This is a genomic window from Janthinobacterium sp. SUN026, from assembly GCF_030397625.1.
GTDB lineage: Bacteria > Pseudomonadota > Gammaproteobacteria > Burkholderiales > Burkholderiaceae_D > Janthinobacterium > Janthinobacterium kumbetense.
Genome location: NZ_JAPQNU010000002.1, coordinates 1 through 55,390, shown reverse-complemented (window position 1 = coordinate 55,390; position 55,390 = coordinate 1). Strand labels below are relative to the sequence as shown.

Annotated in this window: 56 protein-coding genes (1 of these 56 cut by a window edge); 28 read left to right on the top strand and 28 right to left on the bottom strand. The window is 63.6% G+C overall.

Annotated features, from left to right (window positions below; all coding sequences use genetic code 11):
- A protein-coding gene (locus OX459_RS09990; RefSeq protein ID WP_289904882.1) for a DNA alkylation repair protein crosses the window boundary here: on the top strand, positions 1 to 318 show its 3' portion. It extends 363 nt beyond the left edge of the window; only the last 318 of its 681 coding nucleotides appear in the window; its start codon lies beyond the left edge, outside the window; its stop codon occupies positions 316 to 318.
- Here OX459_RS09990 and OX459_RS09985 read toward each other — a convergent pair.
- Positions 281 to 955: a TetR/AcrR family transcriptional regulator gene (locus OX459_RS09985; RefSeq protein WP_289904881.1), complete on the bottom strand. Its 675-nt coding sequence runs from the start codon at positions 953 to 955 to the stop codon at positions 281 to 283. The genes OX459_RS09990 and OX459_RS09985 overlap by 38 nt on opposite strands.
- 107 nt (positions 956 to 1,062) lie before the next feature.
- Between OX459_RS09985 and OX459_RS09980 the strand changes: the two genes are divergently transcribed.
- Entirely contained in the window at positions 1,063 to 1,761 is a 699-nt protein-coding gene (locus OX459_RS09980) for a hydrolase (RefSeq protein ID WP_289904880.1), read from the top strand.
- Positions 1,762 to 1,770: 9 nt separating this feature from the next.
- Here OX459_RS09980 and OX459_RS09975 read toward each other — a convergent pair whose 3' ends face one another.
- Positions 1,771 to 2,664 carry a GNAT family N-acetyltransferase gene (locus tag OX459_RS09975; RefSeq protein ID WP_289904879.1) on the bottom strand — a complete coding sequence of 298 codons (894 nt, stop codon included), beginning with the start codon at positions 2,662 to 2,664 and terminating at the stop codon, positions 1,771 to 1,773.
- Positions 2,665 to 2,829: 165 nt separating this feature from the next.
- On the opposite strand from OX459_RS09975, the gene OX459_RS09970 reads away from it, so the two are divergent.
- The gene (locus OX459_RS09970) at positions 2,830 to 3,723 is read left to right on the top strand and encodes a neutral zinc metallopeptidase (protein ID WP_099667876.1); all 894 of its coding nucleotides are present in this window, start codon (positions 2,830 to 2,832) and stop codon (positions 3,721 to 3,723) included.
- A gap of 55 nt (positions 3,724 to 3,778) precedes the next feature.
- On the opposite strand, the gene OX459_RS09965 is transcribed toward OX459_RS09970, so the two are convergent.
- The 5 genes from OX459_RS09965 to OX459_RS09945 form a co-directional block, all read right to left on the bottom strand.
- Positions 3,779 to 4,861 carry a TIGR03118 family protein gene (locus tag OX459_RS09965; RefSeq protein ID WP_289904878.1) on the bottom strand — a complete coding sequence of 361 codons (1,083 nt, stop codon included), beginning with the start codon at positions 4,859 to 4,861 and terminating at the stop codon, positions 3,779 to 3,781.
- 115 nt (positions 4,862 to 4,976) lie between these two features.
- Complete coding sequence (locus OX459_RS09960) at positions 4,977 to 5,735, bottom strand: transporter substrate-binding domain-containing protein (RefSeq protein ID WP_289904876.1); 759 nt, start codon at positions 5,733 to 5,735, stop codon at positions 4,977 to 4,979.
- Positions 5,735 to 6,601: a carboxylating nicotinate-nucleotide diphosphorylase gene (nadC, locus tag OX459_RS09955; protein WP_289904875.1), complete on the bottom strand. Its 867-nt coding sequence runs from the start codon at positions 6,599 to 6,601 to the stop codon at positions 5,735 to 5,737. Before nadC ends, OX459_RS09960 begins: the two co-directional genes overlap by 1 nt.
- The gene (gene nadA, locus OX459_RS09950; RefSeq protein WP_289904874.1) at positions 6,598 to 7,731 is read right to left on the bottom strand and encodes a quinolinate synthase NadA; all 1,134 of its coding nucleotides are present in this window, start codon (positions 7,729 to 7,731) and stop codon (positions 6,598 to 6,600) included. The genes nadC and nadA overlap by 4 nt, the downstream gene beginning before the upstream one ends.
- Positions 7,732 to 7,967: 236 nt before the next feature.
- A complete protein-coding gene (locus OX459_RS09945; protein WP_034756044.1) occupies positions 7,968 to 9,566 on the bottom strand; it encodes an ABC-F family ATPase in 1,599 nt (532 codons plus the stop codon).
- A gap of 283 nt (positions 9,567 to 9,849) precedes the next feature.
- On the opposite strand from OX459_RS09945, the gene OX459_RS09940 reads away from it, so the two are divergent.
- From OX459_RS09940 to OX459_RS09925, 4 genes are all read left to right on the top strand, one after another.
- The gene (locus OX459_RS09940) at positions 9,850 to 10,110 is read left to right on the top strand and encodes a hypothetical protein (RefSeq protein ID WP_289904873.1); all 261 of its coding nucleotides are present in this window, start codon (positions 9,850 to 9,852) and stop codon (positions 10,108 to 10,110) included.
- 198 nt (positions 10,111 to 10,308) lie between these two features.
- A complete protein-coding gene (locus tag OX459_RS09935; protein ID WP_289904872.1) occupies positions 10,309 to 10,851 on the top strand; it encodes a DUF2939 domain-containing protein in 543 nt (180 codons plus the stop codon).
- 69 nt (positions 10,852 to 10,920) lie between these two features.
- A complete protein-coding gene (locus OX459_RS09930) occupies positions 10,921 to 11,583 on the top strand; it encodes a hypothetical protein (RefSeq protein WP_289904871.1) in 663 nt (220 codons plus the stop codon).
- 63 nt (positions 11,584 to 11,646) lie between these two features.
- Positions 11,647 to 12,093: a GNAT family N-acetyltransferase gene (locus OX459_RS09925; protein ID WP_289904870.1), complete on the top strand. Its 447-nt coding sequence runs from the start codon at positions 11,647 to 11,649 to the stop codon at positions 12,091 to 12,093.
- Positions 12,094 to 12,151: 58 nt separating this feature from the next.
- Here OX459_RS09925 and OX459_RS09920 read toward each other — a convergent pair whose 3' ends face one another.
- Positions 12,152 to 12,844, bottom strand: a complete 693-nt coding sequence (locus OX459_RS09920; RefSeq protein ID WP_034784631.1) for a DUF3334 family protein — start codon at positions 12,842 to 12,844, stop codon at positions 12,152 to 12,154.
- A 397-nt stretch (positions 12,845 to 13,241) separates the two neighbouring features.
- On the opposite strand from OX459_RS09920, the gene OX459_RS09915 reads away from it, so the two are divergent.
- The 3 genes from OX459_RS09915 to OX459_RS09905 all read left to right on the top strand — a co-directional run bounded on the left by OX459_RS09915 (position 13,242) and on the right by OX459_RS09905 (position 16,070).
- Positions 13,242 to 14,912, top strand: coding sequence for a DUF6138 family protein (locus OX459_RS09915; protein ID WP_289904869.1), 1,671 nt, complete (start codon positions 13,242 to 13,244; stop codon positions 14,910 to 14,912).
- Between the two features lie 112 nt (positions 14,913 to 15,024).
- Positions 15,025 to 15,711, top strand: a complete 687-nt coding sequence (locus OX459_RS09910) for a hypothetical protein (protein ID WP_289904868.1) — start codon at positions 15,025 to 15,027, stop codon at positions 15,709 to 15,711.
- Between the two features lie 26 nt (positions 15,712 to 15,737).
- On the top strand, positions 15,738 to 16,070 hold the full coding sequence (locus OX459_RS09905) for a hypothetical protein (RefSeq protein WP_099667867.1): 333 nt from the start codon (positions 15,738 to 15,740) through the stop codon (positions 16,068 to 16,070).
- Here the strand turns inward: OX459_RS09905 and OX459_RS09900 are convergent.
- Positions 16,067 to 16,495 (bottom strand): SMI1/KNR4 family protein, encoded by a 429-nt coding sequence (locus tag OX459_RS09900; RefSeq protein WP_289904867.1) that lies wholly within the window; start codon positions 16,493 to 16,495, stop codon positions 16,067 to 16,069. The two genes, OX459_RS09905 and OX459_RS09900, sit on opposite strands and share 4 nt — an antisense overlap.
- A gap of 162 nt (positions 16,496 to 16,657) precedes the next feature.
- Here OX459_RS09900 and OX459_RS09895 point away from each other — a divergent pair, with 162 nt between their 5' ends.
- Both OX459_RS09895 and OX459_RS09890 read left to right on the top strand, forming a co-directional pair.
- The gene (locus tag OX459_RS09895; RefSeq protein WP_289904866.1) at positions 16,658 to 17,299 is read left to right on the top strand and encodes a hypothetical protein; all 642 of its coding nucleotides are present in this window, start codon (positions 16,658 to 16,660) and stop codon (positions 17,297 to 17,299) included.
- 97 nt (positions 17,300 to 17,396) lie between these two features.
- Complete coding sequence (locus OX459_RS09890) at positions 17,397 to 18,260, top strand: alpha/beta hydrolase-fold protein (protein ID WP_289904865.1); 864 nt, start codon at positions 17,397 to 17,399, stop codon at positions 18,258 to 18,260.
- Between the two features lie 9 nt (positions 18,261 to 18,269).
- Here the strand turns inward: OX459_RS09890 and OX459_RS09885 are convergent, their stop codons facing one another.
- Positions 18,270 to 19,157: a LysR substrate-binding domain-containing protein gene (locus tag OX459_RS09885; protein WP_289904864.1), complete on the bottom strand. Its 888-nt coding sequence runs from the start codon at positions 19,155 to 19,157 to the stop codon at positions 18,270 to 18,272.
- Positions 19,158 to 19,329: 172 nt separating this feature from the next.
- Here OX459_RS09885 and OX459_RS09880 point away from each other — a divergent pair, with 172 nt between their 5' ends.
- The 6 genes from OX459_RS09880 (at position 19,330) to OX459_RS09855 (ending at position 22,678) form a co-directional block, all read left to right on the top strand.
- Entirely contained in the window at positions 19,330 to 19,950 is a 621-nt protein-coding gene (locus OX459_RS09880; protein WP_289904863.1) for a LysE family transporter, read from the top strand.
- Between the two features lie 76 nt (positions 19,951 to 20,026).
- Entirely contained in the window at positions 20,027 to 20,881 is an 855-nt protein-coding gene (locus OX459_RS09875) for an undecaprenyl-diphosphate phosphatase (protein WP_289904862.1), read from the top strand.
- 47 nt (positions 20,882 to 20,928) lie between these two features.
- Positions 20,929 to 21,498, top strand: coding sequence for a manganese efflux pump MntP (gene mntP, locus OX459_RS09870; protein WP_070218395.1), 570 nt, complete (start codon positions 20,929 to 20,931; stop codon positions 21,496 to 21,498).
- 101 nt (positions 21,499 to 21,599) lie between these two features.
- A complete protein-coding gene (locus OX459_RS09865) occupies positions 21,600 to 21,806 on the top strand; it encodes a hypothetical protein (RefSeq protein ID WP_289904861.1) in 207 nt (68 codons plus the stop codon).
- A gap of 237 nt (positions 21,807 to 22,043) precedes the next feature.
- Positions 22,044 to 22,361 carry a hypothetical protein gene (locus OX459_RS09860; RefSeq protein ID WP_289904860.1) on the top strand — a complete coding sequence of 106 codons (318 nt, stop codon included), beginning with the start codon at positions 22,044 to 22,046 and terminating at the stop codon, positions 22,359 to 22,361.
- A gap of 71 nt (positions 22,362 to 22,432) precedes the next feature.
- Positions 22,433 to 22,678 carry a hypothetical protein gene (locus OX459_RS09855; RefSeq protein ID WP_289904859.1) on the top strand — a complete coding sequence of 82 codons (246 nt, stop codon included), beginning with the start codon at positions 22,433 to 22,435 and terminating at the stop codon, positions 22,676 to 22,678.
- A gap of 13 nt (positions 22,679 to 22,691) precedes the next feature.
- On the opposite strand, the gene OX459_RS09850 is transcribed toward OX459_RS09855, so the two are convergent.
- Positions 22,692 to 22,913, bottom strand: coding sequence for a hypothetical protein (locus tag OX459_RS09850; RefSeq protein WP_099667857.1), 222 nt, complete (start codon positions 22,911 to 22,913; stop codon positions 22,692 to 22,694).
- Positions 22,914 to 23,057: 144 nt separating this feature from the next.
- Between OX459_RS09850 and OX459_RS09845 the strand changes: the two genes are divergently transcribed.
- Entirely contained in the window at positions 23,058 to 23,771 is a 714-nt protein-coding gene (locus tag OX459_RS09845; protein ID WP_289904858.1) for an SOS response-associated peptidase family protein, read from the top strand.
- Here the strand turns inward: OX459_RS09845 and OX459_RS09840 are convergent.
- The 8 genes from OX459_RS09840 to queE all read right to left on the bottom strand — a co-directional run bounded on the left by OX459_RS09840 (position 23,768) and on the right by queE (position 32,417).
- Positions 23,768 to 24,925 (bottom strand): DUF418 domain-containing protein, encoded by a 1,158-nt coding sequence (locus OX459_RS09840; protein ID WP_289904857.1) that lies wholly within the window; start codon positions 24,923 to 24,925, stop codon positions 23,768 to 23,770. The two genes, OX459_RS09845 and OX459_RS09840, sit on opposite strands and share 4 nt — an antisense overlap.
- A gap of 35 nt (positions 24,926 to 24,960) precedes the next feature.
- Positions 24,961 to 25,878 (bottom strand): muramoyltetrapeptide carboxypeptidase, encoded by a 918-nt coding sequence (gene ldcA / locus OX459_RS09835; protein WP_289904856.1) that lies wholly within the window; start codon positions 25,876 to 25,878, stop codon positions 24,961 to 24,963.
- 37 nt (positions 25,879 to 25,915) lie between these two features.
- Positions 25,916 to 26,833, bottom strand: a complete 918-nt coding sequence (locus tag OX459_RS09830) for an alpha/beta hydrolase (protein ID WP_251348585.1) — start codon at positions 26,831 to 26,833, stop codon at positions 25,916 to 25,918.
- Positions 26,834 to 26,997: 164 nt separating this feature from the next.
- Positions 26,998 to 28,152: a ChuX/HutX family heme-like substrate-binding protein gene (locus tag OX459_RS09825; protein WP_289904855.1), complete on the bottom strand. Its 1,155-nt coding sequence runs from the start codon at positions 28,150 to 28,152 to the stop codon at positions 26,998 to 27,000.
- A 61-nt stretch (positions 28,153 to 28,213) separates the two neighbouring features.
- Positions 28,214 to 30,577, bottom strand: coding sequence for a TonB-dependent hemoglobin/transferrin/lactoferrin family receptor (locus OX459_RS09820; RefSeq protein ID WP_289904854.1), 2,364 nt, complete (start codon positions 30,575 to 30,577; stop codon positions 28,214 to 28,216).
- A 245-nt stretch (positions 30,578 to 30,822) separates the two neighbouring features.
- Positions 30,823 to 31,332: a tRNA adenosine(34) deaminase TadA gene (gene tadA / locus OX459_RS09815; protein ID WP_289904853.1), complete on the bottom strand. Its 510-nt coding sequence runs from the start codon at positions 31,330 to 31,332 to the stop codon at positions 30,823 to 30,825.
- Positions 31,325 to 31,771, bottom strand: a complete 447-nt coding sequence (gene queD, locus OX459_RS09810; RefSeq protein ID WP_035819191.1) for a 6-carboxytetrahydropterin synthase QueD — start codon at positions 31,769 to 31,771, stop codon at positions 31,325 to 31,327. The genes tadA and queD overlap by 8 nt, the downstream gene beginning before the upstream one ends.
- Positions 31,772 to 31,781: 10 nt before the next feature.
- Positions 31,782 to 32,417 carry a 7-carboxy-7-deazaguanine synthase gene (gene queE / locus OX459_RS09805; protein ID WP_099667849.1) on the bottom strand — a complete coding sequence of 212 codons (636 nt, stop codon included), beginning with the start codon at positions 32,415 to 32,417 and terminating at the stop codon, positions 31,782 to 31,784.
- Positions 32,418 to 32,699: 282 nt separating this feature from the next.
- Here queE and OX459_RS09800 point away from each other — a divergent pair, with 282 nt between their 5' ends.
- The 6 genes from OX459_RS09800 (at position 32,700) to OX459_RS09775 (ending at position 40,900) form a co-directional block, all read left to right on the top strand.
- Positions 32,700 to 33,605, top strand: a complete 906-nt coding sequence (locus tag OX459_RS09800) for a sensor histidine kinase (RefSeq protein WP_289904852.1) — start codon at positions 32,700 to 32,702, stop codon at positions 33,603 to 33,605.
- 101 nt (positions 33,606 to 33,706) lie between these two features.
- A complete protein-coding gene (locus OX459_RS09795; RefSeq protein ID WP_099667847.1) occupies positions 33,707 to 34,693 on the top strand; it encodes a diguanylate cyclase in 987 nt (328 codons plus the stop codon).
- A gap of 70 nt (positions 34,694 to 34,763) precedes the next feature.
- Positions 34,764 to 35,051, top strand: coding sequence for a type II toxin-antitoxin system Phd/YefM family antitoxin (locus OX459_RS09790; protein ID WP_289904851.1), 288 nt, complete (start codon positions 34,764 to 34,766; stop codon positions 35,049 to 35,051).
- 1 nt (position 35,052) lies between these two features.
- A complete protein-coding gene (locus tag OX459_RS09785; RefSeq protein WP_289904850.1) occupies positions 35,053 to 35,385 on the top strand; it encodes a type II toxin-antitoxin system RelE/ParE family toxin in 333 nt (110 codons plus the stop codon).
- A 122-nt stretch (positions 35,386 to 35,507) separates the two neighbouring features.
- Complete coding sequence (locus tag OX459_RS09780; RefSeq protein WP_289904849.1) at positions 35,508 to 38,372, top strand: pitrilysin family protein; 2,865 nt, start codon at positions 35,508 to 35,510, stop codon at positions 38,370 to 38,372.
- A 185-nt stretch (positions 38,373 to 38,557) separates the two neighbouring features.
- Positions 38,558 to 40,900 (top strand): M20/M25/M40 family metallo-hydrolase, encoded by a 2,343-nt coding sequence (locus OX459_RS09775; protein ID WP_289904848.1) that lies wholly within the window; start codon positions 38,558 to 38,560, stop codon positions 40,898 to 40,900.
- A gap of 15 nt (positions 40,901 to 40,915) precedes the next feature.
- On the opposite strand, the gene OX459_RS09770 is transcribed toward OX459_RS09775, so the two are convergent.
- A complete protein-coding gene (locus OX459_RS09770; protein ID WP_077404902.1) occupies positions 40,916 to 41,170 on the bottom strand; it encodes a hypothetical protein in 255 nt (84 codons plus the stop codon).
- A gap of 20 nt (positions 41,171 to 41,190) precedes the next feature.
- Complete coding sequence (locus tag OX459_RS09765; protein ID WP_289904847.1) at positions 41,191 to 41,976, bottom strand: DNA/RNA non-specific endonuclease; 786 nt, start codon at positions 41,974 to 41,976, stop codon at positions 41,191 to 41,193.
- A gap of 227 nt (positions 41,977 to 42,203) precedes the next feature.
- On the opposite strand from OX459_RS09765, the gene OX459_RS09760 reads away from it, so the two are divergent.
- Complete coding sequence (locus OX459_RS09760) at positions 42,204 to 42,731, top strand: SRPBCC family protein (RefSeq protein WP_077404908.1); 528 nt, start codon at positions 42,204 to 42,206, stop codon at positions 42,729 to 42,731.
- Between the two features lie 76 nt (positions 42,732 to 42,807).
- Here OX459_RS09760 and OX459_RS09755 read toward each other — a convergent pair whose 3' ends face one another.
- The 6 genes from OX459_RS09755 to OX459_RS09730 all read right to left on the bottom strand — a co-directional run bounded on the left by OX459_RS09755 (position 42,808) and on the right by OX459_RS09730 (position 49,848).
- Positions 42,808 to 43,821: a response regulator gene (locus OX459_RS09755; protein WP_251348576.1), complete on the bottom strand. Its 1,014-nt coding sequence runs from the start codon at positions 43,819 to 43,821 to the stop codon at positions 42,808 to 42,810.
- Positions 43,814 to 44,911, bottom strand: a complete 1,098-nt coding sequence (locus OX459_RS09750) for a hybrid sensor histidine kinase/response regulator (protein WP_289904846.1) — start codon at positions 44,909 to 44,911, stop codon at positions 43,814 to 43,816. The genes OX459_RS09755 and OX459_RS09750 overlap by 8 nt, the downstream gene beginning before the upstream one ends.
- A gap of 1 nt (position 44,912) precedes the next feature.
- The gene (locus tag OX459_RS09745) at positions 44,913 to 46,256 is read right to left on the bottom strand and encodes a HAMP domain-containing sensor histidine kinase (RefSeq protein ID WP_289904845.1); all 1,344 of its coding nucleotides are present in this window, start codon (positions 46,254 to 46,256) and stop codon (positions 44,913 to 44,915) included.
- Complete coding sequence (locus OX459_RS09740) at positions 46,256 to 47,650, bottom strand: class I SAM-dependent methyltransferase (protein WP_099667840.1); 1,395 nt, start codon at positions 47,648 to 47,650, stop codon at positions 46,256 to 46,258. The genes OX459_RS09745 and OX459_RS09740 overlap by 1 nt, the downstream gene beginning before the upstream one ends.
- A gap of 264 nt (positions 47,651 to 47,914) precedes the next feature.
- Complete coding sequence (locus OX459_RS09735; protein WP_289904844.1) at positions 47,915 to 48,940, bottom strand: AraC family transcriptional regulator; 1,026 nt, start codon at positions 48,938 to 48,940, stop codon at positions 47,915 to 47,917.
- A complete protein-coding gene (locus tag OX459_RS09730; protein ID WP_099667838.1) occupies positions 48,940 to 49,848 on the bottom strand; it encodes a GGDEF domain-containing protein in 909 nt (302 codons plus the stop codon). Before OX459_RS09730 ends, OX459_RS09735 begins: the two co-directional genes overlap by 1 nt.
- 305 nt (positions 49,849 to 50,153) lie before the next feature.
- On the opposite strand from OX459_RS09730, the gene OX459_RS09725 reads away from it, so the two are divergent.
- Both OX459_RS09725 and OX459_RS09720 read left to right on the top strand, forming a co-directional pair.
- On the top strand, positions 50,154 to 52,691 hold the full coding sequence (locus OX459_RS09725; protein ID WP_289904843.1) for a TonB-dependent receptor: 2,538 nt from the start codon (positions 50,154 to 50,156) through the stop codon (positions 52,689 to 52,691).
- A 17-nt stretch (positions 52,692 to 52,708) separates the two neighbouring features.
- Positions 52,709 to 54,568 carry a phytase gene (locus tag OX459_RS09720; RefSeq protein WP_289904842.1) on the top strand — a complete coding sequence of 620 codons (1,860 nt, stop codon included), beginning with the start codon at positions 52,709 to 52,711 and terminating at the stop codon, positions 54,566 to 54,568.
- Positions 54,569 to 54,650: 82 nt separating this feature from the next.
- Here the strand turns inward: OX459_RS09720 and OX459_RS09715 are convergent, their stop codons facing one another.
- Positions 54,651 to 55,064 carry a hypothetical protein gene (locus OX459_RS09715; protein WP_289904841.1) on the bottom strand — a complete coding sequence of 138 codons (414 nt, stop codon included), beginning with the start codon at positions 55,062 to 55,064 and terminating at the stop codon, positions 54,651 to 54,653.
- Positions 55,065 to 55,390 lie beyond the last annotated feature (326 nt).

The following is a 55,390-nucleotide window of genomic DNA, read 5'->3' as shown; positions in this document are numbered from 1 at the left end:
CTGCAGGCGGAACAACAGCGCAGCGGCGACGGCCATGCGCACATGGAGGGCGCCTTGCGCCATGAGGACTTCTGGCTGCGCCGCATCGCCATGCTGCACCAGCTGGGCTGGCGGGCCGAGACGGATGCGGCCTGGCTGTTCGGCGCGGCGCTGGCGCTGGCCCACGAAGACGAGTTTTTCATCCGCAAGGCCATCGGCTGGGCCTTGCGCGACTACGCGCGCCACGCGCCCGAGGCCGTGTCGACATTTGCCGACGCGCACCGCCAGCAACTGTCGGCGCTCAGCTACCGCGAAGCGTTGAAACACCAGCCACGCTGAAGGCCGAGCCGCCCAGCAGGCGCAGCGCCGCATCGATGCGCGGCGCGGCATCCCAGGCCGGCGCGGGCGCCAGCAAGCCCAGGGCCATCTGCCGCAGGGGCTCGGCAATCACCATGGCCAGCAGCAAGCCGGCCAGCTCCCGCCCATCCTGCAGCGCCAGATGGCCGCGCGCGGCCTGGCGCTGCAGCCAGTCGGCCAGCAGGGCCGTGCCCCGCTCGATGCCGTTGCGCTGATACACGGCAAGTAAATCCGCGCGGGCGGGAAACTCCGTGCACAGCAGGCGGAACAGTCCCACGGCGTCCGCCGTCAGCACGCGCGCCGCCATCGCCTGCAAGATCTCTTTTAACAGCGGCAACACCTCGCCAGGCCCGGCCGCATCGTGCGCCATGGCCGGCAGGAAAGCGTCCGTCCAGCCGCGCACCACCAGGGCGACCAGTTCCTCGCGGTTGGCCGCGTATTGATACAGCGATTTCTTTGCCATGCCCGCGTGGCGCGCCACCGCTTCCATGGTCGTGGCCGCATAGCCTTCGTTCAGCAGCAGCCAGGTAGCCGCCTGCACGGCCGCCTCGCGTGCCTCCTCGGGAGGCCGCGCCGGACGGCCCCGTCCGCGCAAGGCCTTGCTCTCTTCTTCCTGCATGCCAGCTCCAAGCTTGATCGATGAGCAATTTTACACTGAAACATATTTAGGAAACGCTAAACGTTTCTTTAATATATAATTGGCTCACCTCAACAAAGGAGAACGACATGACGCAGCATATTGAATTCCCATGGAGCATTACCAGCACGGGCGACTTGCTCGACCCATTCCCCCTGCACCTGGAAACGGGCGTCACGCGCCTGGAAAACGGTTGCCTGCTGGTGGCAGCGCGCACGGAACTGCACGGCTGCAGCGGGCGCATGCTGGACTGGTGGTTTACGTTTTTCGAGACGACGCAGCACATCAAATGGTGGCACCCGCACGATCACGTGGCCCATCATGGCTGGAACAGCGCGTGGAAAAAGGGAGAAAGTTACTATGGCGCCTCGATCGAGGCAGTGGAATCGCTGGGCGACATTCCGCCCGTGAAAGCCAAGCTGAAGTTCCATGATCCGAAGGATGTATTTGATACGGCGCAACTGCAACAGGCCAGGGACAGCGGCGCCCTGTCGGCCGCCATCTGCGCGCGCATCGGCTTCGGCGACCATGTGGTGCTCGATCCCCAGGGCGACCCGCTCGATGGCGAAATGCTGCACCTGACGCGCGACACCCCCACGGGCTGCGTGCTGCGCAGCCGCTTCTTGCTAGGCCGCAATAGCCTGAACCCCATGCGCGACGTGCCCGACGTGCTGGGCCTGAACTTGCTGCGCCATTGCTACAGCGAATTTACCTACCTGTCGCGCTTCTTGCCGTCGCTGTACTACGGCGAACATGGCAACGGCGAAAAGGCCCCGCTGCCCTGGTAAGGCAGGTCCTTACAGCCGCTTGTGCATGCGCGCCAGCGGCAGTTTGAGGCCATCGGGCAAGTCCAGATAAAACTCTTCCGTCACGGCAAAGCCGCTGGCCAGGTACAGTGGCACGCCGGGCAAGGTGGCGGCCAGTTCCAGAGAGGTAAAACCGGCGGCCAGCGCCTGGCGTTCGCAATGGCGCATCAGCATGCTGCCCAGGCCCTGACGCGCGGCGCCTGGCTCCACAAAGAAGGCGCGGATGCGGCCCGGCTGGCTGGCCGGATCGAGCAGCGGGTCCGGGCCGCTCTTGGCGCGGTCGGCGCCATACAGGGTGGCGCGCCGGCTCCAGCCGCCGCAGGCCAGCATGGCGCCCTCCCGTTCGATGACGAAATACGTCTGGTCGGCAACGAGCTGCGTATCGACGCCGAACACGTGGCGCGTCACGGACTCGGCCTGTTCCGGCGTATAAAACCCCGCGCTCAGCGCCACGCCGGAACGGGCAATCAGCGCGTTCATGGCAGGCACATCGGCCGGCAGCGCCACGCGCAAGCTGCTCAAAGCGCCAAAGCTGAACCAGGCGCGGCTGATGCGTCCCTGCTCCACTTCATACGTCGCCACCAGTTCCTGCGCCGACACGCCATCGTCCGTGTCGCCATGGACGATTTCATGGTCGATCACCAGCTTGCCGCAGGCGATGCGGTTGAGTAACTGCGCGTGCGGTTTGCTGGCGGCGAAGCGGGCCGTGAAACGGGGGCCGATTTGCCCGCTGCCTGTGGCCAGCAAGGCATCGGGATGCTGGAATTGCTGTGCGTCATCGGCATAGATGGCCAGCAAGGCCGGCACGTCGTGCGCGTTGTAGGCGTCCAGTTGGGCCTGGACCACCGCGACGGGAGAAATGCGTGTATCGTTGGCAAGCGCCATGCGTGTACCTGTTGTGATGTGGGTGGAAAGTTGCAAAGCGTAACACTGTCGCTCCTGTCGCGGCGCGGTTTGCTGCGATAATTATAAGACTCGTCATAAGATTCGTCGCCAGACGCATCTTGCGACGTCACCAATCAATCGCAAATCGCAGCAGGAGTAGATATCATGAAATGGGAAGGCAATCGCGAAAGCGACAATGTGGAAGATCGCCGTGGCGAAGACGGCGGTGGGGGCGGCGGCGGTGGCGGCTTCGGTTTTGGCGGGCGCTCGATCGGCATCGGCACCATCGTCATCGCCCTCGTCGGCTCGTATGTGCTGGGCGTCAATCCCTTGACCTTGCTCAACCTGCTCAGCGGCGGTGGCGGCCAGATCAGCACCCAGCAAAGCCAGTCGCCCGCGCGCCAGCCGCCCGAATCGGACGAGATGGCCCGCTTCGTGAAAACCGTGCTGGCCGATACGGAAGACACCTGGGGCGCCCTGTTCAAGGCCGAAGGCGGCAGCTATGTGAAACCCAAGCTGGTGCTGTTTTCCGGCAGCACGCCGACGGCTTGCGGCACGGGCCAGAGCGCCAGCGGGCCTTTCTATTGCCCTGGCGACCAGAAAGTCTACCTGGACCTCGATTTCTTCAACCTGATGCAGCAGCGCTTCAAGGTCTCGGGCGAATTTGCCGAAGCCTACGTGATCGCGCATGAAGTGGGCCACCACGTGCAAAACCTGATGGGCTTGTCCGAGAAGGTCGACAATGCCCGCCGCACGCAATCGGAGCGCCAGGCCAACGCCATGTCCGTGCGCCTGGAATTGCAGGCCGACTGCTTTGCCGGCGTGTGGGCGTATCACGCGAACGCCGACCGCAAGATCCTGGAACAGGGCGACGTGGAAGCGGCCCTGAAAGCGGCCACGGCCATCGGCGACGATGCGCTGCAGCGCCAGTCGCAAGGCCATGTCGTGCCGGACTCGTTTACGCACGGCACCTCGGAGCAGCGCGTGCGCTGGTTCAGCAAGGGCATCGAGAGCGGCCAGATTTCCCAGTGCAACACCTTCGAGGCACGCCAACTGTAGGCCCTTGCCGGCCGGTTGCAGGCGCACTGGGCACGGCGCGCCTGCCCGTGCCACGCTACCTCACGTCGATGCGCCCATATTGTCCGTGCGCCTCGTCAGCCGGCCCGGCCGCATAGAACAGGGTATTGACGGGCTGGCTGTTGAGGCCATTGCCGAAGGCGATGCCCCACAAGCCATCGATCACCAGCGGCGTGCCGTCGGGCTTGAGCAGCGGCCCGCCAGCCTTGCCCGTGACGGTGTCATAGGCGTTGATCTTGCCATCGCCAAAATTCCCGATCAACAGCATATTGCTGGCAGAGCCGAAGTCGGCCGGCGCCAGCGCCATGCCCCATGGCGCATTCAAGGCCCCACCGCTCACCAGCCGCTTGATCAGCGTGCCGCCGGTGTCGTACACATTGACGATGCCCAGGCCCGCGCCCGCCTCCTCGTCGTCGCCGCTGGCTTCGCGCTTGGCATAGGCGACATAGATGCGCTCGCCGATGGCCTGGATGCCGAACGGTGCATAGCCGGCCGGCAAGCCGGGATCGCTGAACGCGCCAGGCCAGCTGGCCCTGGCAAAATTGGCATCGAAGACGTCGACGCGCCCGTTATGGAAATCGGCCGCGTACAGGTAGTTGGCGCCCGCATAGGCGGCAATCGCCAGGCCCTTGTAGACGCTGCCGCCGGCGCTGCCGTCATACACGACCAGGGCCGTGACGGGACTGACCGTGGGCGACCAGGCCGAGATGCTCCCGCTTTCGCTGGCGAAGATGAAGGGGCTGGGCGCCGTCACGCCATTCTGGCTCAGCTTGAAATCCTGCGTGCCGTTGAAGACGATGCCCGTCGGCCCTGCCGGCGTGCTGACCACCAGCGATTGCGGCACGCCGTTGCCGTCGTATAAGGTCGACTTCGCCGTGCCATTCGCCGCCACCCAGACGAAGCCGCGCGGATTGAACGCCACGCCCCAGGCATTGACGAGGTTAGGGTCCGTGTGCGCGGCCGGCAGCGCGGCCGTATCGGACACGAGGCTGGTCGCCGCATATGCGTTCAGGGCTGGCGGCTTGTGATGGTGATGGCCGCCGCCGCAGGCAAACAGCACGGTGGCCAGCGCGGCGGCGAGACAGGCGCAAACAATCTGCCTGGTGGTATGCGTTTTCATGGCGTTCCCCTTCTGCGTGATCGGCAGAGTTGCGCTGCCTGCCATCAGGGTATAAGCGGACCGTGCCGGGCGCTTGAGCCGCGTCAAGCGCAGCGCAGATAGGGCTTGCGCCCCGTCAGGGTATGCCGACGTCGTAGCGCTTGCCCAGCTTTTTCAGTTCGCCTGTCTCGATCAGGCTATTCAATTCCTGGTCGAACTGCAGGCGCAGCTTGTCGAAGGCGGGCGAGCGGGGAAAGGCAAAATAGCCATTCTGCACTTCTATGACTTTGGGCAAGGGTTTCACTTGGCGCCCATAGCCGAGGCGGGCGATCACGGGGTCGGTATTGCGGCGGTTGCTGACGAACACGTCGACGTGGTTATGCACCAGCATCTTCAAGCCGTTTTCCACGTTATTCGCCACGCTGACCTGCAAGCCGGGGCGCACGCGCTCCCAGTCCGCGCCATAGGCCCAGCCATTGAGCAGCACCACCCGGCGGCTCTTCAGCACCGCGTAATCGCCATCCCAGCCGAAGCTGGCATCCTGGCGCGTATAGAAGACCATCTGGTCCTGGTAAAACGGCTTGTCGGCAAACGCCATGCCGGCGATACGCTCGGGCGTCTTGTAGGGCCCGATCAAGATATCGGCCTGGCCCTGCACCAGCATGGCTTGCGCGCGCGCCCACGGCACCATGCGGAAACGCACGGTATTGCCCGTCCGGGCCGCCATCAGGCGCAGCAGTTCCGCGCCCAGGCCGCCATACTCGCCGCTATCCTGGTACTCGAAGACGCGCTCGAACTGCGCGCCCACGGCCAGCAGCTCGCGCGCCTGCAGCGGCGCGGCAAATGCCGGCCACAGCAGCGCCAAGGCCAGCAGGCGCCGCCCTGCTCCGCTCATCAGCCGACGATGCGCAAGGAGTAATCGGTGGCCCGCACATCCTTGGTCAGGCTGCCGATCGAGATGCGGTCCACGCCCGTTTCGGCAATCGCGCGCACGGTATCGAAATTGATGCCGCCGGACGCTTCCAGCAAGGCGCGGCCATGCGTCAAGGCCACGGCATCGCGCATCATGTCGTTGCTGAAGTTATCGAGCAAGACGGAGACGGCGCCCCCATCCAGCGCTTCCTGCAATTGCGCCAGGGTTTCCACCTCGATCTGCACGGGCACGCCCGCGTCGAGATTGCGCGCGTTTTCCAGGGCCTGGCTGACGCCGCCCGCGGCAGCGATATGGTTTTCCTTGATCAGGATGCCGTCATACAGGGCCAGGCGCTGGTTCTTGCCGCCGCCCACGCGCACCGCATACTTTTGCGCCAGGCGCAGGCCCGGCAAGGTCTTGCGCGTGTCCAGGATGGACGCTTTCGTGCCGGCGACCACGTCGACATACTGGCGCGTGGCCGTGGCGACCGCCGACAGCAATTGCAGGAAATTGAGGGCGCTGCGCTCGGCCGTGAGCAAGGCGCGTGCCGGCGCTTCGATCGTGCACACGACGCTGTCGGCCTTCATCATGTCGCCTTCGGCGTAATGCCAAACGATGTCGATGCTGCGGTCCAGGCTTTTCATGATGCCTTCGAACCAAGGCGCGCCGCACAGCACGGCTGCTTCGCGCACGATGACACGGGCCGTGACGATGTGGTCTGGCGGCACCAGTTCACCCGTCAGGTCGCACTGGCCCACGTCTTCCAGCAAGGCGGCCAGCAAATTGCCTTCGAATGCGCGCGCCAGGGCGGGATCGAAAGGAGCGAAAGAATTAACGAGGGTACTCATGCTGGACCGATTCCTTGGAACAATTTAGTTTCTTTTGCCAGGTCCGCGCCCGGCTTGAGGCCCGCCTTCTTGGCGGCGGCGAAGTCGAGCATGCGGTTGATTGAGCGCACGGCCAGCTGGCCGACGGCAGGATCGACGTGGATTTCGTTATGCATGTTTTCCAGCGTTTCAGCCAGGTTCAGCAAACCGTTCATGGCCATCCACGGGCAGTGCGCGCAGCTCTTGCACGTGGCGCTGTTGCCGGCCGTGGGCGCTTCGATGAAACGCTTGCCCGGCGCGGCCGCGCGCATCTTGTGCAGGATGCCGTTGTCGGTGGCGACAATGAACGTGTCCGTATCCATGGTTTGCGCTGCCGCAATCATTTGCGACGTGGAACCGACCATGTCGGCCAGGGCCACCACATTCGCGGGCGACTCCGGATGCACGAGCACCTTGGCTTGCGGATACTCTTCCTTGAGCAAATCGAGTTCGATGCCCTTGAACTCGTCATGCACGAGGCAGCTGCCCTGCCACAGCAGCATGTCGGCGCCCGTTTCTTTCTGGATATACGAACCCAGGTGCTTGTCGGGCGCCCACAGGATTTTCTTGCCTTGCGCATGCAAATGGGCAACGATGTCGAGGCCGATGGACGACGTCACCATCCAGTCCGCGCGCGCCTTGACTGCGGCGCTGGTGTTGGCGTAGACGACGACCGTGCGGTCCGGATGGGCGTCGCAAAAGGCCGTGAATTCGTCCACCGGGCAGCCCAGGTCGAGCGAACAGGTGGCGTCGAGGTCGGGCATCAATACCGTTTTTTCGGGACTGAGGATTTTCGCCGTTTCGCCCATAAAGCGCACGCCGGCCACGACCAGGGTCTTGGCCGGATGGTCGCGCCCGAAGCGGGCCATTTCCAGGGAATCGGAGACGCAGCCGCCCGTGGCTTCCGCCAGGTCTTGCAGGTCAGCATCAACGTAGTAGTGGGCAACGAGCACGGCTTCGCGCTCGATCAGCAAGCGCTTGATGCGCGTGATCAGTTCGGCTTTTTCGGCCGGGGAAGGCGTCGCTGGCGTGCGTGCCCAGGCGTGGGCAGTGCAGCTGGCTCCGTCTTGTGGATGTTCGTACTCGACGGATTTGATGGCTAAAGTTTGCATGGCTGTGTCAAACAAAAACGGGATAGACCGGCACGATTGCAATAAAGCAGGTGCGCCGGAACGAAAGGACCGCGGCGCGTCGGTGTGGTGATACCAGAGTACACCACCAGCTTTCCAAACGCCTGATAAAACCGTAGCGAGCGGCAGCGATTTGTGGCCGAGAAGCGCAACCGTGCTGAAGCACGGTGAGCATCACAGGCCGCAAAGCGCGACGCGCAGTAGGTTTGATCAGGTGTTTAATCAATACCCTGGCTCTTGAGGTAATCCTCGTAGTTACCGCGGTAATCGACCACTTCATCTTCCTTGATCTCGATGATGCGGTTGGCCAGCGAAGAGACGAATTCGCGGTCATGCGACACGAAGATCAGGGTGCCCGCGTATTTTTCCAGCGCGATGTTCAACGATTCGATCGATTCCATGTCCATGTGGTTGGTCGGCTCATCGAGCATCAGCACGTTGTGGCGGCCCAGCATCAGCTTGCCGTACATCATGCGGCCCTTTTCGCCACCGGACAGTACCTTGACGGCCTTCTTGACGTCGTCGCCGCCGAACAGCAAACGGCCCAGGATGGAACGCACGGCCTGGTCGTCGTCGCCCTCTTTCGTCCACTGGCCGATCCAGTCGGTCAGGTTCGTATCCTTGGCGAAATCTTCCGTCGGATCTTGCGGCATGTAGCCCACGTTGGCGTTTTCCGCCCACTTCACGCGGCCCTGGTCCGGCTGCAAGCCGGCGATGTCGCCCGCGATGCAGCGCAGCATGGTGGTCTTGCCGGCGCCGTTGGCGCCGATGATAGCGATGCGTTCACCCGCCTCGACCATGATGCTGAAATTCTTGAACAGCTGGCGATCGAAGCCTTTCGAGATATTCTCGACTTCCACGGCCAGGCGGTGCAATTTCTTTTCGCCGTCGAAACGCACGAACGGATAGGCGCGCGACGATGGCTTGATATCATCGACCTTGATCTTTTCGATCTGCTTGGCGCGCGATGTTGCCTGGCGGGCCTTCGACTTGTTCGCGGCAAAGCGGCGCACGAATTCCTGCAGCTCGGCAACCTTGTCTTTCGCTTTCGCGTTGTTGGCCAGCTGCTGGTTGCGCGCCTGGGTCGAGGCGAACATGTATTCGTCGTAGTTGCCTGGATAGATCTTCAGCGTGCCGTAGTCCATGTCGGCCACGTGGGTGCACACCTGGTTCAGGAAGTGGCGGTCATGGGAAATGATGATCATGGTGGAATTGCGCTCGTTGAGCACGTCTTCCAGCCAGCGAATCGTGTTGATGTCCAGGTTATTCGTCGGCTCGTCGAGCAGCAGGATGTCCGGGTTCGAGAACAGCGCCTGCGCCAGCAGCACGCGCAGCTTCCAGCCTGGCGAGACATTGCTCATCGGGCCTTGATGCAGGTCAATGGCGACGCCGGCGCCCAGCAGCAGTTCGCCCGCGCGCGATTCGGCCGTGTAGCCGTCGTATTCGGAAACCTTGCCTTCCAGCTCGGCGGCCTGCATGTAGTCGTCGTCCGTCGCTTCCGGGTTCGCGTAGATCGCGTCGCGTTGCTGGATGGCGGCCCACATTTCCGTGTGGCCCATCATGACGACGTCGAGGACGCGCATGTCTTCAAACGCAAACTGATCCTGGCGCAGCTTGCCCAGGCGCTCGTTGGTATCGAGCATGACGTTGCCGCCCGACGGGTCCAAGTCGCCGCCCAGGATCTTCATGAACGTCGACTTGCCGCAGCCGTTCGCGCCGATCAAACCATAGCGGTTGCCGTCGCCGAACTTGACGGAGATATTCTCAAACAATGGCTTGGCGCCAAACTGCATCGTAATATTTGCGGTTGAAAGCATGTGATATTAGGTCTTTATTCAGTTAAAACAGCTAGTTAAGTACTTTTCCCCCATTATACAGCACCCACCCCCATCGCTCTATAGCGACCAGGCTAAACAGCCGCTGAGCGCAGGCAGGAACGGACATGGCGCGTCGCACCGATGCCCGGCATTTCCATCAAACAACACCACTAGCTGCAGGCGCAACATTGTCCGATAAAAAAATCATAGTAAATAATCTATGTTTTGTTACAATCAACTCGCCTCATTTAACGAATGTGTATCATCACGAAAGGTAATAAGCATGAAATTGTTTTCTGGTTACCCTTATTTATTATTGATCAGCATTTCCGCATTATCGCTGGCTGGCTGCGCGGCCCCCGAACCCGCTGCGGCCGACGGCGCGCCCAAACTTGCCGCCGTCAAATGCAAATCCAGCTCCACCGCCTCGCTCGGCACATGGATCGCCAAGAATTGCGGCAGCAGCTCGGATGTAAAAAACATTGATACCAAGGAGTTCCTCGATTCTATGCAGACACCGGGGTCAATTCCAGGCAAGCCATAATCCCGGGCTTGCTCCCCTCAGGCTGGCGCACAGGCGCGCCGCCTTCGCCAGGCCGGATGTAACAAGCGCATCACTTGCGACCCGATACGCCGTGCAACACGACCGGGTCTGCAAGACACGCCATCAGGCACCGCGCCGCCAGGCGCACGGTAAAATAGCGCGACACGCACCCAGTACCTTTCACCTCACAGGCATCCCTTGAAAAAAACTACCATTGCCGCCGCTGCGGCCGTCATTGCCGTCGCTGTCACCGCCTACGCTTCGCCCTATTACACCTTGCACCAGATCAAGACCGCGCTGGCCGAGCGCAACGCCGATGCCCTGGCCGCACACGTGGACTTCCCCGCCCTGCGCGCCAGCGTCAAGACGCAGCTGGAAGCGAGCATGGCGCGCAGCATCGAGGCGACCGCCGGCAGCGGCAACCCGCTGGCCGCGCTGGGCCAGTCGATCGCCAGCGCCATGCTGGGCAAGATGGTCGATACCATGGTCTCGCCCGCCGGCGTGGTGGCGCTGGTCAACAAGAGCGCCGTCAGCCCGCAAGCAGAGCCAAATCCGGATGCGCCCGCCGATGGCGCGCGCAAGAAGGCCGACTATTCAGCCGGCTATGCCGGCCTGAACACCTTCATCGTGCGCGCAAAGGATGGCAATGCGCAGGAAGGCGCGCTGATCCTGCTGCGCCATGGCGTGTGGGGCTGGAAGCTGAGTTCGATCGAGATTGCGTCGGCGATGGCCGCACGCTAGAAGAAGCGCGCATGCGCAGGCAATCTGATACACAATGCGGGCCACTTGTATCCGATTGCAGGAGATTTCATGCTGAAACACACGACCCTGGCACTGGCCATGGCCTTTGCCGGCGCCGCACCATCCGCCCATGCCCACGATGGGATCGCCGCCGCCGAGCGCAGCCACTCCGTTGCCGCGCGCATGCAGGCGGAAACGTCCAGCGCCGCCGATCCGGACGCCCCGGCACTGCTACCCGTGCCCAGCGACATTTCGCTGGCCGAGCTGGAGCGCCGCCTGGCGCTGGGACAGGCGCAGGCCGCTGAAAAACACTATACCAGCGCGCTCGATCCAGCCGTGCTGAGCAGCCTGGCGCAACAGATGGGCTGCGACGATATCGTCGGCATGCAGCCGTTCGGTTTCCCGCTGGAACAAGCGCAAGCGACCGTCCTGAGCGGCGCGCACCTGCTGGCGCGGTGCCCGGACCGGGCCTATGTGACGATCACGGCCATGTCGATGGCCGGCAAGACGGGCAAGCGCGCCCACATTTCGCCGCAGTCGTTCAAGCAGCAGGTCGATGGCAGGCCCGCGCGGCGCCTGTACTACAAGGCGCCCAACGGCCGCCAGAAGGAGTCGCTGACCATCATCGACGGCAGTTATGCGTACGCGCTCGAGTACTGGTCGCTCGATGACAGCCAGCAACGCGGCATGGTCGGCATTCGCAGGATGGAAACATTGACGTTGCCACAATAAAACAGGCAAGAACAGGTGAAATACTGTATATTCATACAGTTATCTATTATTCCCCTTTCGAGCATGCCTGCGCACCCGCCCATCCAATTACCGTACACCATCTGCGTCAGCGCCACGATCGACGCGGAGGTCGAGCAAACCATCCTCGAGGGCTTGAATGCCTACAACGATGCCATCACCGGCTATAGCGACAGACAGGTATTGAGCGTCGTCGTGCGCGACCGCGACAGCCAGCGGGTGCTGGGCGGCGCCATGGGCCGGACTTCGCTGGGCCTGCTGTTTCTCGATTTGTTTTATTTGCCCGCCACCTTGCGGGGACTGGGACTGGGCAGCCAGATACTGGCGCAGTTCGAAGAGGAAGGACGCCGGCGCGGCTGCGCCTCGGCGGTGCTGTACACCATCACTTTCCAGGCGCCCGAGTTTTACGAGCGGCGCGGCTGGCGCCGCTTCGGAGAAATTGCCTGCAGTCCCGAGGGGACGAGCCGGGTATTCATGAGCAAGCCCCTGTAGGCGGCATGCAACAAGGGCTGGCGGCAAACCTGCCGCCAGCCCTGGTAGCGACCGCTGCTTACATGCCCAGGGACTTGAGCAGGTCGGCGTTGTCGTCGTCTTCCGGTTCCGCGGCAGGCGCCGGGGCGGCGTCCCGTTCGCGGTTCGCGAATTCGCCATCCATCAGCGAGTCGGCGTCGACTTCGCGGGAATCGAAATCGTGCAACTTGATGAACTCGGTACGGTCGATCGCCAGTTCCAGATAGAAAATATTGTTCTTTTCCGTGTAGAAAGTGACGCGGCGCATTTCCGGGCGGTCCAGCGGCGTGTCGACGCTGAGCATCACCTGCTTGTTCAGCACCAGCATCTTCGGCTGGCTCTGGGTGATATTCGTTTGCAACTCGCGCCGCACCTTGCCCGTGAAGTCGCCCACGATCTGGTTCATCAGCTCGCCCATGATGTTCGACACTTCGTCCGATGTGTAGAAGCTGGCCAGCTCCGACTTCGGCATACCCATGTGCAACATGTAGCGCTCGTAGATTTCCATCGCCGTATCGGCGGCAAAATTGAGCACCACCAGGCCCGTGAAACCGCCATCGAACATCACGAAACAGCCGATATCCGGCTTCAGGCCCGTCTTGGTGATGCGCTGCACCATGCCTGAATAATTGACCTTGCTTTGCGTTGCAACGTTGAGCACCCGAACTACCGAGTTGCACAAACTCATCAACAAATCTTCTGTACCGTACACAACATCCTTTTCTGCATCCATGAGCAACCTCTCCTACTATTTTAAAGATGACAGCACTGTTCCCTGCCCGCCGCGAGCCGAAACCTGACAGTTTCGCTCAGCTGGCGGACGACTTCACCTTTGCATGCCTGACCTTGCGTGGCGGCGCACGCCGCGTTGCCGCCGCCCCGAACCGCCCTCTTACCTTTTTCTGTATAGAAATAAGTATCATGCGCAGAATACCCAGATGTAACATTTCCGTCCAGCCATACCTGCATTTACTTGACGATCTGTGCGGAAATACCAATACACTGCAATGCAACATTATGCGGAAGATAAGCATGCAGGAAGATTCAGGCTGGCACGGTTGAAACCATGGCAAAAAGGCAGCATCACGTATACTGCCCCGCGGGACGCAACTACCGAAAGGCATGAGAGGATGAGTACACTGCAGGAACAGGCAACGGCGGAAATGATGGAGGCCGTGGAGGCGTGGTTTGTCGAGCGCCTGAAGCGCACCGACCTGGACAGCGCCGTGAATCGGACCACCTTGCAAGTGGGTATCTTTAACGATCTCTTGCTCGACTACAAACCCGGCCGCACCACGGCCGACGATTACCATCTGGCCGATGCCGGGGATTTCACGCAGAGGACGCCATCGCGCCTCGATGAAGCCGTCGTGCGCAACAGCATCGCGCCCCAGTTAGTTGCCATGGTGCAAGCGAAGCTGGCAACGCTGGCCGACACGCCCCTGATCGACTACCGCTTCAGCTTTCGCGGCAAATTCCAGACGGCACAGGGCACGCTGCACCTGAATCTGCTCGATCATGTCAACGAAGGCAAGCGCAGCGCCCTGCTCGCGCGCATCCACACCTACGTCGAGCAAAAACTCGAGCGCGGCAACCGGCCGACGAAAAAGCTGGAAACCTTCTTCCTGGCGCGCCACCTGCTCGATCCCCAGCTGTTTCCGCAGCCCGATATCGCCTGGACCATCGCACAATTCGAGCGCATCGAACAGCTGAACAAGTCGCGGCCGCAAGCGCTGGCCGAACATCGCAGCGACATCATCCAGGCCGTGTCGGCCTGGGCGGAAAAACAGTTCTTGCCGCAGTTCTATGACGTGCAGACCTCAAGCTACAGCGGCACGGAATACACCTTGAAAGCGGGCGCGGCACCCGATGCGCAGGCGCTGGCGCCGATCGACCTGCTGCTGTACGGGGCCGTGATGATCTTGCGCCACGAACCGAGCTACGCCAAATCGACGGGCCTGAAATTCCTGGAAATCGCGCGTGAACTGGGCAGCGAACGGGCCGTGCGCATGCTCAAGGAAGGCAGCGGCACCTTCCCCGACGGCGACATCCACGTCAAAAATGCGCTGCTGGAATGCCGCGCCAACGACGTGTTTGCCACGATCAGCATCACGATTGCCCAGGAAGAAGAAGGCGCGTATGCGCAGGCGCTGGCGTTCATCACGCACCTGCTGAACAACGGTTTCCCGAAAAGCTACCAGATCAAGCTCAAATCGAAGGTCAAGGAATATCTGCCCTTGAAAGGCCTGGCCCGCTCCGACACGCACCGCTTCTTTGCCAACGCCCTCGCCCATGCATCGCTGCAGCCGCAACTGGAAGCGTATGCGCGCGCCGCCATCGGGCAATACGAGTTCTATGCCGACACGGAAGGCGAAAAGAATTGCATGCCCGGCAGTTACGCCACGTTTGGCCTGGGCTTGCTCGACGCACGCCATTTCCCCCTGGTGCAGCACTACATGGCCAACGTCGACGAGGAACACCAGTCCGTGCAGGATCAGTTCACGGCCGCCTTCGCCGAACGGCATGGCGTCACGCACGAGTCCATCCCCGTGCTGGCGGCCTGCCTGCGCGCGTGCACGGATAACGCCAAAGTCAAAATCCAGGCGGAACTGGAAGAGGTGGAGAAACTGGAACTGTTCTGCCAGCAACTGCAAGGGCTGGAAGGCTATCTGGTCGAGCACATGCTGTATCCCATCTGGGGCAAGCTGGAAAAACTGGCGGCCCTGGCGCGCAAGGCGCAAGGCCGACGCAAGGAGCTGCTGCAGGCCTTGCTCGAAGCGGCCAGCAAGACCGGCGCCTGAGGTGGACAACGTTGCGTGCGCAACGTTATGACTTTCACCATATATAATGCGCGGCGCCAGAGTTGCCTTAAGGCATCTTTTGGCGCCTGACATTGAATCGTGGAGAAAATACATGCATCAAACACAACAAACATCGCGCACCGTCCTGCTGGCAGCAAGCTTTGCCGCCGCCGTGGCGCTGGCCCAGCCCGCCATCGCCGCCGACGCCGCGGAACTGGCCCCGCTCGATGCGGCCAACCTGTACATCAAGACCATCATCAACCTGGATGAAGCCAGCGTCGCCAAGCTCAACGCCTACCTGCGCCCCACCCGCCTGGCCGGCCACCAGAGCGCCGAATACGCGTCGTACAGCGACATGAAGGAAGCGGACGCCAAGTTTCCAACGGAAACGGGCAAGCTGATCGCCGACCTGTTCCCCGCGACCATGCGCGCGGCCGTGACGCCGGCCGCCGAATTGCTGGCGACGAACGTCATCGCCGCCAAGAAGGGCGCCGCGTGCCAGGCCACCAAGGCGGACCCGGTGACGGTGGAAAACGGCATCCAGACGGCCGCCGTCAGCTTCGAATGCCAGATCGTCAAGGTACCGCTGGCATGGGCGCCTGCCGCCCAGCAACTGGCGAAGAGCGGTTGCAAGGTCGAGCAATGCAAGACCGGCCTGCAAAAGATCGCCGCGACCTACGCGAGTTCGCCGAAACAGACCTGGCGCGCCGTGTTTGCCGTCAGCCGCGAAAAGAACTCGGAAGCCTGGCGCAACGATTTCGCGCGCGAAACCTTCGATGAAATCTGGGAATACCTGTAATCCTTCACTCATCCCTAAGGCTGCCGGTGGATAAACCCAAACTGACACCCGTCGCCCAGCCGGCAGGCCTGGCCCTGCTGCGCCTGCTCGATCCCGACCACGTGGACGGTGCGCTGAGCAAGCAGGTATTGGCGCAAGACCTGGCCAGCCTGCACGGCAAGCAATTGCTGGCGCTGCTGCGCCGGCTGCGTGCCGCGCAATCCAACCAGCAGGATTATGCAGGCGCCACCCCAGAGCAGGCCGAGCAGCAGTTCGGCGCCGCCATCGCCGCCGTCAAGGCGGTGCTGGCCACGCGCCCGCACATCCCCAACAAGCAGGAAGCGAAGGCCTTGCGCCAGGCGGCGGCCAAAAAGCGTTAATCGAGGCGCAAGCCGGCCGCCAGCAAGGCCATGCCCTCGCCGAACGCGGGGGCGATGACGCGTACCTCGGTCGGATCGAGGTCGCCGAAGTTGACGTACGCCAGGGCCGGCGCCGCGCCCGCGCGATAATCGAGCAGCAGGCATAGCGGCCCGCCATCGGAACCGATCCCCAGGCACTGGCCGCCCAGGTAGCGCTGCAGTTGATACGCGCCATTCAGCGCCACCAGCTCGCGCGCGGGCCACAGCGACAGCGATTGCCCATCGACATCCCCTGCGCCGCCATCGGACCAGCACAGGAAGTCGTGTAAATCCGGCGGCAACGGCAGGCCCATGGCCTGTTCGATGGCAGCCAGGGATGCCGGCGTGGCGCCAGGACTGGCACGCCAGTACGGCGCGACGGCGGCGATGACTGGGGCAAGACGCATAGAGATGGGTTTCCTTTGAATAGGCGCGCGGCGGGCTGCCTCAGCGCGCCATCATCGGCGAGCGGACGCCGGGCGTCAAGCGGCCATCCAGCCGTGCGCGCAAGCTCGTCGGCCCCCTCCTATAATCTGAGGCTCTATTGTTTCCGCTACAGAAAGTTCCCCATGTCCACACAATTTCCCCGCCATGTAATCGGTTGCGCCGTATTGGCCTTTTCCGGTTTGATCGCCATGCAGGCCGTCCATGCCGAAGAGACGGGCCCCATCGACGCGCGCGCCGTGTGGCAGGAACGCTCGCTGTCGGCCTGCCGCACCGGGCAATCGCACTCCGCGCCCGACGTCTGCCTGCTGCGCACCATGAAGCGTACCGGTGCGCCCCCGCAAGCCATCGCCGCCGCCAGGATGCTGGTCGGGGCAAACATGCCAGGCTACATCTCTGCCTGGCGCCCGCTGGGCAAGGTGGCGCTGGCCACCGTCACCTATCCGTTTCGCGCCAACACGAATGAAAGCACCTTGCTGATCGGCAGCGATGGCGCGGCCATCGATGTCGACGAGCACTCCGTGCGCGAGGAAGACCGGGCCACGCCTGCCTGGCAAGCGTTTACCGCCGCCCACCCGGACGCCGCGCCGTTCGCGCCCGCCGAGTTCGTCGGCAGCACGGCCACCGGCGATGGCGGCCAGAGCGTGCTGTTTTCCACGCCCCTGATCACCTGCCACGCCTGCGCCGACGATGGCGCGCTGCTGGTCGCCTACACGATCGACAAGGCCGGTATCGTGCGCGAGCGAAAACTATTAACGATCAGGTAAGGCTGCATCAAAGACAAGAAAGATGAGATAGAATTGCTTGGTGGCATGTCTATACGAGTACATGCCATCGATCCAAACTTACTTATCACAGGAAACCATGCGCCGCTCTTGCCTTGCACTGCACCTCACCGCCGCCCTGCTGCTGTCCAGCCCCTTCCACCTCGCCACTGCCGCGTCCGCCGCTACCGCTTCCTCCAGCGCAGCCACGCCGCTCGTCATCGGCGAAAGTTTCAGCATCGATTCGCAGGCGCTGAAAGAAAAACGCCACATCAATGTGTACATGGCGCGCGCCTGGGATACGCCGCCCGACGCCCCGCTGCCCGTGCTGTACATGCCCGACGGCGGCGTGGCCGAAGACTTTTTGCACGTGGCCGGCTTGCTGCAAGTGTCCGTGGCGAATGGCACGATGCGCCCCTTCATGCTGGTCGGTATGCAAAACACGCAGCGCCGGCGCGACCTGACGGGCCCGACCGGGAATGCGGAAGACCGCAAGATCGCCCCCGTCGTGGGCGGCGCGGCCGCCTACCGGACCTTCATCCGCGATGAGCTGATGCCGGAAATCAAGCGCCGCTACCGCACGACGGGCGAGACGGCCATCGTCGGCGAATCGCTGGGGGGCCTGTTCGTGGTGGAAACCTATCTGCTGGAACCGCAGCTGTTCGACCATTACGTGGCGTTCGACCCCAGCCTGTGGTGGAATCAGGGCGCCCTGCCGCGCCAGGCGGCAGCCCTGCTGGCGAAAGGCACGCCGGGCAAGCACAGCCTGTACCTGGCGTCCAGCAGCGAAGCAGGCATCGCCGTGGAAGTGCAGCGCCTGGCCGACGTGCTGGAAAAACAGGCGCCGCGCGGCTTGCAATGGCACGTGGAAAAGATGCCGGAAGAAACCCACGGCACGATCTATCACCCGGCCGCCCTGAAAGCGTTTCGCAGCGTCTTCAAGCCGGCCACGCCGCCGCAATAAGCAAGACGGCTACGGCGCCGGCAACGCCTGCCCCATCTGCTCGCGCAGCCAGTGCAGCAAGGTGGTGCGGCGCGCATCGCCATCGAATGGCAGCGGCGACAGCAGGAAATAGGCGCTGCCGTCGCGCCGGAAACCGTAGGGCGCGACCAGGCGCCCGCTGTCGAGGTCTTCGCGCGCCATGAAGACTGAGCCGATGGCCACGCCGAGGCCGGCGCAAGCCGCTTGCAGGCTCAGATAGAAGTGCTCGTATATCTGGCTGCTGCCCTGGCCGCCGCCGTCGGCATCCTTGCCGGCGTCGCGCCAGTGGGTCCAGGCGGCCGGGCGCGACGCCGTGTGCAGCAGGCGCTGCGCGGACAGGTCCAGCCGGCCTTCCCGCAGCAGGCCCGGCGCGCACACGGGCGCGATCCATTCATCGCACACCTTTTCCGCATGCAAGCCCGCATCCCACAGAAAATCGTTGCGGCGCAGCGCCACGTCCACCGCGTCGCGCTGGAACGCCACCGGCCCGCCTGAGGCGAACAGGTGCAGCGGCACCTCGGGATGGCGCTGGTAAAAGTCGCCGAGGCGCGGTATCAGCCATTTCATCGCGATCGTCGGCTCGCACGACACCACCAGCGGCCCCTGGCGCACCGGCTGGCGCACGGCTTCGAGGGCGGCGTCGAGCCGCTCGAATGCTTGCTGGACGGCATCGCGCAGCTGCGCGCCCGCCGGCAGGAGGAACACGCCGCGGTTGCGGCGTTCGAACAGGGGCGTGCCCAGCGACGTTTCCAGCAGGCGGATTTGCCGGCTGACCGCCCCGTGCGTGACGTGCAGCTCCGCGGCCGCCTGGACGAAACTGCCCAGCCTGGCCGCAGCCTCGAAGAACCGCAAGGTGCCCAGCGCCGCCTGCCTAGTCATGATCTGTCACTTTTTCTCACACATATCCGCAAGATATCATCGTTTTTCATGGAAGGCCATTCTAGCGATAATTTGTCTTCCGGCAGCCCGCATGCGCGCCGCACCCTTGCCCAACAGGCGAGAAATAGTCACCGATGGCCGTGCGGGCGCCACCACTGTCCAAGGAAGACACATGATTGCATTGCTTGCCGTTGCCCTGATTACCCTGCTCGCCTCCATCGTCCCCGGCCCCGATTTCGCGATGGTCACGCGCAACAGCTACCTGCATGGCCGCCGTGCCGGCCTGCTGGCCGCGCTCGGCATCGCGCTGGGCGTGCAAGTGCACGTGTTCTATACGATGTTTGGCGTAGCGCTGCTCATCGCCGGTTCGCCTGGACTATTTACGGCGATCAAGCTGGCCGGCGCCCTCTACCTGGCCGTGATCGGCTGGAAAACCTGGACCAACCGCGCCGGACTCGTCATCGACCTGCACGGCGGCGCCAGCGTGCCACGGCGTCAAATCTTGCTCAACGGCTTACTGACCAATGCCCTGAACCCGAAAACGACCCTGTTTGTCATCAGCACCTACACCCAGGTGGTGCAGCCCGGCACGCCATTGGCAGTCCAGTTCGGCTACGGGCTGTGCATGTCCGCCATCCACCTGGCCTGGTTCGCCCTGGTGGCCGTCTTTTTCTCGCAAGCGCGCTTCCGCATGCGCATGGTCAGCCACCAGCGGACCATCGACCGGCTGATCGGCTCGGTCCTGATGGCGCTGGGCCTTGCGCTCGCCTGCGCCAACATGGACAAACTGTAATCTGGCGCGGGACGTGCCCGCCGCATCCGGCGGGTAAAATCGGCGACCCTTCTCCCCCCGCCGAGTACAGATACCAATGAGTTTTTTACAACTATTTATTCTTTCCATCGTCCAGGGCTTCGCCGAGCTGCTGCCCGTGTCCAGCTCCGCCCACGTCATCATGGCGGAAAAGCTGATGGGCCTGGACCCGACGTCGCCGGAGCTGACCATGCTGCTGGTGATGCTGCACACGGGCACCATGTTCGCCGTCATCGTGTATTTCTGGAAATCCTGGCGCGCCACGTATTTCAGCTCGGCCACCGCCTTCCGCAGCAATGCCTTGCTGCTCGTGGCCGCCACGGCCCTGACGGGCATCGTCGGCTTTGGTTTGCTGAAAGGCATTACGCACGTCATGAGCAAGGATGCGCCCGGCTTTGAAATCGAGCACCTGTTCGGCAACGCGAAACTGATGGCTGCCGCCCTGGCCGCCGCAGGCGTGCTGATCATTGTGTCGTCGCGCCTGCAGGCGCGCCAGCATGGCACCTTGTCCATCGGCAAGGCGATGGTGATCGGCGCCGTGCAGGGACTGTGCCTGCCATTCCGGGGCTTTTCCCGCTCGGGCGCCACCATTTCCGCCGGCATCGCCATGGGCGTGCCGCAGCGCCGCGCCGAGGAATTCAGCTTCGCCCTGGCCGTCGTGCTGACGCCGGCCGTGCTGGTCAAGGAAGGCTGGCGCTTCTACCAGGCCGTGGCAAATGGTAGCCTCGATCATCTGGAACACGGCAACAGCGTGCTGCACCTGCTCGGCCCCAGCCTGCTGGGCATGCTGCTATCGTTCCTGGCCGGCTTGCTGGCCCTGCGCTGGCTGTCGCGCTGGCTGGAACAGGGGCGCTGGCATTTCTTTGGCGCATATTGCCTGCTGGCCTCCTTGGTGGTGCTGTACGTAGGGTAAAATCGCCGGGCTTCTCACATCCCAGCCAGCTCTACTGAAAGCCAACGATGAATTTCGCCGCCACCGCCGCCCTCTCGCTTGCCATGTCCACCGATGCCTTCGCGGCCGCCGTGGGCAAGGGCGCCGCCCTGCACAAGCCGCAATGGCGCGAAGCGCTGCGCACGGGGCTGATCTTTGGCGTCATCGAAGCCATCACGCCCATCATCGGCTGGGCCCTGGGCAGCGTGGCCGCGCCCTACGTGGAAGCGTGGGACCACTGGATCGCCTTCAGCCTTCTGGGCATCATCGGCTTGCTGATGATACGCAATGCCCTTTCCGATGCCGACGAGGAAGAAGCGCCGGCCCAGTCGCACTCGTTCTGGGTGCTGGCCGTGACGGGCCTGGCCACCAGCATCGACGCCATGGTGGTGGGCGCGGGCCTGGCTTTGCTGGGCGCCAACATCGTCGTGACGGCGGCCGCCATCGGCTTTTCCACCTTCGTCATGGTCACCCTGGGCGTGATGCTGGGCCGCGTGCTGGGCACGGTGGCGGGCCGGCGCGCCGAGCTGGTGGGCGGCCTGGTGCTGATCGTCATCGGCTGCGTGATCCTGTACGAGCATATCGGCCATCCGGCCTGAGGCCGGGCAAGGCCTGCGCACGCCATGGCCGGTGGCGCAGGCGACGCGCCACTTTGTGCTACATTCAAGGCTCTGCATTCCTGTCCCGCAAGGTGACCATCATGGAAACTCTTGAGCTGCTTTTTGCCTCGCTGGTGCGCGAAACGGCCGAATCGATACGCGACCACCACGTCCCTTTTGCCATCAAGCACGACGAGCGCGCCTATTTCGAGTGGATGGACGGGCATCCGATCGATGGCTATATCCAGGAAGCATATCGGGAGATCGAAGAAACGGCCCAGCAGATCCGTGCCATCCGCGCTGGGTGATGACGGCGGCCGCAAGCTACTGCGCGGGCGGCTTTGCGGCTGGCGATGCTCACCGCACGTCAGTGCGGTTGCGCTTCTCAGCCACACATCCACTCCGCTCGCTAAGCTTGCCGCTGCCGTCGCGACGTTCGTTGAATCGTGGCTTGAAATGGCGGTCTTGATTCAGATCAAACACTCTGCTGTTCGATACGCGTAAGCAGGTCTGGGCCACGACAATCAGGTCTGGAGGCGGGAGACATGGATCAGGAACAAAAACACCAGATCAGGGGTTATGAATTTCATGTGACGGGGGCGCTGGAGAAGGATGGGCGCTACCGGGGCATGATCTTGATCAGCAAGCGCGGCGATACCTTGCAGGCGTATGCCAAGCCCGTGCTGATTGAAACGCCGAGCAGTTTCAAATCCGTGCATGCGGCCTTGATCGAGGCCTCGGCGTACGCCCAGGAACTCATCTATAACGGCGCCATCAAGGCGCTGCTGCCGGCCGAGGCGCCGCTCGCGGACACGCAGGCTGGTACGCAGGCGCCGCAGCCGCCGGATTTCGTCGGCAACTGACGCCGGCAAGCCAAACCAGCGCCCCGGGCGCGCGTATAATGACGCGCTTTCCCGGATGAAAACGCAAAACCATGGAATATGTGAATCTGCCGCTGGTCTTCCTCGTCGGCTGCGCCCTGATTGCCTTGCTGGCCAAGAAGAATGACTATTCGTGGTACCTGTTTTTCTTCGCCATCGCCGTGCCCACGCCCCTGTTGCTGCTGGCCTTGCCCCATGTGGTGGGCGTGGAGGCCGCTTCTTTGACCTCCGTCCGGCTGGGTACCGCCCTGCTGTTCCCCGTGGCCGGCTTGCTGCTGTCCCTGCGGCGAAAACACTGACCCGCAAGCGGTCTCAGCGTGCCGGCACGCCATCGGCCAGGCGCCAGCCGACGGACAGCGCCAGTTGCTGCGCCTCTTTTTCATTGCTGCAATCGTCGTAATCGCAGGTATCGGCATACGCGCCGCACGCCTGGTTCTGACTGACATACGAGCCGACCCAGCGGCCATCGCGGCGCTGGCTGGCCGTGGCGCTGATGGTAAAACCCTTGTGGATGGTGGGATTTTCAAAAGGCATAATTCCTCCGATGCAAGAAGCGTCAGGGACCTGACTGGCTTCCACTGTGCGCCTTGCGGCCGCCCACGTCTGTACGTTTGACCACACTCACGAAAAGGGCGCGCGCCGCGCTCGCGCCGGCAGGCGATCGGGTATGATTTCCCCATGTGTGGACGATTCGATCAAAATGACACGGCGCGCGTGCTGGCGTCATCCTTCGGCTGGACCGACGCGGTGTTCGACAGCGAGGCGGAAGCGCACCTGAACGTCTCGCCCGGCACCTACCGGCCCATCCTGCACATCCAGGATGGCGTGCACCGGGTCGACGATGTCTTCTGGGGCTACCGCCCCGCCTGGGCCGCCGCGGCCACGCCCGCTCCCGGCAAGAAGAAAATCCCCATCGCCATCAATGCCCGTCTGGAAAAGCTCGCCGGCGCCTACTGGAAACCCTTGCTGCGCGCGGGGCGCGGCATCGTCTGCGTTTCCGGCTGGTATGAATGGACGGGCGAGAAAGGCGGCAAGCAGCCGTGGCACATCCACCGCAAGGACCGCGCGCCCCTGTTCCTGCTGGCGCTGGCCCAGTTCGGTCCCTACAAGGTCAATCGGGAAGAAGCGGGCTTCGTGCTGGTGACGGCCGACAGCATGGGCGGCATGGTCGACATCCACGACCGCCGCCCCGTGGCCGTCAGCCGGGAAGACGCGCACCGCTGGATTGACCCCGCCCTGACACCCGAGCAAGCGCTGCACCTGGCGCGCACCTGCATGCTCGACGTGGACTTGTTCGAATGGCATGCCGTCGACAATCCGCTGGTGCCGTCCGCCAGGGCCAAGCCGCCACCGGCCGCGGCGCAAAGTGCGTTCGACTGGGGTACGGATTAAGGCAGGCGCGCCAGGCGGCGCCACAGCGCTTCCATGGGACCTTGCCTGAAATGGCGCAGCCAGTAGCGGCTCAGCAGCACCTGCCCCGCCATCATCACGACCGCCAGGCCCAGCATCTCGGCGGGACGCAGTGTTGCGCCCCATCCCAGGCCCGGCCCCTGCAGCAGCCAGGTGCCGATCAGCGATTGCAGCAGGTAATTGCTCAGCGCCATGCGTCCCACGGGCGCCAGCCATGCACCGAGCCAGCGCAGCATGAAGGGGCCGGCCAGCATCAGCGCGGCCACATAGCCGGCCGCCAGCACGGGGCCGCCGGCGAACAGGCCCACTTCGAACAGGGCCGTGTCGAACACGGTTTGATACGGATCGGCCACCTGCCACGCGACGGCCCCCGCCGCCAGCAGGTTGAACGGCAAGCCCGCGCCCAGTCCCACGGCACGCACCCGGCGCCACAGGCGCTGGTGGCGCTGCGGCTGCGTCAGCCAGCCGAAACGCACGGACAAGATGCCCAGCAAGAACAGCACGATGATATGCGGCAGCATGACGGCCGAGTACAGCAAGGACACGAGGAAATCGTTGGCGCGCAGCCTGGCGACGGCCCATGCGCCGCCCTGCGTGTAGACCGCGTAGCGCTCCGCAAAGGCTTGCAGGTCGCGCGCGATGTCCGGCGCGCCGCCCTGCTGGCCCACAGGAATCAACAGGCACATGAATAATAGAAATCCGGCCGCCACCAGCCAGGCGCGGTTGCGCACGCGGCTGAGCCTGGCGGACAGCAGGGGCAGGACCAGCATGCCGGCGACGGCATACGAGGTCAGCACGTCACCGCTCCAGATGCAGAAGCCGTGCAGCAGGCCGAACACGAGCAGCCAGCGCAAACGGCGCCGGTAAGCCGCTTGCGCCGCCTCCCAGCTCCCCAGCTGGTGTCGCAGGGAACGTGTCTGCAGGGCAAAACCGGCGCCGAACAGAAAGGCGAAGATGGGGTAAAACTTGAATTGCGCCAGCGCCGCCACGCCGAAAATGACGAGCTGGTCGAGCACGGGCGGCTGCGCCGGCAAGGTGCCGTAGCGCAAGGACAGGCTGCCCCAGGCGAACGACCAGATATTCACCAGCAGGATGCCAAACACGGCGATGCCGCGCAGCACATCGAGCTGCAGCAACCTGCCGGGCTTGGCGCCCGCGGAGTTCAGGACGTTCAGGGGCGCGCCAGGGTCGGGTAATCGCCCACCTGCAGGCTGAAACCGGACGCATCCGATTGCAGCCGCGCCTGGCCGCCGAACGGCAAGGTGACGCGGCGGCGGATGTGGCCGAATTCCAGTCCCGTCAGCACGGGCACGGGCAGGCGCTCGCGCACGTAGGCCAGCATGGCGTCGACATCGTAGCCCTTGTCCATGGGGCTCAGTTTATAGCCGGAAAAGTCACCGAGCACGACCGCTTGCTGGCGCTGGATCACGCCCGCGTGCAGCAGTTGCAGCAGCATGCGCTCGACCCGGTACGGGTGTTCGTTGACGTCTTCCAGGAACAGGATGCCGCCATCGATCTGGGGGAAATACGGCGTGCCCAGCAAGTGAACCAGCATGGCCAGGTTGCCGCCCCACAATTTACCCGTCAGCTCTACCTGCGGATTGCCCGCCGCCGCGCCCGTGACCGTGTGCGTGGGACCGGCCAGGCACGACCACAGTTGATCCAGCGTAAATTGCTCGGGCTCGTCGCGGATGAAATCGTCGCAGATCATGGGGCCGGCAAAGCTGGCGCGGCCCGTTTTTGCCAGCAAGCCCATGTGGAAGGCCGTGAAGTCGCTGTAGCCGACAAACAGCTTGCCGCTGTCCGCCATGCGGTCGAAATCGATGTCGGGCAGGATGCGGCTGATGCCGTAGCTGCCGCGCAAGGCGATCACCACTTGCACGGCCGGGTCGGCGGCGGCCGCGTTCAGCTGCGCCAGGCGGCCCGCATCCGTGCCGCCGAAGCGCTGGAATGTGTGGTCGGGGTCGTAGTAATTGTGGACGGTGGCGCCTTGCGCCTGCAAGCGGGCGATGCCGCGCGCCAAAGCCGCCTCGTCGGGCGCACAACCGCCCGGCGCGACGATGGCGATGCCAATCTCAGGTGTCTTCAAAATATGCCTGGCTAGTCAAGTGGTGGGCGCGCCTGGCTCAAGCTGGCTGGGAGCGCATCTGGGGCGCCATCTTACCTTGCAGATGCACATCGATCAAGGCGAGCAGGCGCTCGATCAGCTGGGGCGGCATGTCGTGCCCCATGCCTTCGATCACTTCCAGCCGGGCGCCGGGGATCAGCGCCGCCGTATCGATGCCGCAGGCGACGGGGATCAAGGGATCGGCCGCGCCATGGATCACCAAGGCCGGGCAACTGATGCTCGGCAGCAAGGCCGTGCGCTCGCCCGAGGCGGCGATCGCCACCATTTGCCGCGCCACGCCTTCGGGGCAACTGCCCCGCTGCAGCGCCGCTTCGATGCGCTGGTACAGCAATTTTTCCGACACGGGATAAGCGGGACTGCCGATCACGCGCACGGTGGCGGCCATGTGCGCCATCAGTTCGGCGCGACTGGCGTTGCGTTTCGGGCGTTGCAGCAGCGCATTGCGCGCGGCCCGCGTGGGGCCGGGCAAGCCGCGCCGGCCGCTGCTCGACATGATGGAGGTCAGGCTGAGCACCTGCAGCGGCGCGCGCGCCGCCATCACTTGCGCGATCATGCCGCCCATCGACACGCCGATCACGTGCGCCTGGGCAATCCGCAGGGATGCCAGCAAGCCCAGCGCGTCGTCCGCCATGTCATCGAGGGTGTAGGAAGTCTTGAGGGGCCAGCCCAGCAGGTTTTTCACGTAGGCCAGCGGCAGATACGGCTTGCCCGCCAGCGCCATCTTGCTCGACAGGCCGCTGTCGCGGTTGTCGAAACGCACCACCCGGTAGCCTTGCTCGACGATGCCTTCGACGAAGTCCGCCGGCCAGGCAATCAGTTGCATGCCCAGGCCCATGACCAGCAGCACGCACGGGTCATCGGGGTTGCCGTGGCTCTCATAAGCTATGTTGAGGCCGTTCGCCATGATGGTTGCCATGATTGCCTCTCTTCCAGGAACCAGCACGCAGGCACGATCGCTGCGGCCTTGCAATCAGCATACCACTATTGTGCTTCAGACATGAGACCGGCACGCGGTACACAAGCTGAAGTGTTGCCGCGCCGGTACGGCGCGCGGCAACCGTGCAGAATCATCGCTACTGCTTACTTGGCCTTCGGCAAGGAATCGGCCAGATCCACCCAGCTTTGCGGCTGCGGTTTGCCGCGCTCGCGCACGCCGAAGAAGGAGACCACTTGCGTGCCGTCGTTGTCGAAGAACTCGACGGAAGTGACGCCGCCGCGCTTGACGATCCAGCCGCTGCGCAGGGCCGTGTCGCGGATGTGTAGGTTGAAATCCGGGTCCAGCACGTTGAAGAAGCCGCCGGCGGCCATGGTTTTCTCGATCTTGCCGCTGTAGATCTGCGTCAAGCCTTCATTGCCCAGGAACACCATGATGGCGACCTTGTCCTTGGCCGCGTTTTCCAGCAGGGTGCGCAGCGCCGCTGGCGTCACGCGCTCGACCACGCCGGCCGGCGCCAGGCGCAGGGCCTGTTCGCGCGACAGGTGGAATTCGCGCATGATTTGCGCAAACTGGTGCACGTCCGTCATGTCTTTCCAGGCCAGCTGGAATTCCTTGACGTCGATCTCGGCATCCGGCTTTTCCGCCGCTTTCGGCGCCACGGCCAGCACGTTCAGCTCCGCGCTTTGCTGGGGCATGCGGAAGGTCGCCACCAATTTATCGTAGACGGCCACGCCCGGCTCGTTGCGCAGGTAGATCTTGTGCACGGCCGTGCCGTTGGCGTCGAAAAATTGCAGGCTGCGCGTCGGCTTGCCATCGCGGCCCGCTTGCTCTACCGCAAATGCGTATTTCCAGTTTTCAAAGTGGAAACGCAGGTCGATCTTGCCGCCCAGGTAACCGCCGGCGATATTGCGCTGGCGCGCCTCCGTTTCCGGGTCCTTGGCGTCGGCCTGCTCGGACTTATCGCCCGCCTGCTTGAATTTGCTGGCGACGCCCGTCGTTTCGATGACGCCGTTTTCATTGCGCGTGATCGCTTGCACGGTGCCCAGGTCCAGCGCGGCGCGCATGATTTCGCGCGGCTGGTTGCCGTCGGCCTGCAGGCGCGTGACACCCTTGCCGATGTTGGTTGCCAGCAATTGCGCTTCGGATACACCCAGCGCGCGCGCCGCGTCGCGGATCTGCAGCTTCGGCTGCTCCGTGCGCAAGGTGGACCAGCGTTCCGCCAAAGTGGCTGGGGCCGCGTATGCGTTTGCGATCAGCAGGCTGCCTAGCAGGGATAGAACGAGTTTGGATAACTTCATAGAGAGACCATTCAATCAAACATGGAAAAAAAGAGGGGCAAGCACCCCTCCCCGGTAAAAATCAATAGTTGACGCTGAGGCTGGCGGCGACGTTGCGGCCCGGCTTGGCGTAGCGCTCGATCTCCAGGCGGCTGGCAGCCGTGGTGCCGGAGGCCAGGCTGCGCGCGGCGGCGTAATCCCAGTACTTGCGATCCGTCAAGTTGTACACGCCGACGATGATCTTGGCGTTCTTGTGCACGTTCCAGTAGGTCGACAGGTCGAAGATGGTGTACGACGGCACCTTGAAGAGCGGCGCGGTCCCGCCCATCAGCAAATCGTTCGGCGCCTGTTTCTCGCCGGCATGCAGCGCCGTCAGTTCCAGGCCGAACAACTTGTTCGTATGGTCATAGCCGAAGGTCAGCGCCGTCTTGGCCGGCGCCACCGAGGCCAGGCCGCCGCTCTCGCCCGTCAGGGTATTGAAGGAGCGGCCCTTGGCCACGCCCGTGGCCAGGTCGACGCGGTAGCCCTGCATGGCCGGCAACCAGGCGCCCAGCTCCGCGCGCAGGCTCAGCTCGGCGCCCCAGGTGCGCGCATTGCCGATGTTTTCCGGACGGAACAGGCCCAGGGTGAGGGTCGGGTAATTCACCGGATCCAGCTCTTGCGCCACGTACTCGATCATGTTCTTGTACTCCGTCTGGTAGACGGACGCCTGCATGCTCAAGCCCCTGGTCACGTCGCCTTTGAGCCCCAGTTCATATGCCTTGCTGGTTTCCTTGCCCAGATTCGGATTGCCCAGCACGGCATAGCCATTCCCCGTGCCCGTATAGCTGATGGAATCATAGGTACCCGTGCGTTCGATCGCCGTCGGCAGGCGCGTGCCGCGCGTGAACGTGGCGTAGGCTTGCATTTCCGGCAGCACTTCCACGGACAGGCTCAGGCTCGGCGTGAAGTAGGAATCGCTTTCCTTGCGCACTTCCTTGGCCGCATTCGGCACGCCGATCAGGTAGTTCTGCAGGTTTTTCGGCTCCAGTTTGCGGTAGTCGGCACGCAGGCCCGGCGTCAGCACGGCTTTCTTGCCGCCCAGGTCGAAACTGAGGTCGTCGCGCACGTACAGGGCCAGCTTGGTGGCATCCATGTCGGCCATGCGGTTCTTGCGCGTGATCTGGTGCTCGCCCGTGGCGATGAGGGTGCGGTCTTCCATCCAGGGCCGGCGCGATTTGGCCTGTTCCAGCTGCACGCCGTACAGCAGCGCGTTGTCGGCGTTAAGCTGCTTGAACGCTTCCGAGGTCAGGCCGATGCTGTCATTCTTGAAGCTGGTGTCGATGGCGCGCAGGGAGTTGCCGCGGTAGACATAGCGCCCCTTGCTCTTGTCCTCGATCTTCGCGTTCTGCAGGTAGACTTTCGAGGTCAGGCGGTCGAACAGGGCGAAATCCTTCAGCACCACCTCGTGGCCCAGGCTGACGCGGGTGCGCTTGGTGGTGGAATCCTGCTGCACGCCGTCCGGGTACATGGCGCTGACTTTATTGTTGAGGTCGCGCTTGTTCTTGCGTTCGAACATGTCGACCGTCAAGTCCAGCTTTTGTTCGCCCGGCAAGGCCCACACCAGCTTCGACAGCAGGGCGTTCGAATGCCAGTCATCCGGGTTGACGGTGGCGCTGCCGCGGCTGTCCAGCTGCTCGCCATCGCGGTGCACGTACACGGCCAGGCCTTGCAGACTGGCGCCGATCTTGGCGGCGCCAGTCAGGGTGTGCGCATTGCTGCGGTCCACCGTGGCGCGGCCGTATTTATACGCCACGTAATGGTCCACCCCTTCACCCAGGTAATCTTCGGGCGACTTGGTGATGAAGGCCACGCCGCCGCCCAGGCCGGGATTGGCGCCGCTGACGGCCGTCGTGCCCGAATCGATGCGCACTTCGCGGAAAGTTTCTGGATCAAAATAATCGCGGCCCATGCCGAAGGCGTTCATGTTAGTGCTGTCCGGCTTGGGTGCCGCGTCGGGCAGGGAAATGCCGTCGAGTTCCAGGCTGACCCGGTTGCCTTCCAGGCCGCGGATGTTGTAACCGGTATTGCCCGCGCCATCCCACATGCCGCCGCCGCCCGAGGCCGCCATTGACGTGCTGATCAGCGGCTGATAGCGCACGACGCCGGCCATGTCCGTCACGTTGCGGCGCTCCAGGTCGTCGCTGCGGATCACTGTCTTGGTGCCCGCGCGGCGCTCGTAATCCTGTTTGGCGTTCACGACGATTTCCGGGAAGACAGGCAGCTTGGCCGGTTCCTGCGCGGCCGTGCCTGCATTGATGGCGGCGTTTTGCGCGGCCACGGGCAGCAGCGGCGCGGCGAACAGGCCCAGCAAAGCGGCGCGCAGCACCAGGTTATGGCGGCGGACAGGCAGGTGAGCTGGGGATACGACGGGTGCAGCGAGGCGCTGCGTAGGCACAGTAGTCATGATGATCCGGTGGAAGAGTAAAGGCTGGCTCTTGAACCCGGATCGATAACGAAAGTGTTAACGATGTATAAGGAAAGTTTGCTGGCGAAAACAATACTGTAACACGAATCATTCTCATTTGAGAATGGCAAAGTGGTCTAGACAGATGTTATTTCGCAACAGTTATGAAAAATGCCAGCCGGGGTGGCCGGCATGGCTGTCACGCGGGACAAGGCCATGGCGGCCCCGCCCTGACTGGCCCAGAATCAGGCCGGCGGATGGGCCAGCTTGCGCGCTTCCGCCTGCGCGCGGCGGCGCTCGGCAAAGAAACGCTTGAGGAAAGCGCCGCACTCATCGGCCAGCACGCCGCCAGCGATGGCCGTCTGGTGGTTCAGCGCCGGCTGCTCGAACAGGTTCAGCACGGAACCGCAGGCGCCCGTCTTCGGGTCGCCCGCGCCGTACACGACGCGCGCCAGGCGCGCATGCAGCATGGCGCCCGAGCACATCACGCACGGCTCCAGGGTCACGTACAGCTCGCAGCCGGGCAAGCGGTAGTTGCCCAGCTTTTCGGCGGCCGCGCGCAAGGCAATGACTTCCGCATGCGCCGTGGGGTCGTGGCGGCCGATGGGCTGGTTGTAGCCGACGGCGATGACTACCCCATCCTTGACGACGACGGCGCCGACGGGCACTTCGCCCAGATCCCATGCGTGCTGGGCCTGTTCCAGGGCCAGCTGCATGTAGCGCGCGTCCTGCGCGCTAGCGTGCGTTTCAGTCATCGGTCACTTCTGCCCAGCAATTCGGCGTTTCATGCAGCACCAGCTTATGCAGGTGCAAGCCCGTGCCGAAATGGTCGGTAAATGCGGCTTTCAGGATCTCGAAGGCGATGCGCGCCAGGTTTTCCACGGTCGGGATGCGGTCGATGACGACGGTTTTATGGTCGGGCAGGCTGGCCAGGAAGTCGCGCACGGCCGTATCTTTTTCATACACGAGGAAGGCGTGGTCCCACACATCGACCAGGTGCTGCTTGGCCAGGGTTTTCACGTCGGAAAAGTCCATGATCATGCCATTGTCGGAATTGCCTTCCGCTTCGATGACCTTGCCGACCAGGGTGATTTCCACCGTGTAGCGGTGGCCGTGCAGGTTGCGGCACTGGCTTTTGTGGTCGGGAATGCGGTGGCCCGCGTCGAATTCGAGCTTGCGTGTGATAGTCAGCATATTATTTGTTTTAAGGGATTTGCAGGAGTTTATGGGTTTGCAGGCTCAGCTTCCACTTCGGGTTGCTTTTGCATGTTTCGATGGCCAGCTTCATGTTGTGCGCGGCCAGGGGGCCGTCCATCGCCTGCACGAAGAAGTTCTCGAAGTCCAGTTGTTCGTAGGCGGCCAGGTCTTGCTGGAACTGGGGGATGACCACCTTGATTTCATTGCCTTTGTGCACCACCAGGGTGGAACCCATCTTCGGGCTGACGCAGATCCAGTCCACGCCGGCCGGCACGGGCAAGGTGCCATTGGTTTCGATGGCGATGGTAAAGCCGACCGCGTGCATGGCGTCGATCAGCGCCGTGTCCAGCTGCAGCAGCGGTTCGCCGCCCGTAAACACCACGTATTTGCTGGGCGCGTAGCTGGCGGGCCACAGGCTGTCGATCAGCGCGGCCAGTTCGGCCGGCGTCTTGAACTTGCCGCCCAGTTCGCCGTCCGTGCCGACGAAATCCGTATCGCAGAACTGGCACACGGCCGTGGCGCGGTCGCTTTCGCGGCCCGTCCACAGGTTGCAGCCGGAAAAGCGGCAAAACACGGCCGGACGGCCCGCGTGCGCACCTTCGCCCTGCAGGGTATAAAAAATCTCTTTGATGCTATAAGTCACTGTATTTCCTAAGAGCTGGCTGGCGTCATCGCGCAGGGCGAACGCATCGGGGCCGGCGCGTGGCGCCGTTACCGCAAAAGCCGATTGACAACCCTCTATTATATGCCGCCGCGACACTTCCCGTGCAAATGCCGTGCCCGCCGCCTGCCGCTGCGGCGTCCGGGGCCGGAAATCGACATGGGCAGGCATAACTGCGCGGCTTTTGCGTTTAGACAATGTAAATGATCCCAAGTTAATATATTTTCTGTAAGAACATTGCCTGATGGAAAACATTAAGGGAGCATGGACATGCTGCAACGCTGGCTACGCCCGCCGTACCGCCTGAGTATTCTGGCCTGCCTGGCGGCGGCCGCACTCGCGGCCCTGCACGCCAGCCATGCCGCCGGGCCGATGCAGGTAGCCGGCACGCCCTCCCCCTTGATGCTGGCCTGTGCCGTCCTGCTCGGCGCCCTGGCGCTGCTGCTGTGGCGCCAGCGCCGCCTGGCGCTGCGCCTGCAGGCACTGGAACAGCTGCGCGCGGAGGCGGAACAGGCGCGCCTGGCCGGCGAACAGCACAAGGCGCGCGCGCAGGAACGCCTGCGCATCGGGCGCGACATCCACGACGACCTGGGCCAGCATCTGCTGACCCTGAAAATCGACCTGGCCATGCTGCAGACCAGCACGCATGACGCCGCCCCCTTGCTGGCGCGCCAACTGGATATGATGGCGCGCAATATCGACCTCAGCATCGCGGCGCTGCGCTGCGTCATCCACGACCTGCGCCCGCCCGCCCTCGACGCGGGCCTGCAAGCGGCGTGCGACGGCTTGCTGGCCGATTTCAAGCGCACCACGGGCATCGATTGCAGCTGCGACTACCGGCTCGACGCCGCCGCCGGCAGCGCGCACGGCCCCCTGCTGTATCACGTGCTGCAGGAAGCGCTGGCGAACATCGCCCGCCATGCGCGCGCCACGCATGTCCAGCTGAGCCTGCAGCAAGCAGGGGCCACCCTGGCATGCCGCATCAGCGACGACGGCGTCGGGCTGTCGGGCTCGCCACCGCGCCTCGGCTGCGGCCTGTCCGGCATGCATGAGCGCGTGGCCGCCGCCGGCGGCAGCCTGCACATCGAAAGCCGCAGCGGCGCCGGCACCACCTTGCGCCTGTCCCTGCCGCTGGCCGCCTGCGAGGAGGCGCCCCTGCTGCACGACTGATCGTGGCGCCATAAATATTGCTCAATATCAACACCTTCCGCCCCGCTGCGCTGCATCATGGCCAACGAGCCAGCCCCATTCACCCCAAGAAGGATGCTTACATGCCGGATAGCCATGCTCATGCCAGCGCATCGCCCTGCGATGAAGCCCAGGGTTTCGCCGTCAAGATGATGGAATTGCTGGTGGTGCCCACCTTTGTCCTCGACGTGCATGGCCAGGTGATGATCTGGAACCGCGCCTGCGAGCAGCTGACGGGCGTGCCGGCGGCCGAAGTGCTGCGCACGCGCGAGCCGGGCCGCTGCTTCTACAACGACGAGCGCCCCACCCTGGCCGACCTGCTGCTGGCCGGGCGCGGCGGCGACATGCGCGCGCTGCACGCCCAGCAGCAATACCGCAGCAGCACGGGCGGCAATCTGTGCGCGGAAAACTGGTGCGACATGCCGCGCACGGGGCGGCGGCGCTACCTGGCCGTCGATGCCAGTCCCATCTATGGCAATCACGACGAGCTGATCGCCGTCGTCGAAACCCTGCGCGACATGACGGATGAAAAACGCGCGCACGTGGAACTGGAACGCCTGGCCACGCGCGACGGCCTGACGGGCCTGGCAAACCGGCGCTGCTTCGACGACACCATCCTGGCCGAGTGGCAACGTGCCCAGCGGCAGGGCCAGCCCCTGTCGCTGCTGATGGTCGACGTCGACAATTTCAAGGAATACAACGACAGCCATGGCCACCAGGGCGGCGACCTGTGCCTGCGCAAGGTGGCCGGCGCCGTGGCCAGCGAAATGCGCACGAACGACCTGGTGGCCCGCTACGGCGGCGAAGAATTTGCCGTCATCTTGCCAAACCAGTCGCTCAAGGGCGCGGCCATCGTGGCCGAACGCATCCGCCAGCGCGTGGAACGGCTGCAACTGCCGCGCAAGCGTCCCGACGGCGCCTGCGTCACCGTCAGCATCGGCGCCGCCACGGCCCTGCCCGGCCCCGGCACGGAACTGGGGCAGCTGATCCACACGGCCGACTGCGCCCTGTACCGCGCCAAGCACCTGGGCCGCAACCGCATCAGCCTGCCGGAAACGACGCTCACGTAGGCAACAGGGAAGCACGACCAAATTTGGTGTATATTTAGTCCTATCACAGTTTTTCGCATTCGGAGCCGCCATGGACCTCAAGGAACGCATCAAGCCGATTTCCTATCTCAAGGCCAATACGACGGACATCGTCAACAGCTTCGACGCGGGCCAGGACGAGCCCATCATCATCACGCAAAATGGCGAAGCGAAGATGGTCGTGCTGTCCATGCACGCATATCAGGAAGGCAAGCGGCAAGCGCGGCAGATGCAGGAGCAGCATGCATTCATGAAACTGATCGCCATGGGCAACCAGGACATCGCGCGCGGCGACGTGGTGTCCGAAGAAGACTTCCTGGCCAGCCTCGATCAGGACTGACATGGCGCGCATCGTCGTGCTGAAAAGCGCGCAAGCCGATTTCAATGAACTGCGCAGCGACTGCAAGGCGCGCCACACGGCGGCAGCGTACGCGCAGTTCATCGCAGCTTTCCGGCAATTATTTGCCGATCTCAAGACCTTCCCCGACAGCGGCACGCCCGTCGCGGCCGCCCGCGAAGTTGGCATGGATGTGCGGCAACGCCTGTGCGCAGATATCCGCGTCATCTACCACCATGACCGGGCGCACGACACCGTGTACATCCGCATGTTCCTGCCCACCAAACGCGACTTCCTCGCTCACTTGACGGCGCGCATCCTGCGGCCCGACTTTTAATCTCCCCCCAGCGCAGCGTTCCGACAGCGCCTTGCCCCTATGCACGGCGGCACGAATATTCTATGCTGCGGCGTTGCACTTTCCACATTCCAGAAAAAGAAGGAGCCCCCGTGTCAAGAATCATGCCTGTGTTGTTACCCGCTTTCGCCCTGGCCCTGTCGGCCATGGCCTCGTCGAACCTGGGCGCCGCGCCCGTCAAACCGGCCGCCGCCCATAGCGCCGCGGCCAGCAAGGCCGATCTGCTGCCATTCAAGGCAACGGAAAAGACCTTGCCCAACGGCTTGAAAATCATCATCGTGCCGACCGGCTTCCCGAACCTCGTCTCGCTGCAGATTCCCGTGCAGACGGGTTCGCGCAACGAAGTCGAGCCGGGCAAGTCCGGTTTCGCCCACTTCTTCGAGCACATGATGTTCCGCGGCACCAAGGCGTATCCGCCCGAGAAATACCAGGAAGTCATCACCCGCGCCGGCGCGCGCCAGAACGCGTATACGAGCGATGACTTGACCAATTACCACACGACGTTTGCCAAGCAAGACCTGGAAACCGTGCTGAAGGTGGAAGCGGACCGCTTCCAGCACCTCGACTATGCGGAAGACGCGTTCAAGACGGAATCGCGGGCCGTGCTGGGCGAATACAACAAGAACAGCGCCAATCCCGTGTCGAAACTGTTCGAAGTGATGCGCGACAGCGCCTACACGACGCATACCTACAAGCACACGACGATGGGTTTTATCCAGGACATCGAAGACATGCCGAACCAGTACGCGTACTCGAAGCTCTTCTTCGACCGCTGGTACCGTCCCGAGCGCACCACCATCATCATCGCCGGCGACGTGGAACCGCAGCAAGCGATCGCGCTGGTGGAAAAATACTGGAGCAGCTGGCAGCGCGGCAAGCAGCAGGCGGCCGTGCCCGTGGAACCGAAGCCGCGCGGCCCCGTCTACAAGCATGTGGCCTGGCCCACGCCGACCCTGCCGTGGGTGGCCGTGGGCTTCCACGCGCCCGCGTTTTCCGTGAAGGACAAGGACCAGGCGGCGCTGGCGACCCTGCTGTCGCTGTCGTTCGGCCGCACCTCGCCTTTATATAAACGCCTGGTGCAGAACGAGCAAAAGGTCGACCAGTTGTTCGACATGACGCCGGACCGGGTCGACCCGACACTGGCCGTGCTGGGCGCGCGCGTGAAAAACATCGACGACGCCGTCTACGTGCGCGACGCCATCCTGGCCACCGTGGCGCAGCTGCGCGATACGCCAGTGAGCGACAAAGACCTGGCGGACGCCAAGTCGGCGGAAAAATACGGCTTGATCCGCTCGCTCGACAACACGGAACAGATCGCCGGCACCCTGGCTTCCTTCGTGCATTTCGACCGTTCCTACGCCACCATCAACCAGTACTACCGCCTGATCGATACGCTCACGCCGGCCGACCTGCAGGCGGCCGCGCGCAAATACCTGACGGACGAGGGCCTGGTGGTGACGACCCTGTCGCACCAGCCGATTGCGGCCGCCATCGCCGCCACGCCAAAGCTGGCCAGCCTGCTGCCGGCCGCCTCGACCGCGAAGTTCGACGTGCTGGTGCAAAAGTCGGCGCTGCCGCAAATCCGCTACAAGCTGCTGTTCATGGCCGGTTCCGCGCAAGACCCGCAAGGCAAGGAAGGTCTGGCCGCGCTGACGGCGTCCATGGTGGCGTCCGGTGGCTCGTCCGAGCGCAAGATCGACGAAGTCAACCAGGCCCTGTTCCCGCTGGCCGGCAGTTTCAGCCAGCAGACGGACAAGGAAATGACGACGTTTACGGGTTCCATCCACCGGGATAACTGGACCCAGTTCAACGCCATCGCCCTGCCGCTGCTGCTCTCGCCCGGTTTCCGCGAAGACGACTTCCGCCGCCTGAAGGATGCGCAAAAGAACGCGCTGCTGCTGGACCTGAAGGACAATAACGAAGAGGAATTCGCCAAGGAACGCCTGCAAACCAATGTGTATGCGGGCACGCCGTACGGCCACCCCGTGCTGGGCACGGTCGCCGGCATCGACGCCATCACCCTCGACGACGTGAAACAGTTCTGGAAGAGCGCGTATGCGCAAGGCGCCGTCAAGGTCGGCATTTCCGGCGACGTGTCGGACGCCATGACGGCCTCGCTGACGCAGGCGCTGGCAAGCTTGCCGGCCGGCCCAGGCTTGCCCGCCACCGTGAAACCCGCGGGCCGCAAGGCGCAGGGCCTGGAAGTGGAAATCATCGAGAAAAACACGCGCGCCACGGCCATTTCCTTCGGCTTGCCGCTGGACGTGACGCGCACGCACCCGGACTTCCCCGCCCTGTGGCTGGCGAAGACGTGGCTGGGCGAGCACCGCGCCTCGAATTCCTACCTGTACCAGCGCATCCGTGAAATCCGCGGCATGAACTATGGCGATTACGCGTACATCGAAGCCTTCCCGCGCGGTATGTACCAGTTCTTCCCGAACCCGAACCTGGGCCGCAAGGCGCAGCTGTTCGAAATCTGGATCCGCCCCGTGGCGCCGGACAACGCCCACTTCGCCCTGCGCGTGGCCCTGACGGAACTGGGCAAGCTGGTCGACAATGGCTTGACGCAGGACGATTTCGCCACCACGCGCGACTACCTGATGAAGAACGTCTTCGTCATGACGTCGACACAGGACCAGCAACTCGGTTATGCGCTCGATTCGCAATGGTATGGCACGCCGGAATTTACCAAGTTGATGCGTGATGGCTTGTCGAAACTGACGCTGGCCGACGTCAACCGCGCCATCCAGCAGCACCTGTCGGCGAAGAACCTGTCCGTGGTGATCGTCGCCAAGGATGCGGCCGGCTTGAAGGATAAGCTGGTCAGCGACGCGTTCTCTCCCATCAAGTACGACGGCAACAAGCCGCAGGCGCTGCTCGATGAAGACAAGGTCATCGGCGCGATGAAGCTGGACATCAAGCCGGCAGCCGTCACCGTCACGCCGGCAGCACAGGCGTTCGCCAAGTAAGTTTGTGCCAGATCAACCTCGTCCGATGCAGCTTGCCGGATGGGGTTGATCTGGCATTCGGCGCGGCCAAACCCGCCTTCATTCCGCAAATCCCGGCCTTGGTCGGAAAGTAGCATCTTGGCAATCTGGTTATCCGCATACTGTTTTTCGACTCTTCCCGAGTGAAAACCATGACAAGGATAACCATGCACCTGTTCCATCCCCACCTTTACGCCACCTGCTTCCTCGCCGCTGCCGCGCTGCCGGGCGCCCTGTACGCGCAAGCGCCGGCCCTCGCCGGACAGTGGCAATTCCAGACGGCGACGGGCACGACCACGACGAATGGCGTCGAGGTCGACCTGATCGACACGGGCATCCTAGACATCAGCGAAGAGCAAGGTGGCTTGCGCGCGACGATCGCGTGGCTCGACGAAAGGGGCCAGCTCACGCCGCCCCGCACGGTCGACGGCACGGCCGGCCCCGCCGGCGCCGTCTTCCGGCACGGCGGCAAGCGCGTCAGCACGGGGCGCAACGGCAAGGAGATCAGCACCGACGTGACGATACGCTGGACCCTGCAAGCCAGGGGCAACGTGCTGAGCGGCGAGCGCCTGGTCGAAACCGATGAGAACGAACCCAAGCCCGTGAGCGGCACGCGGCTCAAGGAACGCTATGTCCCGCCCACGCTGCCGGCCGCAGCGCTGGCGACGGCGGCAAGCGGCGCCGCGCGCGGCCCTTCCACGCCGGCCGAGCGCGCGCGCGTGGTGCAGATGGCGAACGAGGCGCAGCGCGATCCCCTGGCCGTGCAACAGCGCGACGGCGCCTGGCTGGGCGCATGGATAGAAGCGATTCCCGACTTCACCTTACCGGCAAGCGCGCTGGAAAGCTGGCTCTCCATCGCCGGCCGGCCGGCCATCCGCGAGGCAACGGTCTTTCAATACCTGGCCAGCGCGATGGCCTTCCAGATCGAACACCCGGAGCAGGCCGGGCAGCAGAGCGCCAGCGACCTGGCGGGCATGCAGGGCGTGCTGCGCGCCTACGAAACCCTGTTGCGCCAGGATAAGCTGAACCGTTCCGCGAAGCTGGATGCGGCGCTGGCGGCGCGCCAGCAAGACAGGCTGCCCGCCTTCCTCGCCACGCTGTCCGGCAGGAATGCCGGCATCGAAGCCGCAACGTCGCCGTCCAACGATGCCACGGCGCGCCGGATTGTTGCGCTGGGCACCGGCGAGCCGCGCGCGATGGACTGGCTCGACATCCTCAGCAACCGCTTCGGCGGCCGCATGGCCGGCAGCGACGCCTACACGCATGCGGCGCAATGGGCGCGCATGCAACTGCGGCAATGGGGCGTGCAAGCGGAGCTGGAAGAAGCGGGCCAGGTGCCCACCGGCTTCAACCGCGGCCCGTGGTCGGGCAAGATGCTGGCGCCCGAGGAACAGCCGCTGCGCCTGGCGACGCCCGCCTATTCGGCCGGCACGCGTGGCGTGCAGCGGGGCCTGGCCATGATGGGACCGGCCACCCTGGAAGAGGCGCAGGCGCGCGCCGCGCAATTCAAGGGCAAATGGGTGCTGATCGGCGGTGAAAACGGGGGCGGCGGGCGCGATGGCAGCACCATCCACCAGCCCAGGGCCATCACCCGCGTGCTGATGCAGGCGGGCGCCCTCGGCACCATCCAGTCCGGCGAAGAACCGCTGTATGCCGCCAGCGCCGCGCCCACCGCGTGGGCGGCCCTGCCGACCTTGCCCGACATCAAGCTGGCCGCGCCCCAGTATGCGGGTATCCGCCAGCGCCTGGCGCGCGGCGAGCCCGTCACCCTGGAGTTTGACATCCGCAACTGGTTTTATCCGGGCCCGGTGACGTATCACAACGTCGTCGCCCGCATTCCGGGCACGGAAAAGCCGGAGGAAATCGTGCTGATCGGCGCCCACCTCGACAGCTATGACGGCGGCACGGGCGCGGCCGACAATGGCGGCGGCGTGGCCACGATGCTGGAAGCGATGCGCCTCTTGGCGCTCTCCGGAGCGAAGCCGCGCCGCACCATCATGCTGGTGGCCTTCGGCGCGGAGGAAATCGGCCGCAAGGGATCGTTCGCGTTCGCCGAGCGGCATGCGGGGCAATTGGAGCATATCGTGATGATGCTCAACCGCGACGGGCGGCCCGGCGCCATCGACGGCATCGCCATTCCCTCGGCCTGGAAGAGCGTATTTGGCCGGGTCGAGCTGGCCCTGCAAGACATCCACCCCGTGTTCGGCTTTGCCGCCAGCATCAATGACGTGCCGCGCGACGCCAGCAAGGCGATGAGCGCGCGGGCAGGCAGCGATGACGCCGTCTTCAGCCTGCATGGCGTGCCGACGCCGAAATTTACCGTGCTCGGCGACTTCGACTATGCGCGCGTGCATCACACGGTGTTCGACACCTACGACAACGTGCAGCCCTTCAGCGCGGCGCAGCAATACTCGGCCATCGCCATCGCCTTGACCGCGTATGAAGTGGCGAATGCGCCGGAAGAGATCAACAGGAAAGGCTACTATCGCGCCGCCAAGGCGGCGCCGTAGACCTCCCCGCCCGCGTCACTCGAAGGGATTGGCCACCGACGTCACTTCGGGCGGCGGCAGCTGGTCGGGCAAGTCCTGCTTTTCCAGTTGCGCCACCACGTCGCCCAGCAGTTTTTGCAGCTGTTTCGCCAGCGCCAGGCCCGGCTTGTCCAGGGTCAGGTCGATGTCGCCGCTGATGCTGATGCGGTCGATCCTGTTTTCGATGCTCAGGCTGCCGATCTCAAGCACATCGCTTTCATTGGCGTACGGGACGAATTTCTTTGCGCACATGGGATTTCCTTTCAAAGGGATTATTTTTTCGACTTGCTATTGATCTTGGGCAAACTCAGCATGCGCAACTTTTGCTGGCGCGTCAGCGACGGTAACAGATCGATGCCTACCCTGTCTTCCAGTTGCGCAATGCTCAGCACTTCATATGCCTTGGTATCGACGTTTTCAATGAAGTAGGCGGCGCCGGCGCGCTGGCGCGGGCTGTACACGGCCTTGTACAGATGGCTGGGCACAATCACTCTTCCCACCTTGCGCAGGTTGCCGCCAATGAAAGCCGGCCCCGTGATCACGTACAGGTCGCCCTCTTTCTTCGCCATCTTGCGCACGGCGCCCTCGATGCCGGCCCACACATAGCGGTTGTTGCGCGCATCCTGCGGCACCATGTTGGCCAGGGTAAAGCTGTCGCGCTGGCTCTGGCGGTCCGGCATGTCGCCGTTGGGCGCCATGTGGCCACGGTCGAAGCCGCTGCGCGCATAATCGGCCAGCTCGGCGCGCTGGGCGGCGGGCAGCTTGCGTTCCGCGTGGAAGGAATTTTCGCGCGACAAATCCTGCGCCGCTTCCAGATTGTTCGCCGTCAAGTGTTCAGCCGACCACAGGGGCGTGCGCGTAATCCCCGAATGCATCACGCCAAACACGTTGTAGCACAGCTCCCTGGTTGCCACGTCCAGCTTGGGGTTGGTGATTTCCGGCTTGCGGCCATCGACGTAGTGGGCGGGACAGGCATCGGCATGCGCCAGGTTCGCGGCAAAGGCGGAAGCCAGCAGGCCGCACGCCAGGGTCAGCCTGGCGATCGATCGTTGAAACATATTTCCCTCTGAAATCTTTGCAGGCCAGCATTCTAGCGGACGGCGGCCCTCGCCACAAACCCGCACAAACCTGGCGTGCGCGGCGGCGAACGGGCGTGCAGGCGGGCGTGCGGGCGGCCCTGTGCAGAGCTGGCGCAAATAAAGGCCAACAGGCCGCGCACAGCCATTCATATCTGCTAAGATTACCTTGATTCGTTCGCATCGACCATTCAAGATTTGGAGAGCATATGATCAAAAAAACCCTGCTGCTGATCGTTGTCGTCGTCGCCGCCATCCTCGGCTATGCCACCACCAAACCCGACACTTTCAGTGTCCAGCGCGAAATCACCATCAAGGCACCGCCCGAGAAAATCGCCGCCCTGATCACGGACTTCCACTACTGGGCCGCCTGGTCGCCGTGGGAAAAGCTCGATCCGGCCATGCGCCGCACGTTTACGGGCCCCGCCAATGGCCTGGGCGCGCAATATGCGTGGACAGGCAATGACAAGGTGGGCGCCGGCCGCATGGAAATCACGGAAGCGGCCCAGCCCGAACGCACCGTCATCAAGCTGGACTTCCTCAAGCCGTTCGAAAGCCATAACACCACCACGTTTGCCATGACACAAGAAGGCGACAGCACCAAGGTGAACTGGACCATGACGGGTCCCAGCCCTTACGTGAGCAAGGTCATGACGGTCTTCGTCAGCATGGATACCATGATCGGCAAGGATTTCGAGAAGGGCTTGAACAACCTGAAGGCGGCGGCGGAGCGCTAAGCCTTTTCCGTCGCGATGAAAAACAGGGCCGCGCGGCCCTGTTGTCGTTGGCGCCGCCCCTTGCGGGGCAGCCGGCTCAGAACTGCTCGATCCAGGCCGCCAGGTGATCCGGCGTGAGCGCCGGTTCAGCCTGCACCACCTTGCCCTGCAAGCCCATTTCCGTTTTACTCAGCTGCAAGGACCAGCCGCGCCGCGCCAGCCACAGCAAGCTGGCCAGCCAGAACGAGTGAATGGCCGAAACGGGCGTGGTGGTGGGCGTTTCCAGGAATTCCGTCAGCAGGCGGCCATCGAGGAACAGCGCCGTGCCGCCCTGGTTTTGCAGCGCCGCGCCAAACACGGGCAGCAGCATGTCGATCGCCTGTTCCACGCCGCGCCCCGGATGCTCGCGCTCGAGCGTGTCGAGCTGCTGGCGCACGGCGGCGGCAAAGGCCGTGCCGCGGAAGGCTTCTGAACTGACCAGGTCGGCATAATCCATCAACAGCCAGTCCGGCTCGGGCGGCGTGACGCCGGCCGTCAGGGCCGCCGACAAATACGCTTCCACGGGCAGCTGCTGTTCCGGACCGGCCAGGCTGGCGCACAGCGCGTACAGGCTGCCGATGCGGTTGGCGACGGCTTGCCGCTGGCGCACCATCAGCTTTTCGCGCAGCAATTGGGCGTGTTCGTTGCGCAAGCGCGCCAGTTCCAGCGCCTGCTTGAGTTCCATGCGCAGGGCCGCGATATCCCACGGTTTCTGGATGTAGCGGTGGATCTGCCCCTGGTTGACGGCTTCCACCGTGTGCTCGAGCTCGGAATACGCGGTGGTCAGGATGCGCACGATGTGCGGATGGCGGTCCCAGGCGTACGACAGCAGCTCGTTGCCATAGGCGCCCGGCATGCGCTGGTCCGACACCAGCACGGCGATGCGGTCGGCCTGCTCGTCCAGGATGCGCTTGCCCTCCTCGACCGAGGTCGCCGTCAGCACGTCGGCCAGCGGCGCGATGGCGCGCTGGAAGTATTTGAGGGCGTTGGCCTCGTCATCGACATAGAGTATCGTCGGCAAGCCTTGCGCCGGCTCACGCTGGGCCGGTAAACGCAGATTGGCGTCAATCATGCTCGTTCCTTATATGTACTGGAAAATTCAGGGTTACCGTGGTGGAAGTGCCAAACTCGGTGGCGATGTCGAGGTTGCCGCCGAACGACTGCATCATGCGGTGGCAAAACACCATGCCCCAGCCCTTGCCTTCGTCGCCGTTGGCACTGACGGGGTCGATCAACAGCTGTTCGACAATCTCGGGGGCGATGCCGGCGCCATTGTCGCGCACCTTGATGCGGCCGGCGTCGATGCGGATGCCGATCGCAGGATGAGCCTGCTCACCGGCCGAGCGCAAGGCATTCGCCAGCACGGACGACAGGATCAGCGCGACGCAATTGGGCGACTCGGCAATGGAGAAATCGTCGCCCACGTCCACCGTGATGGCGGCGCGCTGGGCCGTGCTCAAGGGATAGCTGTCGAGCAAGGCGGCCAGCAGCTGGCGCGCGCTGCCGGCGCGGCGTCCGCCCTGCATGCCGGGCCCGGCGCTGGCCAGGCGCACCGTGTCGACAAAGCTGGCCAGCACCGACAGGCAATAGCGCGCATTGTCGTGCATCAAGGCGGCCGCTTCGCCGATCTCGGCCTGCGGCGCGGCTTCCGCCTGCGCGCGCCGGGCGATGCCGCGCGCAAAATTGGCGATGGCCGCCAGCGGCGTGTTCAATTCATGCGCCAGAAACGCCAGCGATTCTTCCATCGCCACCAGGCCCTGGCGGCGCGCGGCGCGCTCGCGTCCCGTCTGCACGGCCAGTTGCAGCGCCGTCTGCATGGCGGCCAGGTCGAGCGGCTTTTCCAGCAGGCGGAACACCGCGCCGCCGTTGATCAGTTCGAGCAGCACATCCTTGTCCGCATACGCGGTGACGAGCATGCAGACGATGTGCGGATAGCGCTGCGCCACTTCCTGCAGCAATTCGCTGCCCAGGCGGTCCGGCATGCGGTAATCGGTGACGAGCACGTCGATCTGTCCGGCCTCGTCTGCCAGCAAGGCGAGCGCCGCATCGACGCTCAGCGCCGTCAGCACGCGGTAGCGGGCCCCGGCGGCGCGTTCGAAATACTTGCAGGCGAGCGCTTCATCGTCCACGTACAGCACGCTGGCGCGGCTATCGTTATCCATGCTAACGGCCCTCCCAATCGGAGCGCTGCAAGTCGAAATTCATGCTGGCCCACGCGCCCAGCTCGCTTTCGGCCGTGAGGGTGCCGCCGTGGCGCTCGATCACGCCATAGCTGATGCTCAGCCCCAGGCCCAGGCCCTGCCCCACTTCGCGCGTGGTAAAGAACGGCTCGAACACGCGCGCCAGGTTTTCCGGGGCGATGCCGGGACCGTTGTCGCGCACGCTGATGCGCAGGCGGTTTTCGTCCCAGTGGGCCGTGATGCGGATCTCGAACGGCGGCGCATTGCCCTTGCGCATGGACAGCACGGCATTGCCCAGCAAGTTGATCAGCACGCCCACGATGGCCGCTTCGTCGCCGCGCACCAGGGTGTCGACCGGCAAGTCGTGGCTGATGCTGACATTCTTCGTTTCATGGCCCACCAGGCGGATGGCCGCGTCGAGCGCGCTGCGGAACTGGAAGTGTCCCGTTTCCAGCTGGTTGCCGCTCTTGCGGTAGGCAAAGGTCTTCAAGTCGGACACGATGTGCTGCACGCGCAGCATGCCCTGCTTGGCGTCGGCCAGGCATTCGCTGACGAGCGCGCTTTGCTTGGCGGCCGGGTCTTCGATGGCCACCTCGATGGCCATCATGCAGAAATTCACGGGGTTATTGACTTCATGCAGCATGCCGGCGGCCAGGGTGCCGATGGCAGCCATTTTCTCCTGCTGCAGCATCTGCCCCTTGATATCGGCCAGACTTTTGTTGGTTTCTTCCAGTTGCGTGTTCTTTTGCGCCACTTCCGCCTTCAACTGGAACAGCATGAAGCGGGCGCGCTCATTGAAATAGGTAAACACGGCACTGATGCTGGCCGACATGATAAGGAACAAACAATTGACGACAAACGTACCCGCCAGGTCGAAGCCGCCCGCATGCCAGGCACAGGCGCCCACATACAGCAGGCAGGAGATGGCGCCGAAAACCATATTCTGCCACAAGCCGAAGGCCAGCACGATGCCCGACGAATAGATGGCCAGGGTCATGCCCACGTAATAGATCGAGGTGGCGCCCTCCGTGACGGCAATCATCCAGGCGATCATGATCTGCGGCAGGATCAGCCAGACAAAGGTCAAGCCCTGGATGCGGTCCTGCGCCCAGCGCGTGCGCATGGCCAGCACGACGCAAAAGATCAGCACGGACACGAGGATGCGCGCAGTGGTGAACGCCGACTGCTTGTCCGGATACAGGGCCGAATCGAGGCCCATGCCCAGCAGGATCAGCACGATGCCCGTGTACGCCCCGCCGCGGCTGAATTCCAGGCGGAAGTCGCGCAAAACGGCCGTGTAGCCGGCGTGCAGGCCTGGAGTATCCATCAAGGAATGCTCACTTCCGCGAACACATTCACGCCCGTGGCATCGACATAGATCAGCGGGTCCGTCGCGTGCTCGGGCAGCAAGGCCGACAAGCCCTCTTCATTGCGATAGATCAAATGCCATTCCAGCAAATGCTCCATGCCGAACTTGCCGGGGTTGTTCGCGTGCACATTGGTGACGAGCAAACGTCCGCCCGGCCCCACGCGCGAGGCGAAATGCATCAGCAGGCGCGCGCACACCTTGTCGGACAGATAGTCGAACAGGCCGGCGCAATACACGGCGTCGAAACTGCCGGGCAAGCCCGTTATACCGGCGCCATGGCGGCGCTTGAGCAGGTTGTGCACGGAATCGTGCACATAATCGATCTCGACCACGCGCCCCGTGCGCTGCATGATGGTGGTCAGGCGCGCGCGCGTCCAGTCCAGGGTCTCGCTGCTGAAGTCGACCAGTTCGAAGGCCAGCCACTGCGCGTCCGGGCACGTTTCCAGGAAGCGCTGCACCTCGATGGCCGGGCCGCAGCCCACGTTGAGCACTTTATACACGCGCCCGGCAGCGCGCGCCGCGGCCGCCTTTTGCGACAGGAATTCCGTCAGGATGTCGATGCGGTTGCGGTGCGCCGTGGCCACGGCCGCCTGCAGGAAGGCCGCATTGACGATCTGAAAGTACGTGCTCGGCCCCTGGCGCGGATCGTCCAGCAGCTGGTTGACCATCTGGTAATCGCCCGCGTAACCGAGCGGCTTGGTAAACGTGCGGAAGACGAACGGCGCGCGCAGGATCAATGGGTGCAGCGCCGCCTGGGCGAAGGCACGGTGCGCGGGCGCCCGCTCTTCCTCGACGAGCGAGGCTTCCACTTCGAGCTGGCGCAGGTACAGCTGGGTTTGCTCCATCAGCGGCAAGGCCAGCTCGTCGAAGATATCGGGGCGCAGCCGGCCGTTTTCCTTGGGCAGCGAGTCGGACAAGTCGACTTGCTCGACCCAGCGCGACACTTCCGACAGGAAGGCGCGCATTTCGTTGACGACGATCTGGTAATCGCGGCGGATGCGGAAACGCTCGCCCCAGCCGGCGACAAAAGCGCTGGACTCTTTCTGCACGGCGCCCTTGACCACCACCACGTCGCTCAGCTCGCGCCACTCGTCGATCAGGGTCACGGAAACGATGGCGGTCAGGCCCGTGTTGACGCTGCTGATGACGACGGCCTTGCCCACGTAGGCGTTTTTCGCCCCCATGCGCACCGTCACGTCATTGAGCACCTCGCTGACCTGCACAATCGAGTATGGATTATAGATTTCCATGACCAGCGAATTGCGCTGCAAGTTGAAAATCGTGCCGCGCACCGCCTCACCCTGGGTGTTGCGGAAACTGACGACTGGATCGATCTGCGATTGTGAATACACGATTGAGCATTATCAAGTTGCCCGGTTTCCGGCGCACCCCACGGGTGACGCCAGTTTCCAGGCTGGGTTAAGGCACGGCACACCGGTCGTCTGCCGCCGGCACCGCCATCAAGATGACGGAATTGCGGCGTCGTTTGACGCCGTGCCGGAGCGCCTCAAAGCGCGTCTGTTCGCTCTCTGATCGAGTGTACTATGGATGTAGCAGAACGGGCAATTGTTCCCTCAGGAACGACTGTCCGTGGCGCTGGCGCGCAACGCCGGCGGTCAACCTGCCACAAAAAGGGCCAAAGCATGGCGCAGCAACTGCGGCGTTTGGCCCGTCCAGCGCTTGAACGAGCGGCGGAAGTTGGTGGCATCATGAAAGCCAAGATAGGCGGCCACGGCGTCGTTGTCGTAGCCATGCGCCTGGAACAGATAGATCGCCTTGTGCGCGCGCACCTGGTCCAGCTCGGCCTGGAAATGCGTGCCATGGCGCGCCAGGTGGCGTTTCAGGGTGGCGGGACTGACGCCGAACTCCTGCGCCGTGCGTTCCAGGGTCGGCGCGCAGCGGATGTTCGCCAGCAGATAGTCGTACAGCGCGCCGAGCAGGCTCGCCGCCGGCACGGGCGCCAGGGCCGCCGCGCGCAAGGCCAGCGCCGCCGCCGTGGCATTGCCGCGCGGCCAGGGCTTATCCAGCCAGCTGGAATCGATGAGCATGGCGTCGACCTGGCAATCGAAGCGCAGCGCCTGGCCCAGGTGCACTTCGTGCTGCTCGACGTGGCGGGGCCGCGCCCGGTTGAAGCAAAAGCGCCACGGCAGCGCTTCGCCCGCCAGCCAGCGGCACATGGCCGCCAGCGCCGTCATGTGCATTTCCACCAGAAAAGGCAGCTGGCTGGGCGCGCCGAACGCATCGACCCAGTACAGCACATGCATGTCGCCCGCCTCGCGCAAGCGCGGCTGCAACAGCGGACACAGCAAGGTGTGAAAGCCGCACAGGATGCCAAGCGCCTGGCGCAGATTCTGCGCCTGCAGCAAGGCGTGGCTGGCCGCACCGTAATGGCCGGGCAGCATTTGCTGGCCCAGCATGAAGCTGGTGTCGGCACTGTCCAGGCCGCGCGCCACGTTGGCCAGCAATTGCAGGTATTGCGCGGCGCTGACCTGGCTTTCCGCGGACGGCAGTGCGCCGCCATCGAGGCCCGTGCCCTTGAGCAGCGGCGCCACGGCCAGTTCGCGGCTGCGCGCATAATCGAGCACCAGCGCCGGCTGGTGATGGGCCGCGATGCTGGGGTCGCCCTGCTGGTTCAGCGGCATCAGGCGGGCGCGGCGGAACTGGCCCTGGGGCCGGCGCTGCGGCCGGGCGTTTCCACGGCCCGGCTCAGCTCAGCCAACACCACTTCCGGCACGCCATCGGTGAGCGCGCACGCATGCCGCAGGCTCAGGCGGATTTCGCGGTTGTCGTTGGCGTGGTGGCGCATCTGCCCCACCATGGCGCACAGGTGGCGCGCCTTCGCGGCCGCATCCTCGCGCGACACGCCCGGCATCAGCACGGCGAAGCGGTCGCCCGCATAGCGGCACAGCAAGTCGTCATTGCGCAAGTTCAACAGCAGCATGTGGCCCACGGCTTGCAGCACGCGGTCGCCTTCGCGGTGGCCGTATTCGCGGTTAATCAAGTGAAAGCTGTCGATGTCGAGCAAGACCAGCGCGCAATCGAGGCCGGGCCGGCGCTCCTGTTCCAGGCGCATCTGCGTGCGCAGGTAGCTGGCGTCGGCCAGCTGCGTGATGCGGTCGAAGGCGCGGTGGTCGCGGAACAGGCGTTCGCGCTTTTGCAGGTGCTCGTTCAGGCGGAACTGTTCCTGGCGCCAGTAATACATGCCGATCGTCAGCACCAGCATGCCGAACGGAATCAAGGCTTCCAGCCAGTTATCCCACACGGCGCTCTTATCGACGGCAAAGAATTCGTCAAGGCAATCGGCCCAGGAGCCCAGCATGATGGCGCACAGGCCGCCGGCGATCAGGCGCGTCACCCGCCCGCGGGGACGGCTGCTGAGGGTAAACAAGAACCAGATGCCCGCCATGACGGCCGTGCCGCCTTCGCAGACGATATCCATCCACTTCCAGATGGCAAACGGTTTAAGGTGCCCCAGTGTGGCGTACAGGAACAAGAACAGGGGCAACGCGAGCGCTGCGGCAATCAGGCTGTTACGGTGCAACGGCAGCATGTGGGAAACCTTTAAAAGTGGTGCTGTCGCCACGATAGCGCCCGCCCATGACGGCACGATGACATGCCCCACGCCCGTGCGGCAGGTGCAAACGGCTCATCATTAACAGCGCAGCCGATGCAAATCCGGCAAGCCGCATCCCATGCGCCCTGCGCTGGCAGGTCATTTCAGCTCACCATGATTCATTTCCAGCTGGAAAGCGCTCACAGGCCGTTGTTTTCAAGGTGGCAAGCCCTTGCCTGTCACGCAATCGTCATATTTGCTGCCTAGAATCCGCCCGGTTCCTTCCCCTAACCGAGCTCTTCATGAAAACCATGCACACATCGTTCCCCTCCCCGCTGCGTCTGACGGCCGTGGCCCTCGGCATCATGGCCGTCTTCAGCGGCCAAAGCCATGCGCAAGCGCAAGATGCGGATGGCCAGCCGGCCGCCACCGTGGTCGTCAGCGGCCAGCGCGCCAGCCTGCGCAACGCCATCGCCGCGCAAGAGAAAGCGGACAATATCATCAGCGTCATCAGCAGCGACGATATCGGCGGCTTGCCGGACAAAAACGCGGCCGAGGCGCTGGCCCGCTTGCCGGGCGTATCCGTGCAGCGCGACCAGGGCGAAGGTCGCTACATCACCGTGCGCGGCCTGGGCCCGGACTTGAACGCCGTCACCATCAATGGCGCGCTGGTGCCGTCGCCGGAAGCGGGCCGCCGCGCCGTGGCGCTGGACATCCTGCCTGCCGGCCTGATCCGCACGCTGGAAGTTTCGAAGACCTTGCTGCCGGAAATGGACGCCAACTCGCTGGGCGCCACCGTCGAAGTCAAGTCGCTGTCCGCCTTCGACTTGCCGGGCAAGCTGCTGTCGGCCAACGTGGGCGCCAGCTATGATGAAAAGACGGGCAAGACCAGCCCCAGCGGCGGCGCCCTGTGGGCCCAACGCTTCCTCGACGGCAAGCTGGGCGTTGCAGCCGGCCTGAGCGCGGAAAAGCGCTCGTTCGGCTCGGATGACGTGGAAACGGGCGGCGCCTGGAGCAAAGGTAAATTGTCGGGCCTGGAATTGCGCGACTACCTGCCTGTGCGCAAGCGCGGCGCGCTGGCCATCAACCTCGATTACCGTCCCGAGGCGGGCAACAGCTGGTTCTTGCGCTCCTTCCTCAGCGAATTTTCCGACAATGAAGTGCGCGACCGCCTGACCATCAGCAATATCGCGGGCGGCAGCCTGGCGGAAGGCCAGACGGCCAGCGCGCGCGCCGAGCGCCGCATCCGCCAGCGCAAGTACACGCAGCAAGTGCGTTCCTTGGTGCTGGGCACGCAACAGAAATCGGGCGACTGGACCCTGGACGTGAAAGGCGGCCTGAGCCGCGCCACGGAAGACACGCCGGAATCCCTGAACGACGGCCGTTTCCGCGGCACCAGCAATTTCGCCGGCATCAGTTTCACGGATACGCAGGAACCGAAATTGAGCGGCCCCGCCTCGCTGTACGACCCGGCCAGCTATGCGCTCAACGCCATCACCCTGCAAAAACGCTACTCGAAGGACAATGAACACCACGCGCGCATCGACCTGGCCCGCAAGTTTGACATCGCCACCCTGAAGTTCGGCGCAAAAGTCAGCCGCCGCGAAAAAACCAATGACACGGATCAATGGGCATATAACAGCAGCAAGGCTTCCAGCGGCAATTACTGGGGCGCCGGTTCCACGTCGATGAGCAATTTCGTGCAAGGCCACACGCTCGACTACGACTTGGGCAACATCGGCGTGGCCCTGGACCCGTCCCTCATCCGCGCCCGCGTGGCGGGACTGGACCGCACCAAGGCGCGCCTGGCGACCGAGTCCATCATCAACGACTACCGCATGCATGAAGACATCAACGCCATGTATGTGCAGAACAGCTACGACTTCGACGCCTGGCACATCCTGGGCGGCGTGCGCGCCGAGCGCACCAGTTTCGAAGCAAACGGCTCGCAGGTGGATAGCGCCGGCGTCGCCACGGCCTTGACGCGCGAACGCTCGTACACCAATTGGCTTCCAAACTTGCAAACCCGTTATGACCTGGATCAACATACCAGCGTGCGGGCCGCCTGGACGCAAGCCGTCGTACGCGCCAACTTCAGCCAGCTGGCGCCCGGCATCAGCCTGGCCAGCAACACGGAAGCCGTGATCGGCAACCCGGACTTGAAGCCGCTGAAGGCCAACAACCTGGACCTGGGCATCGAAAGGGTACTGGGCAATGACGGCGTGATGTCGGCGTATGGTTTCTACAAGGACATCAAGAATTTCACGTACACGACGAACCTGGCCGGCACGGGACAGTGGGCCGGCTACACGACGGCGACCTCGTATGCGAATGGCGACGCGGCCAAGGTGAAAGGCATCGAACTGGCCTACATGCAGCCGCTGCGCATGCTGCCGGCGCCCTTCAATCGTTTCCTCGTCGGCGTGAACGGCACCCTGAGCACCTCGAGCGCGCAAATCGGACGCTTCGACAAGGCGACGAACAAACAGATGAACCGCGACATCCGCCTGCCGGGCCAGTCGAACCAGGTGATGAACTTGATGCTGGGCTATGAAACGGGGCCGGTCAGCGCCCGCCTGGCCCTCAACTACAAGTCGCCTTACCTGCTGGAAATGGGCAACGACATCCTCGACCAAAGCCAGGACCATATCGTCGCCGGCCAGAAACAGCTCGATTTCTCGCTGTCGTACCAGATCAACAAACAATTCCAGCTGATGTTCGAGGCGGCAAACCTGAACAACGAAAAATACTATGTTTACCAGGGCACGAAGCAATACAACGTGCAAAACGAACAATATGGCCGCACCTTTAAAGTGAGCCTGAAAGCCAGCGCCTTCTGATGATGATTTCCAACAATATGAAAAAAACCGTACTCTGCAGCGCCCTGCTGGCTGCCTTTTGCCTCGCGGGCACGGCGCAAGCCGCGCCTGCCAACACTGTGCCTTCCTTCACGCAGGAAGCGGAGGAACTGTCGCGCCTGCCCGGCGGCGGGTGGCTGCTACTCGACAAGCACGGCTTGCGCCTGTTCAACGCGGCCGGCCAGGAACAGGACCGTATCGCCGTGCGCGCCAAGCAACTGGACACGCGCAGCGACGGCAACAAGGTGCTGGCCGTCTTCCTGGAAGCGGACACGCAGCGCCCGCTGCCCGTCTCCGTCGACGTGCAGGCCGGCAAGCTGATCAAGCTGGCGCCATTTCCCGTGCCGACATTTTCCGTGGAAGCGTCGTGCCTGTACCGCGACGCCCAGCAGCTGGCCCATCTGTTCTTGATCGGAAAGGATGGACAAGCGGAACAGTGGGTGATGCAGGGCGAGCAGCGCAGCCTGGTGCGCAAACTGGCCTTGCCGCCGCACGCCAAGCATTGCCGGGTCGACGATGGCGCCCAGCGCCTGCTGGTGAGCGAGTCGAATATGGGCGTGTGGGCGTATGACGCCGAGTCCGAAGGCATGGGCAAGCGCGAAGTGGTGGCGCTGCGCAAGCCGTATGGCCAGCTGGACGGTGGCGCCAGCGCGCTGGCCGTGCTGCCGGGCGGCGTTGCCGTGCTCGATGGCAAGGCGGACAAGCTGCACCTGCTGGCACACCAGGGCGGCAAGTGGACGGCGCAGTCAGCCCAAGCCGTCGCCTTGAACGTGCGCAAGGGCGACAGCCAGCTGGCGCTGGACAAGGACTCCTTGCTGCTGCGCGGCAAGAACGGTTGGCAAGCGCGACCCTTGAAATGGGCTGGCAAGATGGAAACGCAGCCTGCGGTAGCCATCATTGCCCCACAGGCGCAGACGGAACCGATGGCGCGCCAGGGCGACGCGGCCGATGATCCGGCCATCTGGCTGTCCAGCAACCCGGCCGACGCGCGCATCCTCGGCACCAACAAGAAGCAAGGCTTATTGGTCTACGACCTGCAAGGCAAACAGACCCAGCTGCTGGAAGTGGGCCGCCTGAACAACGTCGACGTGCGGCAGAATATCCAGTTGGGCAGCAGCAAGGTCGACCTGGCCGTCGCCACCCAGCGCGACGACAACAGCATGATGTTGTTCACCATCAATGCCAGCGGCGACGTGGCGGAAGCGGGCCGCTTCCCTACGGGATTGAAAAGCATCTACGGCATGTGTCTGTACCAACCAGCCAGCGGCGGCGTGGAAGCGTTCATCAACGACAAGGACGGTACTTTCCAGCAATACAGCATTGGCTTGAACGGCAACAAATTCAGCGCCACCCTCATGCGCAGCTTCAAGGTCGCGACCCAACCGGAAGGCTGCGTGGCCGACGACGCCAACGCCCGCTTGTTCCTGGGCGAAGAAACGCGCGGCATCTGGACCACCTCGGCCGACGCCGCCAAGCCGGACGCCCTCACCATGGTCTTGCCTGTGGGAGCGCACCTGACGGCCGACGTGGAAGGCATGGCCATCTACCGCCAGCCAGGCGCCAAGCCGGACACCGGCTACCTGATCGTTTCCAGCCAGGGCGACAGCAGCTACGTGGTGCTCGACGCGCAAGCGCCATATGCAGTGCGCGGCCGCTTCAAGGTGGGCTTCAACTTGCCCGCCGGCATCGACGGCACCTCGGAAACGGATGGTCTGGACGTCACCTCCGCCAACCTGGGCGGCGCGTACGCGCAAGGCATGCTGGTAATCCAGGACGGCTACAAGCGCCTGCCCGATGGACCGCAGAACTTCAAGTATGTGGCGTGGGGGGATGTGGCCAAGGCGTTGAAGCTGGACTAATCAGACTGGAGCGGGGCCGACCCCGCCGGAGGAATGCGCCTCAATGGGGCGCATTCCAATCCCGCGGAGCCCCGCCCCGATACTATCTGCGCGGCATATCGATATGAAATGGCAGGCGCTTGCCCCACAAGTCCACCATGCCCGACACGGCTAGTCGATCCGCCGACAATTCAATGATGTTGACAGCCGACACGTCACCATACTCCATCATATAGATACCCGATTCCTCCGCCTCGGGATGCATATCCAGCATCCCGATCGCAAACGCTCCTCCCTGCCCTTCCGGTATGCGCAAGCCATGCAGGAAAAAAGCCGGCGGATACAGCGCCCACGACCATTCCGCGTCCTCCGGCTCGGTCAAGCGCATAAACACCTCATCGTCGCCATGGATATCGATATTCAGCTCCAGCATGCCGCTGCCATGCGTTTCCAGACTAATGCTTGATTTCGCTACATCCACTTCAAAATTGGTGTTGCCGATACTGAAGACAGTCATTCAATACTTCTCCTGAGTTACAAGCAAATAGACGGCACGATAAACAGCAAGAAATGCAGAATTGCCGTGTCTTCACCATATTAATTTAACTATTATCAATGCGCACAGCAATGACATTAAACTTTACCATTTTTAATAATGCCAATTAATGCAAGAAAGGTCCGTTTATCCGCAAAACAGATAAAACTTGTAATGTCCGCTTGCGCCTGCGGATTCAATCGGTGGTCGCAACACTCTAACCTAAATGTCTAGGTTACAGGAGTGTTGAAGATGAAACAGAAACCACGTATTTATTACACCGAGACGCAGAAGGCCTTGATGTGGGA

Excerpts from the sequence above, each read along its gene's own strand:
- OX459_RS09750 (WP_289904846.1), bottom strand. The coding sequence starts at position 44,911 with ATGGATAACGATAGCCGCGCCAGCGTGCTGTACGTGGACGATGAAGCG.
- OX459_RS09725 (WP_289904843.1), top strand. The coding sequence starts at position 50,154 with ATGAAAACCATGCACACATCGTTCCCCTCCCCGCTGCGTCTGACGGCC.
- OX459_RS09895 (WP_289904866.1), top strand. The coding sequence starts at position 16,658 with ATGTCCACACAATTTCCCCGCCATGTAATCGGTTGCGCCGTATTGGCC.
- OX459_RS09985 (WP_289904881.1), bottom strand. The coding sequence starts at position 955 with ATGCAGGAAGAAGAGAGCAAGGCCTTGCGCGGACGGGGCCGTCCGGCG.
- OX459_RS09970 (WP_099667876.1), top strand. The coding sequence starts at position 2,830 with ATGAAATGGGAAGGCAATCGCGAAAGCGACAATGTGGAAGATCGCCGT.
- OX459_RS09965 (WP_289904878.1), bottom strand. The coding sequence starts at position 4,861 with ATGAAAACGCATACCACCAGGCAGATTGTTTGCGCCTGTCTCGCCGCC.
- OX459_RS09890 (WP_289904865.1), top strand. The coding sequence starts at position 17,397 with ATGCGCCGCTCTTGCCTTGCACTGCACCTCACCGCCGCCCTGCTGCTG.
- OX459_RS09800 (WP_289904852.1), top strand. The coding sequence starts at position 32,700 with ATGGACATGCTGCAACGCTGGCTACGCCCGCCGTACCGCCTGAGTATT.
- OX459_RS09780 (WP_289904849.1), top strand. The coding sequence starts at position 35,508 with ATGCCTGTGTTGTTACCCGCTTTCGCCCTGGCCCTGTCGGCCATGGCC.
- OX459_RS09730 (WP_099667838.1), bottom strand. The coding sequence starts at position 49,848 with ATGCTGCCGTTGCACCGTAACAGCCTGATTGCCGCAGCGCTCGCGTTG.
- OX459_RS09920 (WP_034784631.1), bottom strand. The coding sequence starts at position 12,844 with ATGGATGCAGAAAAGGATGTTGTGTACGGTACAGAAGATTTGTTGATG.
- OX459_RS09945 (WP_034756044.1), bottom strand. The coding sequence starts at position 9,566 with ATGCTTTCAACCGCAAATATTACGATGCAGTTTGGCGCCAAGCCATTG.
- OX459_RS09735 (WP_289904844.1), bottom strand. The coding sequence starts at position 48,940 with ATGCCGCTGAACCAGCAGGGCGACCCCAGCATCGCGGCCCATCACCAG.
- nadC (WP_289904875.1), bottom strand. The coding sequence starts at position 6,601 with ATGAGTACCCTCGTTAATTCTTTCGCTCCTTTCGATCCCGCCCTGGCG.
- OX459_RS09715 (WP_289904841.1), bottom strand. The coding sequence starts at position 55,064 with ATGACTGTCTTCAGTATCGGCAACACCAATTTTGAAGTGGATGTAGCG.
- OX459_RS09865 (WP_289904861.1), top strand. The coding sequence starts at position 21,600 with ATGGAAACTCTTGAGCTGCTTTTTGCCTCGCTGGTGCGCGAAACGGCC.
- OX459_RS09745 (WP_289904845.1), bottom strand. The coding sequence starts at position 46,256 with ATGGATACTCCAGGCCTGCACGCCGGCTACACGGCCGTTTTGCGCGAC.
- OX459_RS09770 (WP_077404902.1), bottom strand. The coding sequence starts at position 41,170 with ATGTGCGCAAAGAAATTCGTCCCGTACGCCAATGAAAGCGATGTGCTT.
- tadA (WP_289904853.1), bottom strand. The coding sequence starts at position 31,332 with ATGACTGAAACGCACGCTAGCGCGCAGGACGCGCGCTACATGCAGCTG.
- OX459_RS09925 (WP_289904870.1), top strand. The coding sequence starts at position 11,647 with ATGCCTGCGCACCCGCCCATCCAATTACCGTACACCATCTGCGTCAGC.
- OX459_RS09850 (WP_099667857.1), bottom strand. The coding sequence starts at position 22,913 with ATGCCTTTTGAAAATCCCACCATCCACAAGGGTTTTACCATCAGCGCC.
- OX459_RS09860 (WP_289904860.1), top strand. The coding sequence starts at position 22,044 with ATGGATCAGGAACAAAAACACCAGATCAGGGGTTATGAATTTCATGTG.
- OX459_RS09765 (WP_289904847.1), bottom strand. The coding sequence starts at position 41,976 with ATGTTTCAACGATCGATCGCCAGGCTGACCCTGGCGTGCGGCCTGCTG.
- OX459_RS09830 (WP_251348585.1), bottom strand. The coding sequence starts at position 26,833 with ATGGCAACCATCATGGCGAACGGCCTCAACATAGCTTATGAGAGCCAC.
- OX459_RS09940 (WP_289904873.1), top strand. The coding sequence starts at position 9,850 with ATGAAATTGTTTTCTGGTTACCCTTATTTATTATTGATCAGCATTTCC.
- queD (WP_035819191.1), bottom strand. The coding sequence starts at position 31,771 with ATGCTGACTATCACACGCAAGCTCGAATTCGACGCGGGCCACCGCATT.
- OX459_RS09915 (WP_289904869.1), top strand. The coding sequence starts at position 13,242 with ATGAGTACACTGCAGGAACAGGCAACGGCGGAAATGATGGAGGCCGTG.
- OX459_RS09885 (WP_289904864.1), bottom strand. The coding sequence starts at position 19,157 with ATGACTAGGCAGGCGGCGCTGGGCACCTTGCGGTTCTTCGAGGCTGCG.
- OX459_RS09820 (WP_289904854.1), bottom strand. The coding sequence starts at position 30,577 with ATGACTACTGTGCCTACGCAGCGCCTCGCTGCACCCGTCGTATCCCCA.
- OX459_RS09760 (WP_077404908.1), top strand. The coding sequence starts at position 42,204 with ATGATCAAAAAAACCCTGCTGCTGATCGTTGTCGTCGTCGCCGCCATC.
- OX459_RS09755 (WP_251348576.1), bottom strand. The coding sequence starts at position 43,821 with ATGATTGACGCCAATCTGCGTTTACCGGCCCAGCGTGAGCCGGCGCAA.
- OX459_RS09930 (WP_289904871.1), top strand. The coding sequence starts at position 10,921 with ATGCTGAAACACACGACCCTGGCACTGGCCATGGCCTTTGCCGGCGCC.
- OX459_RS09785 (WP_289904850.1), top strand. The coding sequence starts at position 35,053 with ATGGCGCGCATCGTCGTGCTGAAAAGCGCGCAAGCCGATTTCAATGAA.
- OX459_RS09960 (WP_289904876.1), bottom strand. The coding sequence starts at position 5,735 with ATGAGCGGAGCAGGGCGGCGCCTGCTGGCCTTGGCGCTGCTGTGGCCG.
- OX459_RS09790 (WP_289904851.1), top strand. The coding sequence starts at position 34,764 with ATGGACCTCAAGGAACGCATCAAGCCGATTTCCTATCTCAAGGCCAAT.
- OX459_RS09875 (WP_289904862.1), top strand. The coding sequence starts at position 20,027 with ATGAGTTTTTTACAACTATTTATTCTTTCCATCGTCCAGGGCTTCGCC.
- OX459_RS09825 (WP_289904855.1), bottom strand. The coding sequence starts at position 28,152 with ATGAAGTTATCCAAACTCGTTCTATCCCTGCTAGGCAGCCTGCTGATC.
- OX459_RS09720 (WP_289904842.1), top strand. The coding sequence starts at position 52,709 with ATGAAAAAAACCGTACTCTGCAGCGCCCTGCTGGCTGCCTTTTGCCTC.
- OX459_RS09775 (WP_289904848.1), top strand. The coding sequence starts at position 38,558 with ATGCACCTGTTCCATCCCCACCTTTACGCCACCTGCTTCCTCGCCGCT.
- OX459_RS09980 (WP_289904880.1), top strand. The coding sequence starts at position 1,063 with ATGACGCAGCATATTGAATTCCCATGGAGCATTACCAGCACGGGCGAC.
- OX459_RS09910 (WP_289904868.1), top strand. The coding sequence starts at position 15,025 with ATGCATCAAACACAACAAACATCGCGCACCGTCCTGCTGGCAGCAAGC.
- OX459_RS09795 (WP_099667847.1), top strand. The coding sequence starts at position 33,707 with ATGCCGGATAGCCATGCTCATGCCAGCGCATCGCCCTGCGATGAAGCC.
- OX459_RS09855 (WP_289904859.1), top strand. The coding sequence starts at position 22,433 with ATGGAATATGTGAATCTGCCGCTGGTCTTCCTCGTCGGCTGCGCCCTG.
- nadA (WP_289904874.1), bottom strand. The coding sequence starts at position 7,731 with ATGCAAACTTTAGCCATCAAATCCGTCGAGTACGAACATCCACAAGAC.
- OX459_RS09880 (WP_289904863.1), top strand. The coding sequence starts at position 19,330 with ATGATTGCATTGCTTGCCGTTGCCCTGATTACCCTGCTCGCCTCCATC.
- OX459_RS09975 (WP_289904879.1), bottom strand. The coding sequence starts at position 2,664 with ATGGCGCTTGCCAACGATACACGCATTTCTCCCGTCGCGGTGGTCCAG.
- mntP (WP_070218395.1), top strand. The coding sequence starts at position 20,929 with ATGAATTTCGCCGCCACCGCCGCCCTCTCGCTTGCCATGTCCACCGAT.
- OX459_RS09845 (WP_289904858.1), top strand. The coding sequence starts at position 23,058 with ATGTGTGGACGATTCGATCAAAATGACACGGCGCGCGTGCTGGCGTCA.
- OX459_RS09900 (WP_289904867.1), bottom strand. The coding sequence starts at position 16,495 with ATGCGTCTTGCCCCAGTCATCGCCGCCGTCGCGCCGTACTGGCGTGCC.